Here is a 50,245-nt window from a genome sequence, read left to right as displayed (position 1 = left end):
CTTGTCCTAATTGCGGTACTCGTCATGACCGTGATGGTAACGCCGCAACAAACATTAGAGCGGAAGGCATCAGGATATTACAGACGGATGGAGCAGCCGTTTTTGCTAACGGAGGGGAAGTAAGACCAAAGATTGGACGCAAGTCTGTTCTGAGGCATTCCTCTGTGATGTTAGAAGCCCACACTATAATCGTTTCGATTTAGTGTGGGTAGTTCACCATCTTCTAGTATTCTCAGCCAAGCTGCACAGTAAGCCGAGATCCGATCGAGTGTCAAGCGTCCTCAAGTCTGCGGGCCATCCTTCCGGTCGATCAATGCCGACTGACAACTGAGTACAATGAGAAAATCCTTTCGTGCGATCGGTAACTGTGTCTGTGTCGGAAAATCAAGCTCCCATCTTCATCTTAGTTGACGGTCACTCCCTGGCCTTTCGCTCCTACTTCGCCTTTGCCAAAAGTCGAGACGGAGGCTTGCGAACGACAACAGGCATTCCCACCAGCGTCTGTTTTGGCTTTCTCAAGTCGCTGCTGGAAGTAATGGCGGCCCACGACCCCCAGTACATGGCGATCGCCTTTGACCTCGCCACACCCACATTTCGCCACGAAGCAGACGACACCTACAAAGCCGGTCGAGCCGAAACACCGGAAGATTTTAAGCCGGATATCAAAAACCTGCAAGAATTGCTCACCTATTTGAATTTACCTGCAATAACTGCTCCGGGCTACGAGGCAGACGATGTTTTGGGAACTTTGGCAAACAAAGCCAGCGCGGCGGGTTATCAGGTCAAAATCCTCACGGGCGATCGAGATTTGTTTCAATTAGTAGAAACCGACAAACAAATCAGCGTATTATATTTGAGTACCGATGAACTCAGGCGATCGGGCAAAGGCAAATCCCAAGAATACGGCCCGGAAGAAGTCAAAGCCAAACTCGGTATTTTGCCCGAACAAGTAGTAGATTACAAAGCTTTGTGCGGCGACAAATCCGACAACATCCCCGGAGTTAAAGGCATCGGCGACAAAACCGCACTGCAATTGCTGGAAGCTTACAATTCCCTCGATGGAATTTATGCTGCTATAGATGAAATTAAAGGCGCAACCAAGAAAAAGCTAGAAGAAGGCAAAGAAGCTGCTTACCATTCTCAACGCATGGCGACAATAGTCCAAGACGTGCCCTTAGAAATCAACTTAGAAGATTGCCAGCTTATAGGTTTTGACGAATCTGCCTTGATTCCCATGCTGGAAAAGTTGGAATTTAAAACATTTTTAAGCAAAGTAAAACAAATTCAAAAGCGTTTTGGCGGCGTTGAAGAAAAGGAAAAACCACAAGAAGAATCCTCGTTCCCAGGCTCTGCCCGGGAACGCATATCCAGAGGCTCTGCCTCGTCGGAAAACACCCTAGAACAGCCATTGGAGGGTGTAAAAGAGCCATTGGAGGGTGTAGAAAAGCCATTGGAACAGGGCGGGCCAGATGCCCACCCCACAATAGATAAGTCACCTCCAACTTCTGAAAGTTCAGAAGAAAATGCCTTATCCTTTTGGAGTCATGATGATACCAAAGCCGCTCAGCAACAGAAAAAACTGCCAATTAAACCCCGAATAATTCAAACAACCGAACAGTTAAACGAATTAGTCCAACTGCTGCAAACCTTCACCGACAAAGCCTCACCCGTGGCGTGGGATACCGAAACCACCGCCATCGAACCGCGAGACGCCGAATTAGTCGGAATTGGCTGCTGTTGGGGAACCGGCGAAGAGGATCTCGCTTACATTCCTACGGGACATAAAACGGGCAAAAACTTGGACAAAGCCACAGTTTTAAATGCTTTGCGTCCGATTTTGGAAAGCGAGAATTATCCGAAGGCGCTGCAAAATGCTAAGTTTGATCGATCGATCCTGCGCTGTCAGGGAATCAAACTAGCAGGAGTCGTCTTCGACACCATGCTAGCCAGTTACGTACTCAATCCCGAAACCAGCCACAGCCTCAGCGAACTGTCAAGGGAATACTTAGGCATTGTTGCCAAAACTTACAATGAATTAGTGCCGAAAAACCAAACAATTGCTGACATCAGTATTGTAAAAGTAGCAGACTACTGTGGCATGGATGTGTACACCACATTTCAGTTAGTAGGTAAACTTAAAGCAAAATTGAAGAAATTTGATGAATCTAGCTTTCCAGGAAAAACTTTAGAGGGGTTATTGCTGGAAGTAGAACAGCCCCTCGAACCAGTTTTAGCAGAAATGGAATATTGCGGAATTCGCATTGATTCAGAGTATCTGCAAGAACTATCGCAACAGCTAGAAAAGAGCTTAAAAGAAATAGAAGAAAAAACTTATCAAGCAGCGGGGCGAAAATTTAACTTAGGTTCCCCGAAACAACTCAGCGAAATCTTGTTAGAAAAAATCCCGGATGAGTTTCAGAAAAAGTCGCGAAAAACTAAGACGGGATACTCTACAGACGCCGCCGTATTGGATAAATTGCAAGGAGACCACCCGATTGTAGACGATTTATTAGAACACCGAACATTATCCAAGTTGAAATCAACTTATGTCGATGCTTTGCCACAGTTAGTGCGTGCGGATACCGGGCGAGTGCATACAGATTTCAACCAAGCTGCAACTGGTACGGGAAGGCTTTCTTCTTCCAATCCAAATTTACAAAATATTCCCATCCGCACCGAGTTTTCGCGGCAAATTCGCAAGGCTTTTTTACCGGAAGAAGGTTGGGTGATGGTGTCGGCTGACTATTCTCAAATTGAACTGCGAATTTTGGCTCATTTGAGTCAAGAACCTGTGTTAATTGAAGCTTATCAAAATAACCGAGATGTGCATACCGTAACGGCTCAACTGCTGTTTGAAAAAGAGGAAGTAACGCCGGACGAAAGACGGTTTGGCAAAACGATTAATTTTGGGGTAATTTACGGTATGGGGGCGATTAAGTTTGGTCGTTCGATGGGCAAAACTTCAGCAGACGGTAAAAAGTTTATTGAACGATTTAACCAGCGTTACAGTAAAGTTTTTGAATATTTGGAGAAAGTAAAAAAAGAGGCTATCGCCCTCGGATATGTTACCACAATTATAGGCCGCCGCCGCTATTTAAAATTCGAGAGCGAAAGCATCCTCGACTTAAAAGGCCGCAATCCCCAAGACATTCACTCCGATAGACTTAAATCTCTCAGCAGAGATGACGCCCAATCTTTGCGCGCTGCAGCCAACGCTCCCATTCAAGGCTCTAGTGCTGATATCATTAAACTTGCCATGATTGAAGTACACAAAATTTTGCAAAACTATCAGGCGCGGCTGCTGCTGCAAGTTCACGACGAATTAATATTTGAAGTACCTCCCGATGAATGGGAAGAATTGCAGCCGAAAATTAGAAGTGCGATGGAAAATGCTCTGCCACTTAGCGTACCGCTGATAGTTGACATCCACGCTGGGCAAAATTGGATGGAAACTAAATAAAACAAAGAAATATGAGCCAAATTAAAATCGCCATTTTCCCAAAAATAAAAACCTTAAGTGCAGTTGCTCTGCTATTGCTACTATTCGGGTGTCCACAAAAGTTAGCGCCCAACAACTATGCTGTCAAGCGAGTTAGCGACGGCGACACCCTTGTCGCTAGCGATGCCGCCGGGAAAGATATAAAAGTGCGTTTTGCCTGTGTAGATGCACCAGAAGTCGCGCACACAAATGCTGAGAAAAATAGCAAAGCAGCAGCAAAAAAAAATCAATTTAAGTGGGGAAATCTAGCGCAGCAAAGAATGCAGCAGCTAGTCAAACAAGGGGGCGGTCGCGTGGTTTTGACCGTCACCGATACTGACCGCTACGGCCGCAAAGTTAGCGAAGTTCGCTTGCCAAACGGCACATTTGCCCAAGAAGTTTTGACCCGCGAAGGATTAGCAATGGTTTATCGTCCTTACTTGAAAAATTGTCCGAGTGCAAGTGTTCTGGAACAAGCGGAAGCCGAAGCTAAGAAAAATCGCCGCGGCGTTTGGGGAGATTCTAAGTTTGTTCCCGCGTGGAAATTTCGGAACAGTGATAAATGATGGAAAGAAGGCCCTTCGACTTCGCGATCGGGTCAAAATAAGGAAAATGGTAGGAGTACGAGCTAATTATTGCCTTCGGAGTTTTGTTAGTCTAGTAGAGCCACAAGTTTCAACCGATTTGTATATTGACAGGGACAGGATGATGTTGTGGGCGGGGAGTCTGGGAACCTTTATCAGACATTTACAGTCTTGGACTGACTCAGGTTTTGTTAAACCCCGTCTCTACTATAAATCTTAGGTTTAGCTCCTCCGCATCGGCCCAGAAAACGGGTTTCTAGATACCGATGCCGATCGTCCTAATTTAGTACAATACAATCAGGACGAGGTTCTGCTCCTACGGTCTGCAATCTGTGGAGTTTCGGCGATAGCTGACGCCAGATTAATCTAAAACCAGACATGAGTTCGATCGCACTTTTCTCCGAGCTGTTTTTTCGGAAAAGTCAACAAATGTGATAGGCTCCAGATAAACTAATAGACTGCTGACAAAAGCGGTCTATTGCAATCACCCAAAATTAACTTTAAGGGACATCAATGAATTTCAAACATCTGGTTATTTCCGGCCTTGCCCTAATCCTCGGTACTGCAATTGTAGGAAATGCGATTGCTCAAGAACTGACCGACAACCAAAAAACGGTTATTTGTCGCTTGAAAACAGAAGTTGACCAGCGGAAAGGCAACGGTCAAAAATTAGTATTTGTGCCGTTGCTGGGCCAAGTTCGCAAGCAAGTTTCATCTCCTTTTAGAGCAACACTGCATCCTAATGTGGAGTATGTTTTTGTTGCCACTTGCGACGGAAATTGTCAGGATTTAAACTTATCTCTCAAGGATGCAAGCGGTCAGGAAATCGCTGTGAGTCAAAAAACAGGCGAACTGGCGTCAATCTCTTTTACTCCCCCATCCCAAGGCGAATATCAAATCACTGCTAAGCCTGGGGAATGCACGACGGCAGAGGGTTGCAGTTACGGCCTGGGAATCTTCGTTCCTGCAAGTGCGAGCGTACCTAATGCTTCAAGAATTCCTGCTGATATAGCACAATTTCGACTTTGCCAGTAGGGGAACAGCGATAGAGTTGTGGGTTGCGAGTAGAGTAGAGTTTTCAATCAGAAGTCTAACTCATAACTTGCAACTTATAACTCGCCACTTATATCGCAACCACGCCCGACGGTGAGTACGTTCTTAATTACTCACACCCTGCCTTTGACTGTTTCTTGCTTCTTGGTTCTTGGTTCTTGGTTCTTGGTTCTGCTATAATTTGTTACGCATAACTCCTCCAAACTGTCAAGCCGATCGAGCTGTGGAACCCTGCAAAGACCCAATAACTGCCGAAAGCTGGCCTGAAGCCAGAACTTTATTTACCCTCATGCAGGCATCAATTAGAATATAGATGGTGCCTCTCAAAGGTGACGAGTACATTGCCCATGTCTTTAACCTTAGCTTTGAAAAATCAACTGCAGAACCGTCCTCAAATAGGGTTGAAAAGTCTGTTGGGCCGCTTGGGTATCAGGCAGAAAATCGGCTGCGGATACGCCTTGGTCATTAGTATTGCCGTTTTGGGTGCTGTGGCGGGACGGGGAGTAGAATCCTATCACAAACAGCAAGTTAGAGAAAAACTAGCGATCGACCGAGATAAAGCGGAAATCCTGACAAACCTCAATAACACGGTGCAGGAAGTCAGAATTCAGCAGCAAGAACTGGCGAGTCTGACGGCCAAACCGCAAATTTTCGATCGCCAACGCTCGGAATTCCTGACTCGCGTTGCTCAGATGAGCGGCATCCTCGAACAACTGCAAACCTCGTCGCCGACGAAGAATCCCGAGATTGCCAAAGACTACCAACAGCTTCAACAGTTCGCTCAAGCCAACGGCAAAACTGTAGAATCATACTTTCAACAAGTACAAAAATTGTTGGCTGCTGCGAAACTATCTGCTTTGAATCCGAAGCAGCAGCAGGCTTTGGGGCGGAATTTGAACAATTTTGTGGCTGGCGAAACTGCTTTGAAACTCAAACAGTTTTCCGAGGATTCAGCCCAACTGGCCGTCAACTTTCGCGAGAAAGTAGACGAGGCATTGAGAACCTACGAAAATGCCGAAAAACTCGGAACTCTCATTCTCGTTGGCTCTCTCTTGATATCAGGTGCGATGGCAGCAATTCTAGCAGCATACACCAGCGGGGCGATCGCTCGCTCCTTAGAAGCCACCACCCTCATCGCTCAGCGAGTGACAGAAGAATCAAACTTTGACCTGCAAGTACCCGTCACTACTTCCGACGAAGTGGGAATGCTAGCAATTTCCCTCAACGAACTAATCCAGAGAGTAGGCGAATACACAGAAGAATTGCACGAAGCCAAAGTAGCCGCCGAAGCTGCCAACCGCTCGAAAAGTGCATTTCTCGCCAACATGAGCCACGAACTACGCACCCCCCTCAACGCCATCATTAACTACAGCGAAATGCTGCAAGAAGATGCTCAAGATTCTGGTTCAGAAGACTTTCTCCCGGACTTAGAAAAAATTCAAACTGCAGGCAAACACCTGCTGGATATGATTAGCGACATCCTCGACATTTCCAAAATAGAAGCCGGTCACGTCACCCTTTATTTGGAAAACTTCGACGTGGCGACCATGATTGAAGAAGTGATGACTACTGCTCAACCGCTAGTAGAAAAAAAAGGTAATGCTTTAGCACTGAAAACAAAAGGCGAACTCGGCACAATGTACGCCGATCAACCGAAAGTGCGACAAATTCTCCTTAATTTGCTCAGCAACGCTGCCAAATTTACCGAAAAAGGCGTCATTACTATCGGCGTCGAAAGAATGAAAATTGAAAAATCTAGATCGGCGAAACCAAATAAAAATAATGATTTTCAGTCGGGTTCAAACTACACTTCTCAAGTTTTAATGTTTCGAGTCAGCGACACCGGCATCGGCATGACGGACGAGCAATTAGAGCAGATATTTAAACCTTTTACCCAAGCTGATGCTTCGACTACCCGCAAGTACGGAGGCACGGGTTTGGGATTGACAATTAGCCAGCGTTTATGTCAAATTCTCGGCGGCGAAATTAGCGTTGAAAGCGAAGACGGTAAAGGTTCAACTTTTATTGTCAGTCTCCCGGAACGGGTGGTGATGCAGGCATGAAGTCAGGCAAAATATGGATTTTGACACCGATACACGGATTAATTATTGAGCATTAGTCAATAGTCAGGAGGCAGATGTTCAAGGAAAAAGAAAGAGGGAGGAAGGAAGAGGGAAATTTTAAAATGTATTGATATATCAATTATCGGCGTTGCTGAATACAGGTATGAATTCAAGATTTCCCAATTGCTCTAAGCCAAGTTGGGTGAGTTTTGTAACTTCAATCGAAAAGGTGATTCATACCCTGATTAAGAAACGCCCAATTATCAAAATAAAGAATAATTAACAACCCGGACTAACGCATAGACTCTATCTGTAGGTCCACCGTGTGCACCTTACATATAGGGGTTATGCGTTAGTTTTGATAATTCCCCGGTCAAAACCTGGGAATATAGCAAGCCTACAGAACAAAGCCTTGTACAACAGTAGTTTTCAAGACTCCTTCAAAAGTGCGTTCTGTCTTGTCCAACAGGACAACGACATTGCGCCCGTTCGGAGACAAACGAACTTCTCGGATTGAATAAGAGAACACCCAATCTTGAAAATTGTTCAGGTTTCCGAGGACACGCTGCCGACCGTTATGATTAATTACAAGACGCATTGCCGCGCTTTCTTTGCCAGGAGGAGTAGTTTTTTGCCGCTGTTCCAGGCGAATTTGTAAAAGCTTTGCTGTATTGACTTTGACGGCGACTGTCTCGCTTCCATTGGCTCCGGGAGTACGAGAAATAATGTTGAGTTTAGTTCCAGCTTGAGGAGGAGTTAACTTCAAAGTTTGCCTGTTATTCCAACTTTTTTGAAGCAAGTCATCTTCTGCCATTTTAGTGCTTTTATTCGAGTCTGGCTCGCCATATTTAGTTTGGATACACCCATTTTTGATGCAGGAATTTGCAGCAACTTGGACAATTTGCAATTTTGCTTTGGGAATTCCCGCTCCTGTATCTCTGGAACTTTCTAGATACAAGTAGTAATTGCTGTCGGCTGAAAAACCAGACATTCGGTGTGCGGCACGCCAGGTACTTGCCAAAGCTTCAGGGGCTAGTGCGATCGCGGCACTTGCTATAATACCTAGCGAAATTAAAGGTAAAATTTTCATAGCTATATTTTCCAGGTGTGAGAGTTATAGCGGCTGTTATTGATGAGTAAAACAATAACGCTTTGGGTTTAGCTATAGGACTGTGACGCTTCTCAAGTCCTCTCTCCTATTTACATGAGTGTTTCTCCATTTTCCGCAGCAGGAGACTGTTTAAGAATATGCCGTTTTTTCAAGTGGCACTAGAAAGCATTTTTAAGGTGAGAGTTGCTTTTATCGAAGAGTGCAACTTTTAGGGGCGACAGTTTGCTTTTGGCTGCCAGAAACTGCGACAAAGGACGGAAATACCTATCTACAGATAGGGGAACACCGATCCGATCGCCCTCCGTAACTCCCTACAATGACAATTGTACGGGCGATCGAGCAATTGCCTCTACAGCAGCCATCATTTTTAATGCAGGGAATTAAAATTTATGCAACCGAATAATCCAAACCAATTTACCGAAAAAGCCTGGGAAGCCCTCGCCCGCACCCCCGAAATCGTCAAAGCAGCCCAGCAGCAGCAGCTAGAAAGCGAACACTTAATGAAAGCTTTGCTGGAACAAGAATCAGGGCTTGCTAGCAGCTTATTTAACAAAGCGGGAGTTTCTGTAGCAAAATTGCGCGATCGCACTGATGAGTTTATCAGTCGTCAGCCGAAAATCACTGGAAGCGGCGGCAACGTTTATCTAGGTCGTTCTCTCGACACTTTGCTCGATCGCGCCGAAACTTATCGCAAAGACTACGGCGATGAATTTATTTCGATCGAGCATTTGATACTAGGTTACGTTAAGGACGATCGTTTCGGCAAAAATCTGCTGCAAGAATTTAAACTAGATGAAGCCAAGCTCAAAGATATCATTACCCAAGTCCGAGGGAAGAACAAAGTGACCGATCAAAATCCAGAAGGCAAATACGAAGCGCTGGAAAAATACGGCCGAGATTTGACAGAAGCCGCGCGTCAAGGCAAACTCGATCCGGTAATCGGACGGGATGACGAAATCCGCCGCACGATTCAAATTTTGAGCCGTCGCACCAAAAATAATCCGGTATTGATTGGGGAACCGGGAGTCGGCAAAACTGCGATCGCCGAAGGACTCGCCCAGCGAATTATCACCGGAGATGTGCCGCAATCTCTCAAAGACAGACAATTAATTAGCCTAGATATGGGCGCGTTAATTGCCGGCGCAAAATTCCGGGGAGAATTTGAAGAACGCTTGAAAGCGGTGCTCAAAGAAGTTACCGACAGCAACGGCAAAGTCATCTTATTTATCGATGAAATTCACACCGTTGTCGGTGCTGGCGCAACTCAAGGCTCGATGGATGCCGGTAACTTACTGAAACCCATGTTAGCTAGGGGAGAATTGCGCTGTATCGGCGCTACAACTCTCGACGAATACCGCAAGTACCTCGAAAAAGATGCGGCACTAGAACGCCGTTTTCAACAAGTTTATGTTGACCAACCGACAGTTGAAGATACTGTCTCGATTTTGCGGGGCTTGAAAGAACGGTATGAAGTTCACCACGGCGTTAAAATTTCTGACAGCGCCCTAGTGGCGGCGGCTACTTTGTCTACTCGATATATTAGCGATCGCTTCCTTCCAGACAAAGCCATTGACTTAGTGGACGAAGCAGCGGCTAAACTCAAAATGGAGATTACCTCCAAGCCGGAAGAACTAGACGAAATTGACCGCAGGATTTTGCAGCTAGAAATGGAAAGACTGTCTCTTCAAAAAGAAAGCAATGCGGCTTCGATCGAACGTTTGGAAAGACTGGAAAAAGACTTAGCAAACCTCAAGGAACAGCAAAGCGCTTTGAATGCCCAGTGGCAATCGGAAAAAGGTGTCATCGGCAGCATTCAAAAGATTAAAGAACAGATTGATAAGGTGAATATTGAAATTCAGCAAGCTGAATTAAAATATGACCTGAACCGTGCTGCTGAGTTGAAATATAGCAAGTTAACCGAATTGCAAAAACAACTGCAAGAAGCTGAATCTCAACTGTCAGCAACTCAAACCACAGGTAAAACTTTGCTGCGAGAAGAAGTCACAGAAGGTGACATTGCCGAGATTATTTCCAAGTGGACGGGAATTCCGATTAGCAAGTTGGTTGAATCGGAAATGCAGAAACTTCTGCACTTGGAAGATGAACTGCACAAGCGGGTAATCGGACAGGATGAAGCGGTGACGGCCGTTGCAGATGCAATTCAGCGATCGCGCGCAGGTTTAGCCGATCCCAATCGTCCGGTTGCGAGTTTTATCTTCCTCGGCCCCACGGGTGTTGGTAAAACTGAGTTGGCGAAAGCATTAGCGGCTTATCTGTTCGACACGGAAGAAGCGATCGTCCGAATTGATATGTCGGAATACATGGAAAAACACGCTGTTTCGCGGTTAATTGGTGCGCCTCCGGGATACGTTGGCTACGATGAAGGTGGACAATTAACTGAGGCTGTGCGCCGCCGTCCTTACTCGGTGATTCTATTCGATGAAATCGAGAAAGCGCACCCGGATGTATTCAACATCATGCTGCAAATTCTGGATGACGGCCGCGTTACCGATGCTCAAGGTCACACGGTAGACTTTAAGAATTCTGTGATTATTATGACATCGAATGTCGGCTCTCAATACATCTTAGATGTGGCCGGAGATAACGAACAAATGCGGAGTCGGGTGATGGAAGCGATGCGGGGAACTTTCCGCCCGGAATTCTTGAACCGGATTGATGAGATGATTATCTTCCACGGTTTGAGTAAGACGGAACTGCGGCAGATTGTGCTGTTGCAAGTGAAGCGGTTGGAAAAACGGTTAGCCGATCGCAAAATGTCTCTGAAATTGTCGGAATCTGCGATCGATTTCTTAGCAGAAATTGGTTACGATCCGGTTTACGGTGCGCGGCCATTGAAGCGGGGAATTCAACGCGAGTTGGAAACGCAAATGGCGAAGGGTATTTTGCGGGGAGATTTTGCTGACGGCGATACCATTTTTGTGGATATCGAGAATGAAAGGTTGGCGTTTAAGCGGCTGCCGGCTCAGTTGGTGACTGCGAAATAATTTGAGTAGGGTGGGCTGCGGCCCACCTTATTTTTTTGAGGCGATGGTTCTTTTTTTGACCGCAGATGTAGGCGGATGGACGCGGATGGACGCGGATAGGATTGCGGGCGATCGTTCTTAAGGGCGATCGCTTTCTGATTTATCTTTTTTCTGTTCTTGGCGTTCTCTAACAGATTTAGTCAGCAGGTACGTTGCCAAACTGCTAACGGATCTGCTGTCTTCTTCTGCCCATTCTTCCAGAGCTTTTTGAATTTCCTCTGGTAGGTATGCGGTAACTCTTCCCCGTGAAGCCATTTGTTGCACTGCAAAACATTTCAACACAGTCCATCTTACGCCGTTGCCATCGCTTAAGGGCGATCGCTCCGAGATTCTTCATTTTTCTGCTCTTGGCGATCTCTAACTGCTTTAGCTGCGACATGGGAGAGCAAGTTCGCGAGGGTTCTATCTTCCTCTTCGGCCCATTCAGACAAGGCTTGATGAACGTCTTCGGGCAGTGTAACTGTAACTCGCATTCGTGAAGGCATAGGTGGGCACGGTTTTACTTCAATTGTCTTTAATTTTACACTCTAACATCATTTTATGTCATTTGCATCTTATAACATCAAATGATGCTATAAGTGTATATAGGGTTCAGACCCTAAAAAGTCAGAAGCCAGCCCCTTACTGTCCAAGGTTCCGGGCTGGCTCTGGCTCCAAAAATATCAATGGAGTGTATTCAATTATGACTTATAAAGACCGCTTGTGCTGTTGGGCGATCGCCCGTCTGTTACCCACTCAGCAATGGATTATTGTTGCCCGCTGCCGCTGTCGTTCAGATGCAGACGGGCATTTTCAGTTTCTGCGACAAACTATACCTCACGTTAAGTTTGAGGTTGTGTTCGATCGCAGTGGGGAAAGTCACCGTTTATCGGCGTTGGGCCGCCCTTCCAATCCCGTCACCAGCGCGTTATAAATGGTAATTTTCGCGGCGGTTTCAGTTAACTAAACATTGGCGATCGCACTTTTTTTGATAAGTGCGATCGCTTTTACGAAGTAAGTCCCAAATTTTTATGGTAAAATCATAGTACCGATAAGTCTATTCACTCCGCAATATCCGATTATTATTTAATAATATGCGATCGAAACTAGAAATTACCGAGCAACACAAAAAGGTTGATGCTGCTGAAGCCGAAATCCGCGACAAGCAGCAGCTAGTTAATTACGATACCAAACAGTATCCAGTCGAAATAGTCGTTCAAAAATATATGGAAGGAAAGGATGATGATACCAATGAGTTGTTTATCCCCGACTACCAAAGTGACATGGCTTGGGATGAAGCAAGGCAGTCAAAATTCATTGAATCTATAATTTTAGGTCTGCCAATACCTTCTATTTTTGTTGCTGAGATATATGATGACGACAACGGTGAACCCCGTTTAGAAATAATAGATGGTACACAACGCATTCGGACTCTAACTAGATTTATAAATAACGAATTAACCTTGACCGACTTAAAGAAAATACAGAGTTTAAATGGATTTAAATTTGCTGATTTGCCCCTTGCCCGTCAGAGGCGCTTCAACCGCACTACACTTCGGATGATTCTACTAACTGAAGGTACAAATGAGGAAGTGCGAAGAGATATATTTGAACGCATTAATACAGGTAGCATCGATCTAAACGAGATGGAAAAGCGCAGAGGCATACTGCCCGGCCAGTTTCTCGAACTGATTGAGGAACTATCGAAACATGACAAGTTCCGCAAATTATGCGCTTTTTCTGAGTCTGCTATTCGCAGCCGCGAACCGCAAGAATTTGTGTTGCGTTTTTTTTCATTTTTAAATAACTATGATAATTTTAATAGTAACATAAACATATTCCTTGATGAGTATCTGAAGCAAGTAAATGCAGATCCGAAATTCGAGCGCGAAAAAATGCGGGCAGAATTCGAGTCAATGCTAAATTTTGTAGAAAAATATTTTCCTCAAGGATTTCGCCAAGGTAAAAATGGCGCGAGAACAACAACTCGGATTAAATTCGAGTCTCTGGCTGTCGGCGTTGCTCTTGCTTTGAGAAAAACCAGCAATCTTGAGCCAAAGTCAACAGAATTGCTCAATTCACAACAATTTAAGGATCTCACAAAATCTGATGCTAGCAGTTCTAAAAATAAAGTAGTTTCACGCATTGAATATGTCCGCGAGCGACTGCTAGGCTAAAGATGAATACTGTACTCTTAGATTTCAATACACGCGCTCAAGAGGTAGATGATTACTTCATCTTTTTACATGGCTTAATCAAACAAACCACTAAGTTAGCTGTCGCCGATCGTGCTGGACAATATCAAATACAAAGTCTTAATCCTGACTTGGCAAATACTCTAAAAGCCAATGGCTTTTTGTTATTGTATAACTTAGTTGAATCGACAATGCGAAATGCCATTGAAGCCATATTTGATGAGTTTAAAAATCAAGCAATATCCTTCGATCAACTCAAACCAGAAATCAAAATGATTGTTATTCAAAATCTTAAAAACCGTTCTCCTAAGAAAATTCATTTACAAATCAACCAAATATCTATAGACATCATCACAGCTACATTTGAACGCGAAGAACTATTTTCAGGGAATGTGGATGCTAGGTTGATTAAAGAAATAGCCGAAAAATACGGTTTTTCATATCAAACAGACTTTGCTAAGACAAAGAACGGGCAAAACCTTGTAGTTATTAAACGCAACAGGAATGACTTAGCGCACGGGATTAAGTCTTTTGAGGAAGTGGGGCGAGATCAGACTATTGAGGAACTTTTAGAGATTAAGGAGGAAGTCATAGAATACCTACGTCAAATACTGGAGAATATTAAAACTTATCTTGACAATCAAGAGTATTTGGATGTAACTACAGGTACTCCATAATTTTAGGCTAAGAAACCGGGTTTCTCTGATAATTTAGGTTGGATGGCGAGATATCTCGGAAGAAACCCGGTTTCTGGGAATGATGCGAAGGCTACTTCCGCACCATCACCGACTTAATTACAGCATTCGCGTGATACTTATTAGTCTGATAAAATCCCCCTTGACCAGCGCCATAAACTCCCCCAAATTGTTTGCCTTCAGCCTTGGGAACAAACATAATGTTTCTAGTAGGTTGCTTGGCAAATACAACCCCTTCTCTCATTTCATTATCCACGTTATAAGATAAAGTCGCTTTGCCGTAAATTGCCTCGGCTTGTTTCAGAGTCATTCCTGGCCCGACGCCCTGAACAGTTTTATAATTAGAATTCTCAGTCATCAAAAGTTCAATGACATCGGAATCTTTCAGCTTTGTACCCGCAGCGTAGATAATCCGATATTGCACTTTTCCCGACTGGCTGACAGCCACAGCATCAAAGTCTACCATAAAAGGAGACTGAACTTTAAACAGTGCCGTGGAGCCCAAAGCCTTTTTCAATTGTCCGAAAGTCATCCCCACCTTCGCCGCTCCAATTGTGCGATCGGAAATTGTTAAACTTGCAGCAGGTGTTTTTTGAGCAGCATTTGCCGCTTCTGCCAGCGCATTTGTAGCCCCAGGCGTAACAGCGGAACCCGGAACTGAAATTAAAGTGAGGTAACTGCCGATCGCCAGCAAAGCAGCTATCATTGATCCAGACAAAACTTTAACATTCAACATGACTAATTCTCCTAGATTTCAAATGCGACTATCTACCCGTATCTTTTTGGCTATCCTGGGCCTCACCCTCCTAGTTTGGATTCTCAGAGGTGTTGGGATATTGACATTCATTCCCGGTGGTGTTATCTGGATACTGATTTTGTTGTCTTTTGTTGCGGGTATCCTCAGCACTTTACTCCGTCGGTAAGCCAGCATCCGGCAAATAACAAATAAGAATTAACACTTAAAAGTTAACAAATTATTTTAATTTGGATTGTTTCATTGCCTTTCCCACTGTCACATTGAACTGAGCGCCGATCAGCATCACCAAAGAAGAAAGATCGAGCCACAGCAGCAACACAATAAAAGTTCCGATCGTGCCGTAAGTCCAACTGTAATTGCCCAAATGCAAAACATAAAACCGAAATAAAGCTGAAAATAGTGCCCACAAAATAGCTGCAAAAACAGCTCCCGACAAAATAGGAATATCTGGTTGACGGCGGCTCGGCCCGTAGCGGTAAATAAAGGCAAAGGCAAGTGAGACAATTCCTAAAGAAATCGGCCACCGCCACAGCCGCCAAACACCTAATAGTTCCGACTCCAAAGGGCAATTGTCGGCGGGGAGCAAGCAGTTTTGGACATCTTTTAAATCGCAGTTGGCGACGGACTCCAGCAGGCAACTCTGGCGGGCAACAGCTTGCACAATTAAGTCGCTGAGAAATACAGCTCCCGATGCTAGAATTAACAGCACAATTGTGCCGACACTCAGCGCCAAAGAAATAAGTTTTGCTTTCCAAAATGGTCGAGTTCGATCGCTAGGGATTTCATGGATGCGATCGAGTGCAGCCATCGCCGCGCTCATTACTCCAGAAAATGCCCAAATCGAGGCAAGAAAGCTCACCGAAAACAGCCCTTTATTGCGAGTTAACAGAATTTCTTTGATTAAGCCACCAATCAACTTCCGCACGTCATCGGGTATAACTTCGCCCAAAAGACGGGCGATTTGATAAAGTGTTGACTGCAAAGGTTCAAAGAGGGCGATCGCAGATAAGATAGCCAACAGCCCCGGAAACAGCGCCAGCATAGAATTGTAGGCCATTTCTGCAGACAGCCCCGGCAAGCGCTGCTCTCCCGCCTTCGCGCCGACTTCCTTGAGCGTGCCCCAAGTCAAACACCGACAAAACAGCCAAAAACCCCCAAATTTCCGTTTGAGAGCTCGAAGCAGCCTCAAAAATGCCTTAAACAAAGCTAAAATCAGGTAGCGCAACCAGTAAAAAATGTTCATAGCGCACAGGAGACGGGGAACTAGAAAATGGAAAATGAATGCAGGACGATCGCGCAACTGGAAATAAGGAGCGTTACTTAATTAAGCCATTGCTAATTTAAAATCTAAAATCTAAAATCTAAAATCAATATGGCTCAGGATGTCAGACAGTGGTTAGATGAAATCAAGCGGCTGCAACAGCAGTTAACAGAAGTTTCGCGCGATCGAGATGAGGCCGGTGAAAGTGCGGCTCAGTGGCGCCAACTTTACAATACCGAAGCCGAGCAGCGGCGGAATGATGCCAAATTAACTCAGCAAATCATCGCTTCTCTGGAAGCACAAATAGAGCAGTTACAAAATTTTTCCCCCATTGTGCCCCAAGGTGATGATGCTGGGGTGGCTCGCCAGCAGGAAATCGCACAACTGCAAACAGTAGGCGAACTTAAAGCTAAGTTAGCAGAAGTTCTCGAAGAGCGCGATCGGGCGATCGAACAAGTTAAACAACTCACTCAAGCCCTCAAACAAGAAGAAGCCCGTCACGCCGAAACTAGCAAAAATTTAACTAGCGCCCTCGGAGATGCCGTTGACTTGCTCACGAAAGCCCAAAATCCTGCCCCTGCAAAAACCGAGACAGTATATTCTTTGGAAATAGTACCTACTCGCACTGCAAATCCTGGCGAAACTGCTCTGGAAATCCGCCAAACTTCCGCCCCAGGCAAAAATCCCGCCCAGCTTCCACCTTCTAAAAATCAGTTACTCGATTTACCGCCGTTTGGGAATTAGGAGTTAAAAATTCAGCAAGTGCCAGCATGGCGATTACCATCGGCAGGTGGAATTTAGTCAGGGATTCCTTGTTTTTGTTTTTCCTGAAATTAAGCGGCATTAATTCATCGGCTTCTTTATTATTCCGCACCAACAGAGGGTTTACTAATCGATGTAACTGTACGAGATGCCAACATATAATCCGCATTCAAAATTTTGAAAACTGCCAAAAAATCTGCCTCGCGTCGTACCAATCTACAGTCTTTAGATAGAACTTAATCGAGCTAAATTTTACTACTATCGACAACGACTGATCGGCGAGGAAACTTCATGAAGGCAGAGATATCCATAGTCTGGAAAAAGATTCAGAGCATGATCGACAGCTTTATGATCATGCTGCCTAATATTGTGCTGGCGTTAATTGTCTTTGCAATTTTTTACTTTGTGGGTAGGCAAATTAAGAGAGTAGTCAGGCGAGTTACCCGCCACCACCACCAAGCTCGAAATTTGGGGCTGGTGTTAGGACGGTTAGCCCAGAGTGCGATCGTTCTAGTTGGTCTATTTATTTCTCTTTCGATTGTAATTCCCACATTAAAAGCTGGCGATTTGGTGCAACTGCTGGGAATTAGCGGGGTGGCGATTGGTTTTGCCTTTCGCGATATCTTGCAAAACTTCTTAGCCGGTATCTTAATTCTGTTGACGGAACCGTTCCGAATCGATGACCAGATTGTGTTTAAAAACTTTGAGGGAACGGTAGAAAATATTGAGACGCGCGCTACAACAATCTTAACCTATGATGGTCGCCGGATTGTCATTCCAAATGCCGAATTGTTTACGAATTCGGTGACAGTGAATACCGCTTTCGATAAACGCCGCACAGAATACGATTTTAGTATTGGTTACGGCGACGATATTGATTGCGCCAAGCAGTTAATGCTGGAAGCATTGTACAGCGTAAAGGAGGTGTTGAAAGATCCTGCACCCGATGTGCTGGTGCTTGAGCTAGCAGAAAGTACCGTCAAGATCCGCGTTCGGTGGTGGATTGCTCCGCCGCGCCGAATTGACGATATGCGATCGCGCGACAAGGTAATTTGTGCTGTTAAAAAAAAGCTTGTGGAAAACGGCATCGATTTGCCTTATCCCACGCGACAAATTTTGTTTCACGACCAAACCGAAGAAACCGATGGCGATCGCTCCCAGCAGCGCGAAGGATGGCCCGCTGGTAAAAGTAAAGTTCCGAAACCTCGCAGTATTGGCGACTCTTTAGGAAAACAGGCTCTTGGGCGATCGCAACAAGACGACAACGGAAAATCTTAACAGCATCACCAGTCATGAAAAATGTCAAGTGGAGCAAACTTTGGGATTCGCTGCACTTGGCTCGTGCAACTGGAATTTATATTAATCACCGAGCGATCGAAGGAGTAACAAACCCAATCGATCTCATGCCTAATTTTCAAGCAAAAACCACAGTCCGATTGCCATAAACTAAAACACGATTTTGTAAATGATATCGCACGGCTCTTGCTAACACAACCCTTTCTAAATCTTTACCTTTGCGAACCAGATCGGACACTTCATCGCGGTGACTCACGCGCACAACATCTTGTTCGATAATCGGGCCAGCATCTAAATCTGGGGTAACATAGTGGGCTGTTGCACCGATAATTTTTACCCCTCTTTCATAAGCTCTTTCGTAAGGATTTGCACCCACAAACGCTGGTAAAAATGAATGGTGAATATTAATCACATTGGGAAAATTTATGATAAAGTCTTGACTCAAAATTTGCATATATTTAGCCAAAACTATTAAATCAATCTTATATTTTTTAAGAAGTTCTAACTGTTGTGCTTCTTGAATAGCTTTATTGTCTTTAGTAATGGGAATATACTCAAAGTCGATACCGTATTGTGCGGCAAGAGGCTTTAAATTTTGATGGTTGCTGATTATCAGCGGAATTTCACCTCTGATTTCTTGCGCTCGCTGTCGCCAAATCAAATCTAATAAACAGTGATCTTGACGGCTTACCCAGATCGCGATGCGTCGATTTTTTTGGGAGAAATGCAATTGCCAATTGGCTTGTAAGTCCTTGGCTATTTCACTAAAAGCAGGTGTTATTTGTTCGGGGATTAAGTCAAAACCGTCTAATTGCCATTCTAGCCTGCTCAGAAATAATCCGGCGGTAAAATCTGTATGGTGATCCGCGTGAATGATATTGCCGTTGTGGGAGGCGATAAAATTGGCAAGTAAGGCTACGAGTCCTTTGCGATCGGGACAGGCAATTAAAAGGGTTGCAGTAGGCTTGGTCATTGTATAATCGCTAAAGTTTTATTGATGCTCCGCACCATATAAGCTATTTGAAGTTATTCTGTAGGGTGTACACTACGCAGCTTATTGTTACTCGAACTACCGCCGTTTGGTAATCAGGAATTTAAAATACTGCTTGCTCCGAAGATTTGTTGTGCGGTTAACTGCAAGTCTGGGAAGAGTGAAGAAATCAGTCGATCGCTCTTTTGAAACAACTGTTTTTGATACTCATCTTCTCGCAGCATACAAATCGTAATTGTCGGCTGTTTGGGTTTGCCAATATATTCTCTGCCGCCAATGCCCAGATAATCCACAATCCAATACTCAGGCACTCCCAGCAGTGCGTAATCTTCAACTTTGCGGGCGTAGTCGTTCTGCCAATTCGTGCTGACGACTTCAGCGATTAGTTTAATTGAGTTTCCCGATGTAATTACAGGTTCTTGTTGCCACAAAGGTTCATTAATTAGTTGAGTTCGATCTACTACAAGTACGTCGGGGCGAAACGCTGTTGCTGTTCCTAATAGTTTGATGAGACAGCGAGGGGGAATAAAGTAGGGTAGATCCACACGATCGATTTCTACATTGAGTTTTCGCCCGAGGAAGGCGGATACTTGTTCGTGCGGCCCCGTTGGTTCCATTTCTGTTAATTCACCATCGATTAGTTCGTAACGCTCGCTATCGCCAAAGTTGGCAATAAATTCATCAACACTTAGAAGTTTGGCAGGTGATTGAACCATTCTGTTTGCTCCTGGTGATGAATTAAGAATTTTTTTAACTAACCGCAGAGGACGCAGAGGAAGAGAAGAGAGAGAAGATGACAAAGAGTTTTCCTTCTTCCCTGTTCCCTCTTCCTTCTGCTAAAATCCCATCGCCCCAGCTACTGCATCCAAAGTCGGAGCAATCCCACTTTTAAATTGATTGTTGCTGTGATTAATTGCGGTATCCGGGTCTTTCAAACCGTTACCAGTGAGCACGCAAACCACCGTCGCCCCAGTCGGAACTTGGTCTTTTACCTTCAGCAAGCCGGCCACAGAAGCTGCACTCGCCGGTTCGCAGAAAATCCCTTCTTGCGATGCTAACAAGCGGTAAGCGTCGAGAATTTCGGCGTCGGTGACTGCGGCAAAACCGCCGCGGCTGGCTTCGGAAGCTGCGATCGCCTGTTTCCAGCTAGCCGGATTCCCAATCCGAATTGCCGTCGCCAGGGTGTCCGGGTGCGCCACTGGTTGGCCCGTTACCAACGGCGCAGCCCCCGCGGCTTGAAATCCCATCATCTGCGGCAAGCGCAAACATTTTTTGGCTTGGTGGTATTGACAAAAACCCATCCAGTATGCTGTGATGTTTCCCGCATTTCCGACGGGAATGCACAGCCAGTCGGGGGCGTCGCCCAAGGCGTCAACGACTTCAAAAGCTCCGGTTTTCTGACCTTCCAAGCGGTAAGGATTGACAGAGTTGACCAATGTCACGGGGTAGTTAACGGCCATTTCGCGGACAATTTCTAAGGCTCGATCGAAATTTCCGCCAATCGAAATGACTTCGGCACCGTAAAGCAAAGCTTGCGCCAGCTTGCCCAAAGCCACGTAACCCTCGGGAATCAACACGAAAGCTCGCATCCCCCCGCGTCGGGCGTAGGCGGCGGCGGCGGCCGAAGTATTACCGGTACTGGCGCAAATTACAGCTTCGGCACCAGCTTCCTTTGCCTTGGAAATCGCCATTGTCATCCCCCGGTCTTTGAAACTACCAGTGGGGTTGAGTCCGTCGTATTTCACCAGGACGCGCACGTCTCGACCGATGATAGAGGCGATCGCAGGTGCTGGAATCAGGGGAGTATTGCCTTCTTGGAGGGTCACTACCGGCGTGGTTTCCGTCACCGGCAGGTAGGGGCGATAAGCTTCGATCAAGCCGGGCCAGCCGTAGCGTTTCGGCTCGGCGGCGCGGGCAGCAGAGTTAGCAGCAGAGTCAGTAGCAGGTAGAATCAGGGTCACGGTGTCAATGGTTTTAGGCAATGGCCGAAGAATTTACACTAATTTTAGCTCGATCGGTTAATTTGATGTTTAATACGATCGGTTCAGGTTAAAGTAACTTAATGGTGTGAATGTGTAGATATGTCTACCCAATTACTAATGTCAAATAATTCATCGACTCTTTCCCGGCCTCAAGTTACCGCGAGCAATCCCGAAATGGCTAGTTCTTCTACGCTATCGACCAGTTTTGCCCGCAAAGTAAATTCAGTGAAGTGCCCCTACCAAGCCGATCAGCAAGTTAAGTTCCTGCACTTGCAAGCGGAAATCGAATCCTTGCTGCTGGAAGTGCAAAGCCTCAAACAGCGCTCGATCGCTGGCTTGCGGGAGATCGACCCCATTTCTGGCAGGAACAGCAATTAGCTGACAACAGTCGCTAATGCTAATTGTCCTGGCCCTGTGTTATAAAAACGAATGTTTTGCTACCCGCAGTGTTTTTTGCCAAAAGTGCTAGAAATTCCTAACTGCGGATAGCGATCGCTAGCTTTTGCTAAAACGCGCTTGCCTACAGCTCAACTCGTCTGCTGCTTGCTGGCAACGAGCTGATATTTTACGGCGCTTTTTTATTGCGCTAATTTGTTAAGCCATCCTCATGGCATACGGAGAATCGAAATCAGTTTATGACAGCATCGATCGAAAAACCACTAAATTTGACATCCGCAAGTGACACTTCCAACCTGCGCCTGAAAGATATTCTCAAAACCCTGCCGCGGGAAGTATTCGCCAAAAACCCCCGCAAAGCTTGGACAAAAGTAATCGTCAACGTTCTTTTAGTTGCTGTCGGTTACTGGGGCATAGCAGTCTCTCCTTGGTTTCTACTACCCCTAATGTGGATTTTCACAGGAACCGGATTAACCGGTTTTTTTGTGATCGGGCACGACTGCGGTCATCGGTCATTTGCTAACCGCCGCTGGGTAAACGATTTAGTCGGACATATCGCATTTCTGCCGTTAATTTATCCGTTTCACGCATGGCGGCACGGACACAATTATCACCACAAGCACACCAATAAAATTGGCGAAGATAATGCTTGGCAACCGATGACAGCAGAAGACTACGCTGCTGCTCCCAAGGCTTTACAAATAGCTTATAGTTTAATTTTCGGTCGGATGTGGTGGATCGGCTCGATCGCCCACTGGGCAAAAGTACACTTTATGTGGTGGCGCTTCAAAGGCAAACAGAAACAAGAACAAGTGCGGTTTTCAGTTTTTGTCGTTTTAATCGGTGCTGCGATCGGATTCCCGATTTTAATTGCAACCACAGGCATTTGGGGATTTGTCAAATTTTGGTTGATGCCCTGGCTGGTTTACCATTTCTGGATGAGCACTTTTACGATCGTCCACCACACAGCACCAGACATTTCATTTAAAGAACCCGAAGAATGGAACGAAGCCCAAGCGCAACTATCGGGAACTGTTCACTGCGATTATCCCCGCTGGGTAGAGTTTCTGTGCCACGACATTAACGTGCACGTTCCCCACCACCTTTCAACTGCTATTCCCTGGTACAATTTGCGCCTCGCCCACAGCAGCTTAAAGGAAAATTGGCAAGATCATCTGTACGAAACAGAATTTTCTTGGTCTTTAATGAAGCGGATTGCCGACAACTGTCACCTATACGATCCGGCTGGCGGCTATCAGACATTGCAGGAATTTAACGCTCAAACAAAGTAGTTTTGAAGCGTGATTAATCCCCAAAAAACCCGGTTTGTCAAACACAACCGGGTTTTTCGATATTACAATCCATAGCATTTGTAAGGGGCGGAATGCGCGCCCTACTCTCAATATCACAATCCGTACCATGATTAAATCAGTCATTCCCAATCTAAAATCTAAAATCTAAAATCGAATGACTTTCAATCCCAATAACTGTCGCAACGAAAGCGAAGTAGAAAGCAAACTCATTGTCAGCTATCTGCTACCAAAGTTAGGTTATACGCCCGACACTTGGCACCAAGAAATCGCATTTGGGAATATTCGTCTAGACTTCCTCTCATTTGCCACCCAAGTTATCCCCATAGTTGTCGATGCAGACTCGCCGATGAGTGTAGTTATGGAGGCAAAACATCCGAAAGAAAATTTAGACCGCCACCTGCGAAAACTCCATCGCTATTTAACAAGTTTGAGCATCCGCTACGGACTCATAACTAACGGTAAAGAAATTAGAATTTACCAAAGAGTCGCCGATAATATTCAGCTAGTTTTTAAGTGTGCTGGAAAAGACCTTGAAAATAGAATTGATGAAATTATCGCTTTAATTGGCAGAGATAGTTTAAAATTTATAAAAAATCCCGATAATCTCGAGCTGGAAGATAGTCAAATTAATTTCGTTAGTCCTGAGTTAATTAGCGAAGTCGCAGTACAGCCCAACAATCCCGCCACCGCAGAACCTGAGCCAAGTCAAATCTCAGAACCGGAACAAATCCCTGAAAATTATCCAGTTAAGCCTCAAGTTAAATCCGATGTAACCGTTCCCCAAAAAAGCCAAAATACTATGAAAATTATCGCAGTTTATCATAACAAAGGCGGCGTTGGCAAAACTACAACAGTAGTCAATTTAGCTGCTGCGCTGAGCAAGAAAGGTAAGAGAGTCTTGGTGATAGACTTAGACAGTCAGGCAAATACAACCTTTGCGACTGGTCTAGTAAAATTTGAAGATGAAGAACAAGACGATTTGAAAGATAGTAATATTCTTCAAGTTTTGCAATCACAAGAATCTTTTTCCATCGCACAAGTAGCTCGAAAGTCTAATTTTTGCCATCCCGAAATTGATGTGGTTCCTTCCCATATTGATTTAATGCAATATGAAACGGAACTCAATCAACTAGATTACAGCCGAATGATTTTAATTCAGAAACTAGCAGAAGTACAGGATAAATATGATATTGTACTGATCGATACACCGCCATCTTTGAATCTTTACGCCAGAATTGCCCTGATTGCGGCAGATTATTTAATTATTCCTTCGGACTTAAAACCTTTTGCCAATCAAGGACTGATTAATGTCAAGGATTTTATCAAAAAAATCAATGGATTTAAAAAACAAATAGGCAAACAGCCGATCGCAATTTTAGGCGTACTCTCTTGCAAAATCTCAGCTAATGCTAAATTTGTACAGTACAGTTTGGCCAAGCGGAGGGAGGCAATTCCCAAACGGTACGACCTTGAAATCATGGACAGCGTAATTTACGAGAGAGACGATTTAGCAAAGTGTGCAGAACAATTTCAAATCGTGGGAAATATGGAAATTGCCGATCCGATTTCAGTGCTAGACTTTAAGCCTGATTGCACCGCATCCCAAGAATTTGAAATGCTAGCACTCGAAGTTTTGGAAAAAATAGGTAAAAACTAATGAAAAAATTATTTCCGTCACTGGTTGCAGTGAAAAGAATTACGTCCGCAGTTCCCCGTTCCAATTTTGCAGAGCCGGATTTGGAGAAATTAGCGAGACTGATTTTAGAGTCAGGAGGATTGATTAATCCGATAATTGTCCGCCGAAACGGTATGGATGCCTACGAGATAGTAGACGGAGACTTTAAATACTACGCGGCGGCGAGAGCAAAGGAAATAGATACTCTCAAAGGCGAGACAATCGGAGCCTTCATCCTGGAAGAAGAAAATGAAAAACTTCTCCTCGAACAACTTGAAATTCTTAGAAAAACCGCAATCACTGGGAATCCAAGTGTAAGTGTGGTTCCGCAACCGTCCTCCAGCTTTGAACAGCGGCTGACAAATATTGAAACTCGATTGGAAAACCGAATTAATGAATTGAAAGCCGAGTATACGCGGGAAAAACAGGCGCTGATAGAGAGGGTTAAAGATGTTGAAAGTCGCATTCCCAAACCAGTTCCGCTGTTGGAAGCACTCAACACTCAAAAGGAATCCCAACTGGCGTCAAATTTGAAAAAGGCTGGCATCAAACCTCAAACAATAATAGACCAAATCATCAAACAGCGAGAGTTGGAGCCATTTACCTCATTTGAGAATGTGGTGGAACGCATTAAAGGGTTAGGAGATAAAACAATGATTAAGGTTATTGACTATTGGCAAAGGTATTTATAAGCTTTCAGCCATCTAAATTGCATTTTTGAGGCATTGCTCAAACCTCATCCGACAAAAGTTAAAAAACCTGATCTGACTCGGCGGTTGAAACCCATTATACAGAAACTTTCGTCCATCTCGCTTGAGACTAAAGAATAAGGGCGATATTAAAGCTGGCTTTCGTATAAATCGCAATTGCGATCGCAACTCGCAACGCCAGCCCGATCGCCCTGACGCCAAAATAAGTAAAGATGAGTAAAGCAGTGGATCATTGGTGTCCCGTAGGCAGTTAAACTCTTCACAGTCGCTTTTTTTAGGAATTGCAGTAACTTTTGCCGTAGCTTGCGGGGCGGGACGCCATCGCCCGGACTGTCACCGCACAGCCCCTCGCACAGGTACAGCAGCAACGCCATATCTCCTCCAGATAACTGAGTTCGATCGCAGACTTGGAAGACTCAGCCCAAGAAACCCTTTAACTTACCACGGTCTGGGTAAGGTGTTTGTCTCGCACCTTACAATTTGAGTTCTTGGGTTAGTCCTGCATCCCTTAAAACGCCGGCTGTAAAGTGCAAACATACATAAATACCTACACATCAGATTTTCATGACAAAAGGGGACTTGTAACAAGATGGATCGATCGTCCGATCAAAACCAAATAGTTGAATATTTGCGGATTAAGCCAATTAGTCACACTCAGATTTACACTTCCCAAATTGCCATACCAGAGCCTCATCGGGGCGAAATTCCTCGCGAACGCCGCGAAGCTCTCAGGAGAAGTCTGATCGAGCAAGGAAGCAACTTAATTCCTTTAATTGTACGCCCCACTGAAGCTTACAGCAACGAAGAAGAATATGAAGTAGTCTGCGGCTCAGATTGGTGTATTGTTGCTAAAGAACTCGGCACCGAGCAAATGTGGGCGTGGGTATTTGAAATGACCGACGAGGAGGTAGCTGTTGCTCAAGCAGAAATGGAACATTTAGCTCCGCAACCGACTCCTAAAACAGCACAAATTGAGACTATACTGCAACAATTTGAGCTATCATTTCAAAAAAAGGTAGATAGTCTAACAAAACAAATAGAACAATCTGTTAAAAAAAATGAAGACTTGCTAAAAAAGCACGTAAAAGCTCTAACTGAGCAGAACTTTGAGCGTAACCAAATAGAACAGATTAAGCATTTGCTCGAACAAGTGGAAAAAGCATTTCAGGAAAAGGTAGATAAAATGGCTAAAAAAATTGAACAATCGAGCAGCAACCGTCCGCCAACATCGGCTGTTATTTCTGAGGTAAATCTTGAAGGTGCTTTGAGACAGTTGGATGAACTGGAAAAACTGCTGTCAATAAAATTAGAACGCACAGTTCAAACAATTAATCAGTTTGTTTCCGAGACCATTGAAGAAGTAGAAAATGACCTGAAAAATCAAATTGAAACGCTCCGCCGCCAACTGGGAGCCGCAGGGACTCACTCAGAAAGACAGCCCGAGGCACAGCCGAAGAAGCAGTCAAAAACGCAGCCGAAGAAGCAGTCGAAAGCACAGCAGAAACCTCAGTTACCGCAGTTGCAGTTGGAGTTGCCGTTTCCGTCCCCGTCCCCAGAAGAAGACTACGAAAGTCTTTCGCTGAGGCGGTTGAAGGCGATCGGCAAAGACAGGAAAGTGCGGGGCTACGCGCGCATGAAACGACCGGAAATTCTGGCGGCTCTCAGACAAACTGACGGTCAATAAAACGATAATTGCTAATAGTTAAAAACTAATTATTGGGTGCTCTATCGCGTTTTTGGGCAAAAAGCGCGATCGGGTTTCATGATAGTCCTGCGCGCAGAAACGAGCCGATCGCCTGGCCGCGAAACTGCGAGAATTAAATATTGATCCAGATACAGTTTAGCGATCGTCCTTTTTATTCTAAGTTTCTGTATTGTAAGCGCGTTTAGGCGATCGCATATCCCGTATGTTGCCGAACATGATACGGATGAAACCCTAAAACTATCTGGTCTTTAGGCACTCCTAATTCTACAAGTTCAGGGGTAATTCCAGTTTCTATACCATCGTGTTGAATCCAGATTTTGCCGTCGATAATTTCCACATGGACGACACACCCGTGGATTCTTTGAGGTCCTTGCCAGCCTTCGTGCATCAATAAAAAATTGTTTTGTTCGATATCAACAATAACGCTGTTTTTAACTTGTCCGTAACTGTTAGGAATACTGGCATAACTATCTAAAACAGTGCGAATAATTTGGCGATATTCATCTAGTCTATTCATCTGATAATTATCTCCCTTGACGAATCAAAAACAATGAGTTTTAGTCTTTTTTTTCGTAACAAAACTTGGCCTAGTGGCTCCGAGAAAATATCTCGATAAACTTCTTCCCTAACAGCCAGATAGATATTACGTTCTGGTTCCGAAAGCTCTAGGATATCTTCGTAGACAATATACTGTCCCAGAGCTTCTTCTAAGTCATGAACGGGTGAAACACTCAAAAAACTTTTTACTTCTACAGCAATTTTGCGACCTTGCTTTTCGGCAGCCAGTATTTTTTCTGCACCCAAATCGACGAATAGTGAACGCTCGCCAATTTCTAGGGTTAGCGGATCGTTTGTTATCGTCCACCCGTCTTTTTCTAGAGCTGTTCTGACAGTATTGTGGTAGATGTCTTTTGCTGGCATATTTTAAGCTGAACCATCAAATCTCACCCTAATTATAGAATAACATAAGACTTGGGAAAACTGATAGCTCATCAATTCAAACTACTTACTGCCGCGTGTATCGGTGCTTCACCCCAATCGGAAAATACTCCGCATCGCCCATCGCAGTTAATGTCACCACAGGTAACTGATATTCTGGTGGCACGTAATTAGCAAATTCGCTATTTAGCCGCCGCAATTGCGCGAGAATTGAAGATGCGATCGCCTGCTGCATCTCCTCGTCGCCATCCACCCCCGGTGCTAATTCCACAACCACCGATAAAAACCGATTTTGCTCCGCATCTTCCTTGACTTGCAGCACAAATTTTCCCGTCACCCATTCCCGAATCGTGGGAACTTCTAAACCTACGGTGACATTTTCCGGGTAAATGTTGGCACCGAAGTAGGAAACGGTAAAGTGCGATCGCCCGAATACATAGACAAAGGGCAAGCAGCGAATTCCTCTGGGGAAATCAGAAACTTTCATACCTGCTGCTTGCTGCAAACGTGCCACAGGGTTAAATCCCCATTCTGCCAAAAAATTGAGCATTGCTTCGTAACAAATTAAACCGCCGTTATCGGAGATGTGATAGCGTATTAGCGGGATGCCGTTGTCGCCAGAAAATAACAGCGTGCCGTCATTATTCACTTCAAAAAAGCGACTTTTGGGATCGTACTGCACCAGCGTTGGCAACCGCGATTCCCCGAATAAATTGCGTGCTGCTTCGGGATTGTTTGCTAAAAAGCGGCGGATGCAAATGCTCAGCGGTGTCTCGTTGCCCAAAACGCCGGCATCCGCAGTACCATAAAGGCTCGCCGAGTTGTAATATAGATTGTCAGAATTAGTGCGATCGCTCACCAAACCCCGCCATTCTTCGCTAAATACTTCCCCCGCAAACACCATCTTAATTCGATATTTTTGCCACTCTACACCCCCAGCAATTCCGCTATCAATCACATCCTTGATAAATGGCGGATATCCCAACAAAACTACTTGATCGAAATGCTCCCCAAGTTCCTGCACAACTCGAAATATTTCAGTCTTATTATTCCCAGGCGTCACAACTGTAACTGGATAGCCCTTACTCGCTAGATAGCGGCAGCAATTGGCCGTGTACATTCCGCCTACCCAAGTTCCCAACGGAAAGCAAATGACAGCTAAAGTTGAGCGAGTGTCGGCGTAAAAACTGTCGTGAAATATTTGTTCAAAACGAGCAGCAATTTGCAACTCGTCGCTGATAAAACGCGGCCAAAATGTCGGGTTTCCTGTCGAACCCGATGAAACAGCAATGAAATCGCAAGTTTCTAATTTCCCCTGGTGACACAACTGAGGTAGCGGGTGACAGCGTAAATAATTCTCTTTGGTAATTAGCGGCAATTTTTGGAAGTCTTCAAAGGTTTGAATTGAAGCGGGATTGATGTTAAGTGCAGCTAGGAAAGTCTGGTAAGCTGGTACTGTGGCCGCGACTTTTTGAAAAAGCGCGATCGCCCCGGATTCGGCAACTCGATTCTGCTGGTGTTGCAATCGTTCCTCAAGCGGCGCCCTCAAAAACTCTTCAAACGCCCCAATTGCTCTCTGACGCTGTTCTGGCTGCATGATTTGCTCCTTAAAATGCCTATTTTGCACCCCGATCGCTCAAGATTCAATTAGTAGCGCGGCGCGACCCGATCGCACATTGGGCTGGACACTAAAAATTTGAACACACTTTGAGGTCGATCGAAAATATGTCGCAGTAGATAAACTTCCATAGCACAAAACCGCTGTTTTCACAATAACCACAGGGGATAGCCAAGCTGCCGATCGACTAATAAACGCTGACACACTATGTCAAGATTAATTCAGCGATCGCCCAAAACTCCTAGTCTCAGTCAAGCGTGAAAATCCGACGCAGCAAGTTTCAATGAACAATCCCATCTACCCCGGCATAACTCTCAACAACCACTACCGCATCGTCCGCGAATTGGGACACGGAGGCTTCGGGCGCACCTACCTCGCTGAAGATGCCCACCGATTTAACGAACCCTGCGTTTTAAAAGAATTTGCGCCCCAAGTACATGGAAGTTACGCTTTACAAAAATCCGAGGAACTGTTCGAGCGGGAAGCAGGAGTGCTCTACAAGCTGCAACACAATCAAATCCCCCGCTTTCGCGAACTCTTCCGCGTCAGTATCAGCGATCGAGGCTACCTATTTCTAGTGCAAGACTACGTGCCCGGTCAAAGTTACCGCTTTCTGCTCGACGCCCGCAAGCGTCAGGGTTTGCGGTTTATAGAGGCAGAAATCAATCAACTGCTGCTGCAGATTTTGCCCGTGCTCGAATACATTCACTCTCTAGGAGTGCTTCACCGCGACATCTCCCCGGACAACCTGATTCTGCGGAGTTCTGACGGGATGCCGGTGCTAATCGACTTCGGCGGAGTAAAACAAGTCGCCGCCACCGTAGAGTCTCTTTTCGCTGAGGCTAACGGCACTCCCGGCCCCGCGACTCGCATCGGCAAGCTCGGCTACGCTCCCGTCGAACAGATGCAGATGGGCATTGTCTCTCCCCACAGCGATTTGTACGCTCTGGCGGCCACGGTTTTGGTGTTGCTGACGGGGAAGGAACCGCATCAGTTGCTCGACAGCCAAACGCTGAATTGGAACTGGCGGGCGGAATGTTCTCTGTCTCCGAATTTGTCCCTGGTGCTGGATAAAATGCTCGCTCAACAGCCGAGCCAGCGTTACTCCTCAGCTCGTGAGGTAATGCTCGCTCTCTCCGGCAATCCGCCTTTACAGCCACCTTTGCCACCAGCCCCGGATTTTGGGATCACGCAGCCGCCGGATTTCTCGCCTATACCCGTACCCGCCCCCACACCAAAACTGCCGGGAACTCCGGTGCGAATTGCTGCTATTGGCAATCAGCAAAAAATGCCTGCTTGGAAAATGGTTTTGTTTGTGGTGGCGGTGCTCTCAACTATGGGGGGAGTTGGCTGGTTTGCGGGCAATTCTTTGTTAAATCTGCAATCAAAAGTACAGAAAGTTCCCCAGCCTCCAAACCCGAAGCAGCAGCAAGAAGATGCTTTGCAAGATCGCTTTGTCAAACTCAAAATTGACGATCGATTCTATAGCGGTTACGTCAACCTTGTGGACGAGACTTTCTATGCCAAATACCCGGAATTGGGGGGACGATTGTTAAAAGAAGGCGAGGACGATCGCCAGTGGCGCGAAAGGTGGCAGAAAATCGGCGACGAGTTGCTCGACAAGCTGGAAAATCTCAGCAGCGACGCTAGAGCGCGGTTGGGTACTTACGACACCACTGATATCGATCGCTGGAAAACAGAGGTTAACAAGCTGAATTTGAGCAGTCGGGCTTTGTACGATTTGGCTGATGCTAGGTTCTTTTATTGGTTTCCACAACAGCCGCGCGATCGCAATATCATCGGTTTGCCGATCGGGCAAATTTGGCAAGCAATTACCGCCGACGAACTCGAAGCCTTACAAGCTGGAGCAACTGTCGAAAGCGTTGAATTTGACCGCCTATCGAACAGCAAAAGCCTCACAGGCAATCTCAAACCCGGAGAAGGGAAAGCTTACATTGCCAGATTCGCTCAAAATCAAACTTTGCGCGTGAATTTACAAGCACCGCGCAAATCTACGCTACTGTCAATTTATACTCCGGGGCGGACAAAGGGCGCGCGAGCTTTGCTGGAAGATGCAGAGGGGCTTAGTTGGTCTGGATTGCTGGATGATGCTGGTTATTATGAATTTGTGGTAGTTTCTCAAGCATCTGAGCCGATCGCTTACGAGTTGAACCTGACGGCGGAATAACTGCTATTGACGCTCTCTATCCACCCAGGCAATAATAAGGTAATACCAATCAGATAAGTTGTCGGGTTCAAACAAAGAATATGCTGAGATTCGCGATCGTAGCTTTAGTGACTTTGGGATTAGTATTAGTGACTGCACTAGGTTTACATCCGGCCAATGCGACAGTCAGCACTCCCGAATTTTATGCTTGGAACTTTGCCTCTGTAGGCAGTAGCGAGCTGGTTTGTAAAAAGACCATGGTAGTTCCGCAAGACCTGATAATTCCGTCATCATCCATGCACGCTGTCAGTATCACTTCTGCAATTGTAGATGAAAAGTTTTGCGCGAATTCCACTAAGCCTGTGAATTAAGGCAGCGCATAATAGGATTTCGGGTTACAGAACCATAATTAAGTTCTCCGTTAGTCGATTTTAGATGTTAGATTTACTTCACAGATGAATCTGGGAGATTGAACCTTAATCTAAAATTTTTATCTCTCCACGACAGTTGTCTGAAAGCAAGTATCTTTTTTTGGATGAATCAGGACGCTGCATCCTGATTCATCCCTTGAGAGAAAACTCTATTTTTCAGTACAAACACGGACTAATTATGAACAATTAACCGGACATCATATAAGTGATAGCCTGAGTAATTTCCGCCGCCGGCGCACTGAAACTGTTGGCTATTTTTTTTATAAAAAATATTGGGTATTTTGTAATAAAAGTTTATCAAACGAGTCGGGCGCAGCAGTTTCCTGCTCTTGAAAGAGATCGAAATCTTCCCAATTTGGGCAGTTCTTTGATTGTGACTTCAGAACCGAGGGGAAATATTCAGCCATTTGGCTAATCATTTATTGGCTAATTGGCCCAGTTACTAATTCCCTAGTTTGAGTATGCTAGAGTTAGTCAGGTTCAGATATATAGTGCCATCTGTTATCTAAGTATCATGCTCAAAATTTTGGTAATTGAGGACGACGAATTAATCCGGGAAACTCTTCTGCAACTCCTGGAATCTCACAGCTACCGGGTCATTGCGGCCGAGAACGGTCGAGTTGGGGTGCAGATGGCACTTTCGGAGATACCGGATTTAATTTTGTGTGACGTGCAGATGCCGGAACTCGACGGTTATGACGTGTTGCGGACTCTGCGGCAAAACTCGCTAGCTGCAACAATTCCTTTTATTTTCCTCACAGCTCAAAGTGACAAAACCGATTTTCGTCGGGGGATGGATTTGGGGGCAGACGATTACCTGACAAAACCGTTTACCAAGGGTGAATTGCTGGGAGCCATTGCTTCTCGCGTGTTGAAACGGCAAACTATTACTCAACCGCTGACAGTCGCGCTTCACCAAGCAGAAGCCAGACTCAAAGATTTAGTTAATGACTCCACCAAGGTTACGACTCTCTCTCCTGAAAAGTTTGCTCTCGAAGCTTTGCTGCGCCACGCTTTGGCACAAGGTGAGTTTCAGGTATATTATCAGCCGCAGGTGAATATTGCTACCGGCCAAGTTATTGGCGCCGAAGCTTTAGTGCGCTGGCAAAATCCCGATCGAGGTATAATTTCTCCCTGCGAATTTATTCCCTTAGCAGAAGAAACAGGTTTAATTATTCAGATTGGCGAGTGGGTACTGCTTTCAGCTTGCGCTCAAGCCGCTAGTTGGCTGGCGGCGGGGTTTTCGCCCTTTACAATATCAGTAAACTTGTCGGCCCGGCAGTTGTCCGACCCGGAACTCAAGGCGCGAATCGTCCAAATATTGGAAACTACAGGTTTAGAGCCTGCTAATTTAGAATTAGAAATGACCGAAAGCGCTTTGGTGGAAAATGCGACTGTAGCAGGCGCTACTTTAAACGAACTTAAAGCTCTAGGAATTCGGATTGCTATTGACGACTTCGGCACCGGTTACGCTACTTTAGGATATCTTAAGCAATTTGCTTTTGACAGTTTAAAGATCGATCGAATTTTTGTCCGTAATGCCAGCGAAGATACTCAAAATGCTGCTATTACTACAGCAGTAATTTTACTGGGTCACAGTTTGAATATGACTGTAATTGCAGAGGGAGTGGAAACAGAAGCAGAACTAGATTTTTTGAAAGAACATGACTGCGATATCATGCAGGGCTATCTGTTCAGTCGCCCCGAACCCGCACCGATAATTGAAAGTATGTTGGTTGCCGCCCCGAGTTTGTTCGGGCCGCCCCCAGCAGCAGCACCTGGTCGCGTTGTCCCTTTTGTACCTGTGTCCGAACCAGAAAAATCTAAAAACCTTTCAATGTCGGGTCTAGGAATAGTGTAAGTGTCACTAAGATTTCTGTTTTATAGGGTAAAATTATTTCTTTTACCTTCTATTTTCTGCATAAAAGTTGACGCTTCCTCCTAAAAAGTTGTAGTTTTTGATGATAGGCGAATCCAAGAAGGAGATTGTTCCCCATATTGCTCTACTGCTTCCCCTTTGATGCGCTAGGCTCCCCTAATTGGACTATTTGAGAAAGTGTGGCGTGTTGAAATTGCGAGCCTTTATCAAGTTGCAGGAGGTAAACTCAATTAAGTTCCTACTTTGGGACTGGCAGTTTCAAGAACTGTCCAACTGGAATTGGTGCAAGCCTGTCATGGAAAGAATATTAGTGGTGGACGACGAAGCAGACTGTCAAACAGTCTTAGCAATGTACCTGGAAAGTCAAGGATATCGGGTGGAATGCGCTAATTCAGGGGTTGAGGCGCTCTCGATGTTTGAAAATGCCCCCCCAGATTTGGTAATTTCAGATGTCATGATGCCGGAAATGGACGGGTTTGAGTTTTGTCGCCGTTTGCGAACTACCCGTTTGGGACAGTTAGTCCCCTTTATATTTTTGTCGGGTCAAGGCGAGTTGGAGTCAAAAGTTGAAGGTCATTCGATCGGCGGTGACGATTATCTGGTAAAACCTTTTCAATCTGAAGAAATTTTAGCTAAGGTAAAAGCGCAGTTAGAGCGCTCTCACCGCATTCACGCCGAAATTGTCCGACTGCTTCAAACTTCTAGCGGTAGGGCGGTGGAACCACAATTTGTTGCAGTCTTGCCAGCACCTGCACCTTTGCCCTTAACACCAGCCGAGGAAAGAGTTTTTTGGGAGGTTATCCAGGGTTATACTAACAAACAAATTAGCGATCGGCTGTTTATTAGCCCCCGGACTGTGCAAGCTCATTTAGGCAGTATTTTCAGTAAATTACAGTTAGAAAATCGTGCCCAGCTTGTGAGATTTGCCCTAGAAAGAGGATACAAACCACCTCAAACTTAGCTCGTATCTCAACTTAGGGTGCGCCAGCCAGCCAGCGAGTCAGCCGATTTTAGATTTTAGATTTTAGATTTACTCCACAGATTCATTGGGGAGCTAAAACTTTAGTCTAAAATTTTGATCTTTTCACGACTTAAGTCGCGGGCTTGTATCCGTTTTTGGTCGGAATCAAAAACTCCCGTAGCTGCCAAAAAATGGAGGTTGACGCACTCAGCAAGCAGATTATTCCACATTCAAAACACAATAAGGAAAATTATTTATCACGCAAACCCCTGGCCCCAAATTCGTACCTCGCAAGTTGGCACGTTCCAAATCAGCCTGCCGCACGTTATTGGCCGCATCAATATTTGTCCCGGTCAATTGAGCCCCAGGAAGCCTAGTATTTGACAAAATAGCATTCTGCAAATTAGTATCGCGCACATCGGCGAAAGACATATCGGCTCCGCTTAAATTTGCACGATTCAAATTAACTCTAAAAAGCAGGGAACGCCTCAAATCGGCATTCGACAAATTAGCTTGCAGCAGATATGCTTCGCCCAGATTCGCATTAAAAAGCTTAGCACCGCGCAAATCCGCACTCGTCAAATTCGCTCGCCCCAAAAAAGCATTAGACAAATCCGCATTTCGCAGATTAGCACCATTCAAGTCAGCACCGTACATCTCGGCATTAACTAAGTTAGCATTTGCCAAATTAGCATCACTTAAATCCGCTTCTAGCAAATTAGCTTCATAGAGATTTGCTCCGCTTAAATCCGCTCCTCTTAAATTAGCTCTGTACAAGCTAGCCTTGAACAAATCAGCATTTCTCAAGTCACAACCTTCGCACTCTTTAGTTTCCAGCAATTGCCTAACATGATCTGGATTTTGAGCCTTAACGGGAGCTGCCAGCCCAAACAAAGCTAAACTTGCCGTTACAGTTGCCAAGAGTTTAAGTTTCACAAACAAACCTCACTGCTACTTCAAACAAATTATACTAGCAAACTGTAGACTTTAAACCGATATCCTTCTCTCTTTTCTCTTGCTCTGCGTTCTCTGCGCCCTCTGTGGTAAATCTTCAAAAAAATGCTTCGCAGCCAAAGATATAGACCTGCTGACAGCAAGGCGGGCAAAGCCCGCCCTACTTAACTTAATTAAGCTTCATCTAAAGCAGCAACACCAGGCAATTCCTTACCTTCGAGCAGCTCCAAACTAGCACCACCACCAGTAGAAATGTGGCTCATTTGTTCACCTAAATTCAACTGTTCCACAGCCGCCACCGAGTCACCACCACCGATAATTGTGGTAGTACCAGTTTTAGTAAGTCCAGCCAAAGAATGAGCGATACCTTCAGTTCCCACCGCAAACTTCTCCATCTCAAACACGCCCATCGGCCCGTTCCAGATGACAGTTTTGCAATCGGCCAAAGCATCTTGGAAAGTTTTTACTGAATCCGGGCCGATATCCAAACCCATCCAACCGTCGGGGATGCTTTCAACAGGGACAGTTTGAGTGTTAGCATCAGCAGCAAACTTGTCAGCAACTACCACATCAGTAGGTAACAGAAAAGCAACTCCCCGTTCCTTCGCCTTAGCTTCCAAAGACTTAGCCAGTTCCAGCTTGTCATCTTCCACCAAAGACTTGCCCACGTTCAAGCCGCGAGCTTTGTAGAACGTGAAAACCATGCCACCGCCCAACAGCAGTTTGTCGCACTTTTCGAGCAGTTTTTCGATGACTCCAATCTTGCTGGAAACCTTAGAACCGCCGATTATAGCAGCTAAAGGACGCTGAGGATTGTCGATCGCACTGCCGAGATATTGCAGTTCCTTCTCCATCAAAAACCCAGCCACAGAAGGACTCAGATACTTAGTAACGCCCTCAGTAGAAGCGTGAGCCCGGTGAGCCGTACCAAAAGCATCATTGACATACAAATCGGCCACAGAAGCTAACTTCTTAGCAAATTCTGGGTCGTTTGCCTCCTCCTCTGGGTAGAAGCGGACATTTTCCAGCAACAGCACATCGCCATCTTGCATCCCGGCGACTGTTGCAGCGACTTCATCACCGATGCAGTCGTCAGTCTTTTTGACTTCTTTACCCAACAATTCCGACAGCCGTTTCGCAACCGGAGTCAAGCGCAACTTCTCCGTCACACCCTTGGGACGGCCGAAGTGGCTGCACAAAATCACCTTAGCGCCCTTGGACGCTAAATCTTGAATTGTCGGCAGAGCCGCCCGGATGCGAGTATCATCGGTGATATTGCCGTTGTCGAGCGGCACGTTAAAGTCCGCCCGCACCAATACCCGTTTGCCCGATAAGTCCGATGCCGATAAATTTGCTACAGTTTTTTTTGTCACAGGATTAACCTCCTAATATGTGTGTTTTTGTCGAATTCCGTTGAAATGGCGGCACTGGTCACTTGCACTTGGGCCTCGGACGCATTCAACCGCGTCCGTACAAAAAACGGAAGATGAAACAAACGGCACTGATTGGCTCAACGTAAACATTTTATCGGAGTCCGCGTCCCGGAGATGCGCAGTATGTTCAAGACTGTCTTATTTCCTGTAGATCAAAGCCGAGAAGCCCGCGAAGCTGCCGAAAAGGTGGTCAATATCGTGAAAACCTACGCCTCTCGCTTAGTAATTCTCTCGGTAGTCGAGCCCCCAGCCGAGGAGGCCGACGCCCCCGCGCGAGAGGTGATGACTTCCCCCGAAGCAGTCGCCAAACTTCTTTCTGAGGCCCAATCGATGTTTTCCCAGCAGGGAATTGAAGCTGAAATCATCGAACGGGAAGGCAAACCTGCTTTCACGATTTGCGATGTGGCTGACGAAATTGGGGCCGATTTGATTGTGATGGGCTGTCGGGGGATGGGTTTAACCGATGAGGGGGCGTCTGACAGCGTTACCACTCGGGTGATCAATCTGTCTCCTTGTGCAGTTTTGATTGTGCCTTAGTCAGTTGGCAGTTGTCAGTTGACAGTTGACTGTTGGTAGTTGGCAGTTGACAGTTGACTGTTGTCATTCAACAACTAACCAATAACAACTAACAACTGTCAACTAACAACTAACTAATAACAACTAACAACTAACTAATAACAAAAGTCAAAAGTCAAAAGTCAAAAGTCAAAAGTCAACAGTCAACAGTCAACTAACTAATGAAAATTCACTGGTATCCCGGTCACATTGCCAAAGCTGAACGGGCATTAAAAGAACAGCTAAAGCGGGTAGATGTGGTGCTCGAAGTCCGAGATGCCCGCATTCCATTGGCTACTTATCACCCCCAAATGCCGAGCTGGGTGGGCGGCAAGCCGCGAGTCTTGGTCATCAACCGCATGGATATGATTACACCTCGATCGCGCGAGGCGTGGGAAACATGGTTTGAGGCCCAGGGGGAAACTGCGTATTTTACTAATGCCGAGCACGGTCAAGGAGTAGATGATGTGGCGGATGCCGTGCAGAATGCTGGGGTGCAGCTAAATAAAAGAAGGTTCGATCGAGGTATGCTGCCCCGTCCAGTCCGTGCAGTGGTGATGGGCTTTCCCAATGTCGGAAAATCTGCTCTAATTAATCGGCTGTTAGGGCGGAGAGTGGTAGATAGTGCCCGCAGAGCTGGAGTAACTAAATCGCTCCGATGGATTCGCATTTCTGATGAAATTGAATTATTAGACGCGCCTGGAGTGATCCCAACCCGAATTAACAATCAAGAAAATGCCATAAAATTAGCTATTTGCGAAGATATTGGCGAAGCAGCTTACGACAATCAGGTAGTAGCAGCAGCGATGGTAGATTTGCTGCAAGGGCTGGAGGCGACTGATGACACGTTGGTATCACTATCTGGTTTCAAATCCAGGTATAAATTAGATCCAGCATCTAGTAATGGTGAAGATTATTTGCACGAGGTCGCAAAAGACAAGTATAAAGGAGATGTCGAACGAACGGCGCGACAGATGTTAAACGATTTTAGAACTGGTGTTTTGGGTCAACTTTCTTTGGAGTTGCCGCCGGCTTGATCAGACTCGTAACCTACAACTAATCAGAAATGGTATTCAATAGAGAGTTGCTGACGGTGATAATTTGAACTTCGTCTCCTATGTGTAATATTTTTTCTGCTGCTTGAGGTGCGAGTCGCGTGTTAACTATCAGCCGACTAAAGTGATTTAAATGCCCTTTTTTTATCAAGTCAGGCATGATTTCCTTCTGCTTGGCTGTTAGTATATTTTTAAAATTTAGATCGCCTGCTTTCGCCCCATAGTTTCGCGTAGATAGGATACATGGCTGACCGGGATGAATAGCTTCAAATATTACTGTTCCTATTTTAAACCTCACAATTTCATCGGATTGTGAGAAAAGTTGGTCTTCCCAAAAAGCCGGGACATCTCCTATTTCAATATTAGCTCGCAAGCGATGGCGCATCTCGTTAACGCAAACTCTCGGAAACCAAGATGCAACTTCGGCAATTGTTTCGGTACTGATAATGCTTGGCCCTGGTGCAGCGAGATTGTCGGGAAAACCTGTCAGCAAGTTTTCAATTAACTTGACGGGGAAACCGAAGTAGCTGCTCAACCAAGATTCTATTCCCAACCGTTCTCTATCTACATGAAAAAATATTTCTTGTTCAGTGCCTTGAATTTTCAGACCGGCAATTCTCTTTTTGATGTCAAAGGATAAGCGTAGAAAACGGACTCCGCTGTTGTGCTTAGTGTTAACAAATTCTCCGGCTGCATCGCAGATTGCAAAAGAGCGATCACCTTCTAGAGCTCCGCTGGCTAGAATAGTTGCTTGACTGACTGCTATGCCGTCAAGGGACTTGACCGGATAGATATGAATGCTGGCGACGTATGACATTTCGAGCCATTGATAAAAAATAGTCGTTTTAGATACATTCTAGCATCCCTGTCCGCAGAAGGATGACTGCCGTTGACTTTACTAAATAAAATATGAATGAAATAAAAATGGGCTACTTTTTTGAAGTTTACATTGTGCCGGAGCAGCTTGTAAAGAAAAATCAAAGAAGTCTGACTGAGCTTGTGGTATATATTATGCTAACAAATACAAACAATTGAACCGAGTTGCAAGCAATGACTAAAAGCGAAAGAACAGGTATGATTTCGCGACGGAATTTAATGCTGAGGGCTGGTGCAGGGATGCTGGCGGCCAGCATTGCACCAGCGTTTTTACAAGCCGAAGCAGCAAAGGCAGAGGCAATCTCTGACATTACTCCTACTGACATTACTCCTAACACTGCTCTTAAGAAATTGATGGAGGGTAATCAACGCTACATTGAGCAAAAACGGACATTTCCCGACCAAGCTCGATCGCGAGTTGTAGAAGTAGCACAGGGTCAACATCCGTTTGCAACCATCCTGGCTTGTTCTGATTCGCGCGTTGCTCCCGAAATTATTTTCGACCAAGGATTAGGGGACTTATTTGATATTCGAGTAGCTGGAAATTTTCTCGACGATGTGGTTCTCGGGAATATAGAATATGCCACCTTAGAATTAGGCGTGCCACTATTAGTAATTCTGGGTCACGAACGCTGCGGTGCTGTCAAAGCAGCTTTAGATGGTAAAGCTGTTCCGGGTCACATTAGCACTTTGGTGGCGGCGATTAAACCTGCAGTTGATTCGACCAAAGGTCAAAAAGGCGATGCCTGGGATAACGCAGTCAGAGCTAACGTGAAAATGAATGTCAATCAGTTACAATCCTCCTCGCCTATTTTAGCTGAAGCAGTCAAAGCGGGCAAGCTTAAAGTTGTTGGGGGTCGCTACGATTTGGATAGCGGCAAAGTAGAGATAATTGCTTGATTTTGCTGGTAATTTTGAGAATTTTTAGGGTAGTGCCAAGAGTGCCTACCCTTGGGGAGCGAGGGGAAACCATCGGGGATTGCCCCTAAAATTTATTGGGCAACGATAAAGTAGATATGCAAGTTTAAAGTAAACCCATTTCTTGTAGTCCTCGGCGCAGGCGTTCTGCTTCAAATGGGCGGCGCTGTTCGTGAAGGGCGATCGCTCTTTTGAATTCTGCTAAACTTTCTGGCATTTTGCCAATTTTCAGCAAGGCTACTGCCAAGTTTTGATGAGCTTCCGCGTGTTCTGGATCGATTTTTATCGCTTGTCGGTAATAGGCGATCGCATCTGCTATATTTCCGGCTGCCTTCAGCGTCAGTCCTAAATTATAGTGACCTGCTGCAAAATTGGGGTCAATTTTTAAAGCTGCTTTGTAAGCTTTTTCAGCAGATTTCAAATCTCCTTCATCTTTGAACAAATTGCCCAAATTATTGTAAGCACCCAACTTGAGCGGCGGGAACACATTGGTATTAATTGCCGCTTGATAGTGTTCTTTTGCTTTGGCAAACTGCTGCTGCTGGCGATAAGCAATTCCCAAATGATAGTTCAGCTCGTAAACAATAGAATCATCTATGACCTCGGCAGTCAAGCCTTTTGTTAATAAATTAATTCCCCGCCCGATTTGCCCGGTTTCTACATACAAAGCGCCTAATTTGCTACAAGCATAAGCATCGTTTGGATAATAAGCAATATAGCGTTCCATTGCTGCTTGAGCTTTTTGGAATTTACTTTTTGCGGCGATCGCATCTTTTTGATAACCAGAGTGCCAAATCGCCACATCGGGGAGAGAAGCTATTTTCCATTGTGGTTCCCTCTGCAAAATCTCAGCCACGCTGTCGTCTACCATAGCGTGGTAAGGGCGAGAAAAGCGGATATCGAGGCGATTGCGAAACAAGCGCGACACTAGGGAATAGGGAGATTGAGAGGCACCGATTTCTTGGCGGATGAGATTGATTAGCAGCAGCCGATCGCTCGCAATTGCCTGCTTTATTTGAGGTAGAATCTCCGGTACCAAAACCTCATCGGCATCCAACACCAAAATCCAGTCGCCCTGGGCGTGCTTCAGACACTCATTGCGCGCCGCGGCGAAGTCGTCGCACCATTCAAAGTCATAAACCCTCGCCCCGGATTCTCGGGCAATTTCACGGGTGCGATCGCCCGATCCCGTATCCACCACCACCATTTCGTCCACAACACCCTTAACGCTGTCCAAAGTCCGCGACAGTGTTGCCTCTTCATTCTTCACAATCATGCACAGAGTCAGATCCATCGGGCGCAAACTTTCCTCGTTTCACAAAATTATTGTAATTTTTTTACCAGTAAAACACAAAAAGTCCCAGAAAAAATTCTCCTATTTCCCTTTTGCTTTGAGCATAAGTACCTTTGTTCCCTAGAAAAAGTGGGTTAACTCTTTTGAGATATTAAAAAGCCTCAACCTGGGACGATTGATGAGAAATTCTACCACTTTCGGTTCCTCCCTACGGTAGAGGTAAAGGCTCGATAGCGCTTGTTATTCTAAGAACATAAGACAAGGGACGAGAAAAGTTTAAGTATTCAGGAGAAAGAGAAATGGGAATTATTGCTTGGATCGTTTTAGGACTGATTGCCGGTGCGATCGCCAAAGCCATTTATCCGGGAACTCAAGGCGGTGGTTTTCTGGCAACAACAGGTTTAGGAATTTTGGGCGCCCTAGTGGGAGGTTATCTAGGTCAAGTCTTACTGGGGACGAGCGGGGGAGCATCCTTCGGAGCATTGACTCTACCCAGCATAGCTTTTGCAGTTGTAGGTGCGATCGTTCTACTTTTCATCTGGGGATTGTTAACTCAGCGTGCTGCATAACAAATATTGCCAATTCCCAGTCGATCGACTTTTAGGGTATTCATAAACCCGGTTTCTTCAAGAAGCCGGGTTTTTCAGTTGTTTGTAGGATGCCTCAGCCTACTTTTACCAAATCCGGGTTAAAAACCTCTATCAGACTCAGCGCTGGCAACGGTTCAAGAGCAAAACTTTCGTCCGAACAGAGGGGAACTGAAGAATAAAGGGGTAAAAATCCCGGACTTGGTATTAATTAATCAATCCGCAAATTGAAAGGCAAGCGAACATAAACCCCCTGCGGGTCATTCATCGACTTGATCACAGCCAATTCATCTTGCATTTTCTTAAATTCGGCCGTTAGCGGGTCGAGTTTGGTGGCTGGTTTCAAAACGTGAACGCCGGAAATTTTTTCCAAAATTCGCTCCTCCAAAGTGCGGCGTTTTGGATATTCTTCCAACTTCCAATCGTCGCCGAGTTTAGCTTGCTTAGCCGCCTCTCTGACAGCATCTTCAAGACCGCCAATTTCATCGACTAAACCCAACTCTTTCGCCGCCGTACCAGACCACACCCTGCCTTGAGCAATTTCTTGTACCTTGTTTTTCGGCAGTTTGCGGGAGTTGGCGACTTTAGTAATAAATCGATCGTAAATGCGATCGACTATCCTCTGAATATTCGCCAATTCTTGAGGATTTTTCGGACGGGAAACCGTGTTAGTATCCGCAAAGCGGGCGGTTTTCACAACGTCCCAAGTCAGGCCGTTGTTAGCAGCCAACTTTTCGGCGTTAAACAGCATTCCAAAAACGCCAATAGAACCAGTAATCGTATTGGGTTCGGCAAAAATGCGGCTGGAACCCATCGAAATCCAATAGCCGCCGGAAGCTGCTAAATTGCCCATTGAAACAATAACTGGTTTCTTTTTCCCCGTCAGCATCACTTCGCGCCCAATGACTTCGGCCGCCGTCGCGCTGCCTCCGGGACTGTTGACGCGCAAAACCACTGCTTTTACGTCGTTATCTTCTCGAATTTTCCGCATTTCTTGAGCGATGCGATCGCCTCCTACTTCAGTCGGGCCCCCTTCGCCGTCTACAATTTCTCCCTCGGCGTAAAGTATAGCAATTTGGTTTTTCTTGTTAGCGTGAGTTGAGTTTTTATTCTCCGCAATTTTCGCATAGTTTTTCAAACTAATTTGCTTGAAAGATTTGTTTTCGCGATCGGTTCCTGTGAGTTTTTTGAGTTCGGTCGATATTTCGTCAAAGTATACAACTTTATCAACTAACTTGTTTTTGAGAGCTTCGTCAGCCATCAAAGTTCCGCCATTATCTGCAAGCGCTTGCAGTTGCGGAACAGTCACTTTGCGGCTCGGAGCGACAGTTTTCAGGTATTCTCCCCACATATCTCCGAGCAACTTTTGAGTTTGCTGGCGATTTTCGGGACTCATTTTTGTGAGCAAAAACGGCTCAACGGCTGACTTGTATTTGCCGACGCGAGTCACTTGCACTCCGACGCCGTATTTTTCCAAAGCACCGGTGAAAAACATTCCCTGACTGCTAAAACCGTTGATTTCCAAAGCGCCGTAAGGATTGACGGCAATTGTATTAGCAACGGAACCGAGGTAATAATCTCGCTCATTCCAGTCCATCTGGTAAGCAAAAATGGGTTTTTTGGCATCTCGGAAACGCTGCAAGGCCGATCGAACTTCTTTGAGATTGGCAAACCCGGTGCTGCTCGAATCCGAGCTGCCTTCGAGATAAAGGCCAACTATTTTCGGGTCTTTTTTCGCATATTCGATCGTGTCTAAAACAGTCCGCAACGTTACTGTATCGCCGGAATCTTCCGAAAGCACTTCTTCAATCGCCGCGCCAGTGCTACGGCTCGGTTTGCTGTCGGTGATATTTGAAGAAAGGTCTAATACCAATACAGACTTATCTTTAACTTGCGGGCCTGAATCTTTAGACGACGATGCCGCCACAGCAATTAGCAGTACCAGTCCCCCCAATCCGATGCTGCCCAGCAGCAACATTCCTAGGAAGGTTCCCAGTAAACTTGCACAGGTATATTTTAGGAAATCTTTCATTAGATAATTGGTAATTAGTTATTAGTCAATAGTCAGTAGTCATTAGTTAGAGTATATCCGGTGAGAGTAGAATGATACCGAGACGAGCGTCCCGCTCGCACTGCAATCGGAATGATATTTTTCCGATGCCAGCGGAAACGATATTATGGGTAATTCCTGCAACTAGGATTTAGCAATTATCCTCTGTCATAGTTATTAGCTAATGACTTTTGACTGCTGACTAATGACTTTTGACTGCTGACTCACTTTTATCTTAACCTTTCCAAAACCCCAGATTGTTTTAGCTCATCCAAATTACCGCAGCCCGTACAGAACATCACGGTGGCGATTTCTGCAATTAAAGCCTCAGCTAGAAGGGCTGCGGCTGATTCCGATTCCGCAGCAGCTTGTAGAAACGGCCGCGCCAGTCCCGCAATATCCGCGCCCAGGGCGATAGCCTTCGCTGCATCCAACCCATTCTGCAATCCTCCCGAGGCAATCAGGGGAACATCCGGCGCTACGGCGCGGGTGCTGACAATGCACTCGGCTGTCGGTATTCCCCAGTCGGCAAAGGTTGCGCCCAACCTGCGCTGCTTACCATCTTTAGCTCGCTCTCCTTCTATTTTGGCCCAAGAAGTGCCTCCGGCTCCGGCAATGTCGATCGCACCTACCCCAGCGGCGAGCAATTTCTTTGCCATCTTTCCTGAAATACCGTTGCCGACTTCTTTAGCAATAACTGGTACTGGTAATTTAGCGCACAATTTGGCAATTTTATCTAGCAGTCCTTTAAAGTTAGTATCGCCTTCGGTTTGAACGCACTCTTGCAGCGGATTGAGGTGCAAAATTAGGGCATCTGCTTCTAGAATATCAATAATTTTTTGGCACTCTTCCAAACCGTAATTGTAGTTTAATTGAACCGCTCCGATATTGGCAAATAGCAGAATATCTGGAGCGCGACGACGGACGGCAAATGTAGGAGCGAGTTGAGGATTTTCTACGACGATTCGCTGGGAACCGACTCCCATTGCTAGTTTGTATTCTTGAGCGACATCGGCGAGGCGATAATTGATTGTCTGGGCTAATTCTGTGCCACCGGTCATCGAGGAAATTAGCAGGGGAACGGCTAGTTTTTTGCCGAGAAATGTTGAGGTTAAATCGATTTGGGTGCGATCGAGTTCTGGCAAACAGCAGTGTTCAAAACGGTAGCGTTCGAGGCCGCTGGTAGTTTCGCGAAATTGTACGTCTTCTTCGAGGCAAATCCGCAGGTGGTCTGCTTTGCGAGTTTCGGTTTGCGAGGGGGAGGTTAGCGGCAAGTTCACAGTTGCTATTTGGGGAAAGAGTTGTGATTTGGGAATATAGCAATTTTATTTCATTTTTGAATTTTTTAATGAACCGCAGAGAGCACAGAGGGCGCAGAGGAGAAGAAAAGAGAGATGTTCGCAAATGCTGCAAGGGTTGCTGTATTATCCAGGAACAGTCAGCGGCATTCCGTTATCTGAAGGTTTTAATTTTAGTAAAAAAGGAACTGCTTTTTGCACCCAGGCTTTGGCTGATGTGTAATTGGCCGCATCTTCGCCGAAACAAATGTCCAGCATATCTGTGTGAATTATCCCCGGATTTACAGGAACTGCTGCCATACCTGCGGGCAATTCTTGAGCGAGCGATCGCGTAAGTCCTTCTATTGCCCACTTGGAAGCGCAATAGGGCGCGACTTCCGGCGAAGTTGACCTTCCCCAACCCGAACTAAAGTTGGCAATTATGCCGCTTTTTCGAGCAATCATTGCCGGGACAAAGTGACGAATTACATTAGCCGTACCTTTAATATTAACATCAATTACCTGGGAAAATTCTTCGTTACTGACATTCCAAAGAGGCGCGAGATGATTAGCTACACCTGCATTATTAATTAGCAAATCTGGTGGCTCATTTTTTGCCAGGATTTCTGTTGCCCAAGCTTTTATTTGCTCGTCGTTGGTGACATCCAAACAAGTAAAATGATGGGGCGCACTATGTTTTTTGTTGAGTTTTTCCACCGCTTCGGAAGAACGGGCGCATCCCCAAACTGTATGTCCCAATTCAATAAACTTTTCGGTCATGGCAAGACCGAGACCGCGACTGACTCCGGTAATTACAATTAATTTGGTCATAGATTTGCTGAATTTTGACATTAAGTAATACAATACATATTGACTGGTGAATTGACAAATCGATCGCAGGAGAAAGCATGAAAGTAAAAGCAGCAGTTGCTCGCAGTGCCGGCCAACCTTTGAGCATTGAAACGGTGGATCTGGATGGGCCGAGGGCTGGAGAGGTGCTGGTGGAAATTAAAGCCACGGGTGTTTGTCACACTGATGCTTACACTCTTTCGGGTGCCGATCCAGAAGGCTTGTTTCCGGCTATTTTAGGCCACGAGGGAGCCGGGATTGTCGCAGAAGTTGGGCCGGGAGTAACGAGTGTCAAAGTGGGCGATCGGGTAATTCCTCTCTACATTCCTGAATGCCGCAACTGCGAATATTGTTTGAGCAAAAAAACCAATCTCTGTCAAGCAATTCGCGTGACTCAAGGCCAGGGAGTGATGCCCGACGGCACGAGCAGGTTTTCCATAGACGGGCAGAAACTTTACCATTACATGGGAACTTCTACGTTCGCTAATTATACAGTATTGCCGGAAATTGCAGTAGCAAAAATTCGCGAAGATGCTCCTTTTGATAAAGTTTGTTTGATCGGCTGCGGCGTAACAACTGGCATCGGCGCTGTCATCAATACGGCGAAAGTAGAACCGGGTTCTAATGTGGTAGTTTTCGGTTTAGGCGGCGTGGGTTTGAATGTAATTCAAGCGGCTCGCATGGTGGGAGCTAACATGATTGTCGGCGTAGACTTGAATCCCGACAAGCGAGAGATGGCGGAAAAATTCGGCATGACTCACTTTGTCAATCCCCGCGAAGTGGAAGGCGATTTAGTGCCTTATTTAGTAGATTTAACCAAAGGCGGAGCTGATTACAGTTTTGAATGTATCGGCAACATTAATGTGATGCGTCAAGCTTTGGAATGCTGCCACAAAGGTTGGGGTGTGAGCGTAATTGTTGGGGTAGCCGGAGCCGGTCAAGAAATTAGTACCCGCCCGTTTCAGCTAGTAACTGGCAGGGTTTGGAAAGGGACGGCTTTTGGCGGGGCGAAAGGCAGAACTGATGTTCCTAAGATTGTTGATTGGTACATGGACGGTAAAATTGATATTGATAGTCTGGTAACTCAGGTAATGCCGATCGACAAGATCAATGAAGCTTTTGATTTAATGCACAAAGGCGAAGTAATTCGCACAGTGTTGACATTTTGAGTTTGAGAAGGAAGAAGTTCGGCAACGGATTTTGTAACGGATGTAACGGATAGAACAAAGCTTAATCCCCAATTCCCAATTCGCAATCCCCAATTCCCAATTATGCTCTCTGAATCCCTAAAACTGCACAAAGAATATAAAAGTTTCGGTGGCAAACTCGGCTTTTATAGCCATCAATCCTCAAGCTGCAACAGCGAGATGAAATTCGCTGTTTATCAGCCGCCGCAAGCTTTATCTCACCCCGTACCAGTTTTGTATTTTCTATCAGGTTTAACCTGCACAGAAGAGAACTTTATGGCAAAAGCGGGGGCGCAACAATTTGCGGCAAAATACGGGTTAATGTTGGTTGCCCCCGACACTAGCCCACGCAATACTGGCATCCCCGGCGAAGATAACGATTGGGATTTAGGAAGTGGTGCGGGTTTTTATGTGGATGCGACAGCCACACCTTGGAATTCTCACTATCGGATGTACAGTTATGTGGTTGATGAATTGCCCAATTTAATCGCCGAAAATTTTCCAGCGATACCCGAAAAACAGGGAATTTTCGGTCATTCGATGGGCGGACACGGGGCTTTAATTTGCGGTTTGAAAAATGGCTCTCGCTATCTTTCAGTTTCCGCTTTTGCACCTATTTCCGCGCCAATGCGCTGCCCTTGGGGACAAAAAATATTTGGACACTACCTCGGTGGCAACAAAGATATGTGGAAGGCTTGGGATGCTAGCGAATTGGTGCTTGAGGCGAAATACAACCGCCCGATTCTGATTGACTGCGGCACTGCTGATTCGTATCTGGCTGACGGGCAGTTGTTGCCGGAAGTGTTCGCGGAGGCTTGTGCAAAAGCGGGACAGCCACTAACTTTAAGGATGCAAGAAGGTTACGATCATAGCTATTATTTTATAGCTACTTTTATGGAGGATCACATTCGCCATCACGCGGATGTTTTGTGCGGGTAGTTCCTAGCAGGAAGCAGGCAAGATGCCTGCTCCACAACAACTGGTTCTTAGGCTCTGCCTGGGAACCGATATCCAGAGGCTCTGCCTCGCATGGCTGCCATGGAATGTGGAGGCAAAGCCTCCTGATCTGCGTTACCAGGCAGAGCCTGGTAACGAGTGAACTCGCTTCTACGCTCGCAGGTATTTTCGGTTAATTAAGATTAATCGGAAATACCCAGTCTTTGTACTTGCTGTCGCGATTTTCGATAATCGCGGTGAGTTTGTCCAAAATCTTTTCGGTGATGGGTCTATTTTGGGGCAATTGATAGTTTTCTACTCGGTTAATAGGCGTAATTTTGGCGGCGGTTCCGCAGAGGAAAATCTCGTCTGCAATCAACAGTTCTGATTTATCAACTGGTCTTTCTGTTATTTCAATTCCTAAGTCTCTAGCGATAGTTATAACGCTGTCTCTGGTAATTCCTTCGAGAATATCTTGCTCGAAACCTGGAGTAACTAATTTACCGTTTCTGGCGACAAATATGTTCATCCCTGAAGCTTCGCTGACTTTTCCCTGAGTATTCATCATAATAGCTTCGTCGAAGCCTGATTGTACTGCTTCTGTTTTAGCTAATGCTGAGGTGATGTAAGCACCGCTAATTTTACCTCTTAAGGGCAAACTGCGGTCTTCTTGGCGGTACCAAGAGCTAATTCTACAGTTGACTCCTTCTTTGGGCAAATAGTCTGAAAGTTCTAATCCGTAGACAAAAAAGTCGGTTTCTACGTTGTGCAGTCGCGGGGCAATTCCTAAACTGGATGTGTAGATAAAAGGGCGGATATAAAATGATTTTGTGGGTTGGTTTTTCTGGACAAAATCAATGATTATTTGTTGGATTTTGCTGGCTGGTAAATCGCAGTGAAGGAAGCTGGCACTTTGACTTAATCTTTGACAGTGGCGGTCTAATCTAAATAGCAATATTCGATCGGCATTTTGGGGGTCGGGAATTCCCCGCAACCCGCCTAAGACTCCGGTTCCGTAGTGCAGTGCGTGGGTGGCTATGGAAATTTTGGCGTCGGTAAAGGGGAGAAATTGGTTTTGAAAGTAGGCAATTGGTAGAAAACTATCCATGATTCAAGCTGGCGATGAGTTTGGCAGTCCGCTAGGAAAGCTGAATTTGGTTATATTACCATAAGTTATACCATTTGAGATTTGAGATTGAGAATGGCTGATTTGATAAGGGTTTGAAGCT

46 protein-coding genes are annotated in these 50,245 nt (G+C 45.6%); 26 read left to right on the top strand and 20 right to left on the bottom strand.

What is annotated here, in order from left to right:
* The first annotated feature begins 352 nt into the window (after positions 1-352).
* The 4 genes from polA (at position 353) to QUA25_RS10830 (ending at position 7,178) form a co-directional block, all read left to right on the top strand.
* Positions 353-3,460 (top strand): DNA polymerase I, encoded by a 3,108-nt coding sequence (polA, locus tag QUA25_RS10845; protein ID WP_333037480.1) that lies wholly within the window; start codon positions 353-355, stop codon positions 3,458-3,460.
* 11 nt (positions 3,461-3,471) lie between these two features.
* Positions 3,472-4,044: a thermonuclease family protein gene (locus QUA25_RS10840; RefSeq protein ID WP_333037479.1), complete on the top strand. Its 573-nt coding sequence runs from the start codon at positions 3,472-3,474 to the stop codon at positions 4,042-4,044.
* A 531-nt stretch (positions 4,045-4,575) separates the two neighbouring features.
* The gene (locus tag QUA25_RS10835) at positions 4,576-5,097 is read left to right on the top strand and encodes a hypothetical protein (protein ID WP_333037478.1); all 522 of its coding nucleotides are present in this window, start codon (positions 4,576-4,578) and stop codon (positions 5,095-5,097) included.
* Positions 5,098-5,462: 365 nt separating this feature from the next.
* On the top strand, positions 5,463-7,178 hold the full coding sequence (locus tag QUA25_RS10830) for a HAMP domain-containing sensor histidine kinase (RefSeq protein ID WP_333037476.1): 1,716 nt from the start codon (positions 5,463-5,465) through the stop codon (positions 7,176-7,178).
* A gap of 397 nt (positions 7,179-7,575) precedes the next feature.
* On the opposite strand, the gene QUA25_RS10825 is transcribed toward QUA25_RS10830, so the two are convergent.
* Positions 7,576-8,268, bottom strand: a complete 693-nt coding sequence (locus QUA25_RS10825) for a DUF2259 domain-containing protein (protein WP_333037475.1) — start codon at positions 8,266-8,268, stop codon at positions 7,576-7,578.
* A gap of 204 nt (positions 8,269-8,472) precedes the next feature.
* Between QUA25_RS10825 and QUA25_RS10820 the strand changes: the two genes are divergently transcribed.
* The gene (locus QUA25_RS10820) at positions 8,473-8,673 is read left to right on the top strand and encodes a hypothetical protein (protein WP_333037473.1); all 201 of its coding nucleotides are present in this window, start codon (positions 8,473-8,475) and stop codon (positions 8,671-8,673) included.
* Positions 8,674-8,678: 5 nt separating this feature from the next.
* On the top strand, positions 8,679-11,294 hold the full coding sequence (gene clpB, locus QUA25_RS10815; protein WP_333037471.1) for an ATP-dependent chaperone ClpB: 2,616 nt from the start codon (positions 8,679-8,681) through the stop codon (positions 11,292-11,294).
* Between the two features lie 117 nt (positions 11,295-11,411).
* Here clpB and QUA25_RS10810 read toward each other — a convergent pair whose 3' ends face one another.
* Both QUA25_RS10810 and QUA25_RS10805 read right to left on the bottom strand, forming a co-directional pair.
* Complete coding sequence (locus QUA25_RS10810) at positions 11,412-11,588, bottom strand: ribbon-helix-helix domain-containing protein (protein ID WP_096829277.1); 177 nt, start codon at positions 11,586-11,588, stop codon at positions 11,412-11,414.
* A 53-nt stretch (positions 11,589-11,641) separates the two neighbouring features.
* Positions 11,642-11,818 (bottom strand): ribbon-helix-helix domain-containing protein, encoded by a 177-nt coding sequence (locus QUA25_RS10805; protein ID WP_332979596.1) that lies wholly within the window; start codon positions 11,816-11,818, stop codon positions 11,642-11,644.
* 197 nt (positions 11,819-12,015) lie between these two features.
* Here QUA25_RS10805 and QUA25_RS10800 point away from each other — a divergent pair, with 197 nt between their 5' ends.
* From QUA25_RS10800 to QUA25_RS10790, 3 genes are all read left to right on the top strand, one after another.
* On the top strand, positions 12,016-12,246 hold the full coding sequence (locus QUA25_RS10800) for a hypothetical protein (RefSeq protein ID WP_333037467.1): 231 nt from the start codon (positions 12,016-12,018) through the stop codon (positions 12,244-12,246).
* A gap of 160 nt (positions 12,247-12,406) precedes the next feature.
* Entirely contained in the window at positions 12,407-13,489 is a 1,083-nt protein-coding gene (locus QUA25_RS10795; protein ID WP_333037465.1) for a DUF262 domain-containing protein, read from the top strand.
* 2 nt (positions 13,490-13,491) lie between these two features.
* Positions 13,492-14,184 (top strand): MAE_28990/MAE_18760 family HEPN-like nuclease, encoded by a 693-nt coding sequence (locus QUA25_RS10790; RefSeq protein ID WP_333037464.1) that lies wholly within the window; start codon positions 13,492-13,494, stop codon positions 14,182-14,184.
* Positions 14,185-14,275: 91 nt separating this feature from the next.
* Here QUA25_RS10790 and QUA25_RS10785 read toward each other — a convergent pair whose 3' ends face one another.
* A complete protein-coding gene (locus QUA25_RS10785) occupies positions 14,276-14,938 on the bottom strand; it encodes a hypothetical protein (RefSeq protein WP_333037463.1) in 663 nt (220 codons plus the stop codon).
* 238 nt (positions 14,939-15,176) lie between these two features.
* The gene (locus QUA25_RS10780) at positions 15,177-16,202 is read right to left on the bottom strand and encodes a YihY/virulence factor BrkB family protein (RefSeq protein ID WP_333037462.1); all 1,026 of its coding nucleotides are present in this window, start codon (positions 16,200-16,202) and stop codon (positions 15,177-15,179) included.
* 129 nt (positions 16,203-16,331) lie between these two features.
* Here QUA25_RS10780 and QUA25_RS10775 point away from each other — a divergent pair, with 129 nt between their 5' ends.
* Both QUA25_RS10775 and QUA25_RS10770 read left to right on the top strand, forming a co-directional pair.
* The gene (locus tag QUA25_RS10775; RefSeq protein WP_333037460.1) at positions 16,332-16,964 is read left to right on the top strand and encodes a hypothetical protein; all 633 of its coding nucleotides are present in this window, start codon (positions 16,332-16,334) and stop codon (positions 16,962-16,964) included.
* A gap of 309 nt (positions 16,965-17,273) precedes the next feature.
* Positions 17,274-18,260: a mechanosensitive ion channel family protein gene (locus tag QUA25_RS10770; RefSeq protein ID WP_333037458.1), complete on the top strand. Its 987-nt coding sequence runs from the start codon at positions 17,274-17,276 to the stop codon at positions 18,258-18,260.
* Between the two features lie 136 nt (positions 18,261-18,396).
* On the opposite strand, the gene purU is transcribed toward QUA25_RS10770, so the two are convergent.
* The 3 genes from purU to thrC form a co-directional block, all read right to left on the bottom strand.
* A complete protein-coding gene (gene purU, locus QUA25_RS10765) occupies positions 18,397-19,251 on the bottom strand; it encodes a formyltetrahydrofolate deformylase (protein WP_333037456.1) in 855 nt (284 codons plus the stop codon).
* A gap of 113 nt (positions 19,252-19,364) precedes the next feature.
* Positions 19,365-19,985, bottom strand: a complete 621-nt coding sequence (locus tag QUA25_RS10760; protein WP_333037455.1) for a Uma2 family endonuclease — start codon at positions 19,983-19,985, stop codon at positions 19,365-19,367.
* Between the two features lie 120 nt (positions 19,986-20,105).
* Complete coding sequence (gene thrC / locus QUA25_RS10755; protein WP_333037453.1) at positions 20,106-21,230, bottom strand: threonine synthase; 1,125 nt, start codon at positions 21,228-21,230, stop codon at positions 20,106-20,108.
* Positions 21,231-21,350: 120 nt separating this feature from the next.
* Between thrC and QUA25_RS10750 the strand changes: the two genes are divergently transcribed.
* The 4 genes from QUA25_RS10750 (at position 21,351) to QUA25_RS10735 (ending at position 25,327) form a co-directional block, all read left to right on the top strand.
* Entirely contained in the window at positions 21,351-21,629 is a 279-nt protein-coding gene (locus QUA25_RS10750; RefSeq protein ID WP_333037450.1) for a hypothetical protein, read from the top strand.
* Positions 21,630-21,886: 257 nt separating this feature from the next.
* The gene (locus QUA25_RS10745) at positions 21,887-22,939 is read left to right on the top strand and encodes a fatty acid desaturase (RefSeq protein ID WP_333037448.1); all 1,053 of its coding nucleotides are present in this window, start codon (positions 21,887-21,889) and stop codon (positions 22,937-22,939) included.
* Positions 22,940-23,114: 175 nt separating this feature from the next.
* Complete coding sequence (locus tag QUA25_RS10740) at positions 23,115-24,617, top strand: AAA family ATPase (protein ID WP_333037447.1); 1,503 nt, start codon at positions 23,115-23,117, stop codon at positions 24,615-24,617.
* The gene (locus QUA25_RS10735; protein ID WP_333037445.1) at positions 24,617-25,327 is read left to right on the top strand and encodes a ParB N-terminal domain-containing protein; all 711 of its coding nucleotides are present in this window, start codon (positions 24,617-24,619) and stop codon (positions 25,325-25,327) included. The genes QUA25_RS10740 and QUA25_RS10735 overlap by 1 nt, the downstream gene beginning before the upstream one ends.
* A 146-nt stretch (positions 25,328-25,473) precedes the next feature.
* On the opposite strand, the gene QUA25_RS10730 is transcribed toward QUA25_RS10735, so the two are convergent.
* Positions 25,474-25,719, bottom strand: a complete 246-nt coding sequence (locus tag QUA25_RS10730) for a hypothetical protein (RefSeq protein WP_333037442.1) — start codon at positions 25,717-25,719, stop codon at positions 25,474-25,476.
* Between the two features lie 215 nt (positions 25,720-25,934).
* Between QUA25_RS10730 and QUA25_RS10725 the strand changes: the two genes are divergently transcribed.
* Positions 25,935-27,029 carry a Rho termination factor (modular protein) gene (locus QUA25_RS10725; RefSeq protein ID WP_333037440.1) on the top strand — a complete coding sequence of 365 codons (1,095 nt, stop codon included), beginning with the start codon at positions 25,935-25,937 and terminating at the stop codon, positions 27,027-27,029.
* Positions 27,030-27,231: 202 nt separating this feature from the next.
* Here QUA25_RS10725 and QUA25_RS10720 read toward each other — a convergent pair whose 3' ends face one another.
* From QUA25_RS10720 to QUA25_RS10710, 3 genes are all read right to left on the bottom strand, one after another.
* Positions 27,232-27,567: a XisI protein gene (locus QUA25_RS10720; protein ID WP_333037438.1), complete on the bottom strand. Its 336-nt coding sequence runs from the start codon at positions 27,565-27,567 to the stop codon at positions 27,232-27,234.
* Positions 27,564-27,971: a XisH family protein gene (locus QUA25_RS10715; protein ID WP_333037436.1), complete on the bottom strand. Its 408-nt coding sequence runs from the start codon at positions 27,969-27,971 to the stop codon at positions 27,564-27,566. Before QUA25_RS10715 ends, QUA25_RS10720 begins: the two co-directional genes overlap by 4 nt.
* 85 nt (positions 27,972-28,056) lie before the next feature.
* Positions 28,057-29,586, bottom strand: a complete 1,530-nt coding sequence (locus tag QUA25_RS10710; RefSeq protein ID WP_333037435.1) for a phenylacetate--CoA ligase family protein — start codon at positions 29,584-29,586, stop codon at positions 28,057-28,059.
* A 304-nt stretch (positions 29,587-29,890) separates the two neighbouring features.
* Between QUA25_RS10710 and QUA25_RS10705 the strand changes: the two genes are divergently transcribed.
* The 4 genes from QUA25_RS10705 (at position 29,891) to QUA25_RS10690 (ending at position 35,045) form a co-directional block, all read left to right on the top strand.
* Complete coding sequence (locus tag QUA25_RS10705; RefSeq protein WP_333037434.1) at positions 29,891-31,795, top strand: serine/threonine-protein kinase; 1,905 nt, start codon at positions 29,891-29,893, stop codon at positions 31,793-31,795.
* A gap of 80 nt (positions 31,796-31,875) precedes the next feature.
* Positions 31,876-32,145: a hypothetical protein gene (locus QUA25_RS10700; protein WP_333037433.1), complete on the top strand. Its 270-nt coding sequence runs from the start codon at positions 31,876-31,878 to the stop codon at positions 32,143-32,145.
* Positions 32,146-32,719: 574 nt separating this feature from the next.
* Positions 32,720-34,066, top strand: a complete 1,347-nt coding sequence (locus QUA25_RS10695; RefSeq protein ID WP_333037431.1) for an EAL domain-containing response regulator — start codon at positions 32,720-32,722, stop codon at positions 34,064-34,066.
* Positions 34,067-34,268: 202 nt separating this feature from the next.
* Entirely contained in the window at positions 34,269-35,045 is a 777-nt protein-coding gene (locus tag QUA25_RS10690; RefSeq protein WP_445242188.1) for a response regulator, read from the top strand.
* Between the two features lie 219 nt (positions 35,046-35,264).
* Here the strand turns inward: QUA25_RS10690 and QUA25_RS10685 are convergent, their stop codons facing one another.
* Together QUA25_RS10685 and QUA25_RS10680 are read right to left on the bottom strand one after the other, a co-directional pair.
* Complete coding sequence (locus QUA25_RS10685) at positions 35,265-35,981, bottom strand: pentapeptide repeat-containing protein (RefSeq protein WP_333037430.1); 717 nt, start codon at positions 35,979-35,981, stop codon at positions 35,265-35,267.
* Between the two features lie 191 nt (positions 35,982-36,172).
* Complete coding sequence (locus tag QUA25_RS10680; protein WP_333037429.1) at positions 36,173-37,372, bottom strand: phosphoglycerate kinase; 1,200 nt, start codon at positions 37,370-37,372, stop codon at positions 36,173-36,175.
* A gap of 183 nt (positions 37,373-37,555) precedes the next feature.
* Between QUA25_RS10680 and QUA25_RS10675 the strand changes: the two genes are divergently transcribed.
* A complete protein-coding gene (locus QUA25_RS10675; protein WP_333037428.1) occupies positions 37,556-37,969 on the top strand; it encodes a universal stress protein in 414 nt (137 codons plus the stop codon).
* Positions 37,970-38,169: 200 nt separating this feature from the next.
* Entirely contained in the window at positions 38,170-39,024 is an 855-nt protein-coding gene (gene ylqF, locus QUA25_RS10670) for a ribosome biogenesis GTPase YlqF (protein WP_333037427.1), read from the top strand.
* A 19-nt stretch (positions 39,025-39,043) separates the two neighbouring features.
* Here ylqF and QUA25_RS10665 read toward each other — a convergent pair whose 3' ends face one another.
* The gene (locus QUA25_RS10665) at positions 39,044-39,859 is read right to left on the bottom strand and encodes an MOSC N-terminal beta barrel domain-containing protein (protein WP_333037426.1); all 816 of its coding nucleotides are present in this window, start codon (positions 39,857-39,859) and stop codon (positions 39,044-39,046) included.
* Between the two features lie 233 nt (positions 39,860-40,092).
* On the opposite strand from QUA25_RS10665, the gene QUA25_RS10660 reads away from it, so the two are divergent.
* Positions 40,093-40,818, top strand: coding sequence for a carbonic anhydrase (locus tag QUA25_RS10660; protein ID WP_333037425.1), 726 nt, complete (start codon positions 40,093-40,095; stop codon positions 40,816-40,818).
* Positions 40,819-40,942: 124 nt separating this feature from the next.
* On the opposite strand, the gene QUA25_RS10655 is transcribed toward QUA25_RS10660, so the two are convergent.
* A complete protein-coding gene (locus tag QUA25_RS10655; RefSeq protein ID WP_333037424.1) occupies positions 40,943-42,130 on the bottom strand; it encodes a tetratricopeptide repeat protein in 1,188 nt (395 codons plus the stop codon).
* Positions 42,131-42,429: 299 nt separating this feature from the next.
* Between QUA25_RS10655 and QUA25_RS10650 the strand changes: the two genes are divergently transcribed.
* The gene (locus QUA25_RS10650) at positions 42,430-42,699 is read left to right on the top strand and encodes a GlsB/YeaQ/YmgE family stress response membrane protein (protein WP_333037423.1); all 270 of its coding nucleotides are present in this window, start codon (positions 42,430-42,432) and stop codon (positions 42,697-42,699) included.
* 229 nt (positions 42,700-42,928) lie between these two features.
* On the opposite strand, the gene sppA is transcribed toward QUA25_RS10650, so the two are convergent.
* The 3 genes from sppA to QUA25_RS10635 form a co-directional block, all read right to left on the bottom strand.
* Entirely contained in the window at positions 42,929-44,749 is a 1,821-nt protein-coding gene (gene sppA, locus QUA25_RS10645; protein ID WP_333037422.1) for a signal peptide peptidase SppA, read from the bottom strand.
* Positions 44,750-44,997: 248 nt separating this feature from the next.
* Complete coding sequence (gene fni, locus QUA25_RS10640) at positions 44,998-46,047, bottom strand: type 2 isopentenyl-diphosphate Delta-isomerase (protein WP_333037421.1); 1,050 nt, start codon at positions 46,045-46,047, stop codon at positions 44,998-45,000.
* Positions 46,048-46,191: 144 nt separating this feature from the next.
* The gene (locus tag QUA25_RS10635) at positions 46,192-46,875 is read right to left on the bottom strand and encodes an SDR family NAD(P)-dependent oxidoreductase (protein WP_333037420.1); all 684 of its coding nucleotides are present in this window, start codon (positions 46,873-46,875) and stop codon (positions 46,192-46,194) included.
* Positions 46,876-46,952: 77 nt separating this feature from the next.
* Here QUA25_RS10635 and QUA25_RS10630 point away from each other — a divergent pair, with 77 nt between their 5' ends.
* Together QUA25_RS10630 and fghA are read left to right on the top strand one after the other, a co-directional pair.
* Positions 46,953-48,062: an S-(hydroxymethyl)glutathione dehydrogenase/class III alcohol dehydrogenase gene (locus QUA25_RS10630; protein ID WP_333037419.1), complete on the top strand. Its 1,110-nt coding sequence runs from the start codon at positions 46,953-46,955 to the stop codon at positions 48,060-48,062.
* Positions 48,063-48,164: 102 nt separating this feature from the next.
* Positions 48,165-49,019 (top strand): S-formylglutathione hydrolase, encoded by an 855-nt coding sequence (fghA, locus tag QUA25_RS10625; RefSeq protein ID WP_333037418.1) that lies wholly within the window; start codon positions 48,165-48,167, stop codon positions 49,017-49,019.
* Positions 49,020-49,209: 190 nt separating this feature from the next.
* On the opposite strand, the gene QUA25_RS10620 is transcribed toward fghA, so the two are convergent.
* The gene (locus tag QUA25_RS10620) at positions 49,210-50,124 is read right to left on the bottom strand and encodes a branched-chain amino acid transaminase (RefSeq protein ID WP_333037417.1); all 915 of its coding nucleotides are present in this window, start codon (positions 50,122-50,124) and stop codon (positions 49,210-49,212) included.
* Positions 50,125-50,245: the final 121 nt, after the last annotated feature.

It is taken from the genome of Microcoleus sp. Pol17C6 (assembly GCF_036701145.1).
Classification (GTDB): Bacteria; Cyanobacteriota; Cyanobacteriia; order Cyanobacteriales; family Microcoleaceae; genus Microcoleus.
This window is presented reverse-complemented; position numbering and strand designations above follow the sequence as displayed.

What these genes read in the sequence shown, in the direction of transcription:
- sppA (WP_333037422.1), bottom strand. Translation starts at nt 44,749, where the DNA reads ATGAAAGATTTCCTAAAATATACCTGTGCAAGTTTACTGGGAACCTTC.
- QUA25_RS10665 (WP_333037426.1), bottom strand. Translation starts at nt 39,859, where the DNA reads ATGTCATACGTCGCCAGCATTCATATCTATCCGGTCAAGTCCCTTGAC.
- QUA25_RS10830 (WP_333037476.1), top strand. Translation starts at nt 5,463, where the DNA reads ATGTCTTTAACCTTAGCTTTGAAAAATCAACTGCAGAACCGTCCTCAA.
- QUA25_RS10740 (WP_333037447.1), top strand. Translation starts at nt 23,115, where the DNA reads ATGACTTTCAATCCCAATAACTGTCGCAACGAAAGCGAAGTAGAAAGC.
- QUA25_RS10760 (WP_333037455.1), bottom strand. Translation starts at nt 19,985, where the DNA reads ATGGTTCAATCACCTGCCAAACTTCTAAGTGTTGATGAATTTATTGCC.
- QUA25_RS10825 (WP_333037475.1), bottom strand. Translation starts at nt 8,268, where the DNA reads ATGAAAATTTTACCTTTAATTTCGCTAGGTATTATAGCAAGTGCCGCG.
- QUA25_RS10730 (WP_333037442.1), bottom strand. Translation starts at nt 25,719, where the DNA reads ATGGCGTTGCTGCTGTACCTGTGCGAGGGGCTGTGCGGTGACAGTCCG.
- QUA25_RS10745 (WP_333037448.1), top strand. Translation starts at nt 21,887, where the DNA reads ATGACAGCATCGATCGAAAAACCACTAAATTTGACATCCGCAAGTGAC.
- QUA25_RS10790 (WP_333037464.1), top strand. Translation starts at nt 13,492, where the DNA reads ATGAATACTGTACTCTTAGATTTCAATACACGCGCTCAAGAGGTAGAT.
- QUA25_RS10620 (WP_333037417.1), bottom strand. Translation starts at nt 50,124, where the DNA reads ATGGATAGTTTTCTACCAATTGCCTACTTTCAAAACCAATTTCTCCCC.
- QUA25_RS10725 (WP_333037440.1), top strand. Translation starts at nt 25,935, where the DNA reads ATGGATCGATCGTCCGATCAAAACCAAATAGTTGAATATTTGCGGATT.
- QUA25_RS10635 (WP_333037420.1), bottom strand. Translation starts at nt 46,875, where the DNA reads ATGACCAAATTAATTGTAATTACCGGAGTCAGTCGCGGTCTCGGTCTT.
- QUA25_RS10655 (WP_333037424.1), bottom strand. Translation starts at nt 42,130, where the DNA reads ATGGATCTGACTCTGTGCATGATTGTGAAGAATGAAGAGGCAACACTG.
- QUA25_RS10735 (WP_333037445.1), top strand. Translation starts at nt 24,617, where the DNA reads ATGAAAAAATTATTTCCGTCACTGGTTGCAGTGAAAAGAATTACGTCC.
- QUA25_RS10795 (WP_333037465.1), top strand. Translation starts at nt 12,407, where the DNA reads ATGCGATCGAAACTAGAAATTACCGAGCAACACAAAAAGGTTGATGCT.
- QUA25_RS10650 (WP_333037423.1), top strand. Translation starts at nt 42,430, where the DNA reads ATGGGAATTATTGCTTGGATCGTTTTAGGACTGATTGCCGGTGCGATC.
- QUA25_RS10710 (WP_333037435.1), bottom strand. Translation starts at nt 29,586, where the DNA reads ATGCAGCCAGAACAGCGTCAGAGAGCAATTGGGGCGTTTGAAGAGTTT.
- ylqF (WP_333037427.1), top strand. Translation starts at nt 38,170, where the DNA reads ATGAAAATTCACTGGTATCCCGGTCACATTGCCAAAGCTGAACGGGCA.
- QUA25_RS10715 (WP_333037436.1), bottom strand. Translation starts at nt 27,971, where the DNA reads ATGCCAGCAAAAGACATCTACCACAATACTGTCAGAACAGCTCTAGAA.
- QUA25_RS10705 (WP_333037434.1), top strand. Translation starts at nt 29,891, where the DNA reads ATGAACAATCCCATCTACCCCGGCATAACTCTCAACAACCACTACCGC.
- QUA25_RS10780 (WP_333037462.1), bottom strand. Translation starts at nt 16,202, where the DNA reads ATGAACATTTTTTACTGGTTGCGCTACCTGATTTTAGCTTTGTTTAAG.
- fghA (WP_333037418.1), top strand. Translation starts at nt 48,165, where the DNA reads ATGCTCTCTGAATCCCTAAAACTGCACAAAGAATATAAAAGTTTCGGT.
- QUA25_RS10720 (WP_333037438.1), bottom strand. Translation starts at nt 27,567, where the DNA reads ATGAATAGACTAGATGAATATCGCCAAATTATTCGCACTGTTTTAGAT.
- QUA25_RS10805 (WP_332979596.1), bottom strand. Translation starts at nt 11,818, where the DNA reads ATGCCTTCACGAATGCGAGTTACAGTTACACTGCCCGAAGACGTTCAT.
- QUA25_RS10775 (WP_333037460.1), top strand. Translation starts at nt 16,332, where the DNA reads ATGGCTCAGGATGTCAGACAGTGGTTAGATGAAATCAAGCGGCTGCAA.
- QUA25_RS10800 (WP_333037467.1), top strand. Translation starts at nt 12,016, where the DNA reads ATGACTTATAAAGACCGCTTGTGCTGTTGGGCGATCGCCCGTCTGTTA.
- QUA25_RS10675 (WP_333037428.1), top strand. Translation starts at nt 37,556, where the DNA reads ATGTTCAAGACTGTCTTATTTCCTGTAGATCAAAGCCGAGAAGCCCGC.
- QUA25_RS10630 (WP_333037419.1), top strand. Translation starts at nt 46,953, where the DNA reads ATGAAAGTAAAAGCAGCAGTTGCTCGCAGTGCCGGCCAACCTTTGAGC.
- QUA25_RS10695 (WP_333037431.1), top strand. Translation starts at nt 32,720, where the DNA reads ATGCTCAAAATTTTGGTAATTGAGGACGACGAATTAATCCGGGAAACT.
- QUA25_RS10660 (WP_333037425.1), top strand. Translation starts at nt 40,093, where the DNA reads ATGACTAAAAGCGAAAGAACAGGTATGATTTCGCGACGGAATTTAATG.
- QUA25_RS10840 (WP_333037479.1), top strand. Translation starts at nt 3,472, where the DNA reads ATGAGCCAAATTAAAATCGCCATTTTCCCAAAAATAAAAACCTTAAGT.
- QUA25_RS10785 (WP_333037463.1), bottom strand. Translation starts at nt 14,938, where the DNA reads ATGTTGAATGTTAAAGTTTTGTCTGGATCAATGATAGCTGCTTTGCTG.
- QUA25_RS10810 (WP_096829277.1), bottom strand. Translation starts at nt 11,588, where the DNA reads ATGGCTTCACGGGGAAGAGTTACCGCATACCTACCAGAGGAAATTCAA.
- QUA25_RS10835 (WP_333037478.1), top strand. Translation starts at nt 4,576, where the DNA reads ATGAATTTCAAACATCTGGTTATTTCCGGCCTTGCCCTAATCCTCGGT.
- QUA25_RS10770 (WP_333037458.1), top strand. Translation starts at nt 17,274, where the DNA reads ATGAAGGCAGAGATATCCATAGTCTGGAAAAAGATTCAGAGCATGATC.
- clpB (WP_333037471.1), top strand. Translation starts at nt 8,679, where the DNA reads ATGCAACCGAATAATCCAAACCAATTTACCGAAAAAGCCTGGGAAGCC.
- QUA25_RS10750 (WP_333037450.1), top strand. Translation starts at nt 21,351, where the DNA reads ATGTCTACCCAATTACTAATGTCAAATAATTCATCGACTCTTTCCCGG.
- purU (WP_333037456.1), bottom strand. Translation starts at nt 19,251, where the DNA reads ATGACCAAGCCTACTGCAACCCTTTTAATTGCCTGTCCCGATCGCAAA.
- QUA25_RS10700 (WP_333037433.1), top strand. Translation starts at nt 31,876, where the DNA reads ATGCTGAGATTCGCGATCGTAGCTTTAGTGACTTTGGGATTAGTATTA.